Here is a 55,125-nt window from a genome sequence, read left to right as displayed (position 1 = left end):
AAGCAACCAGAAAGCCGTTATAATTGGGAAAGGATTAAATAGGAAGGCGGGCGGAGAGAATGACGAAAATTAGTATCGAAGGTCCATATCAGTTTGACAGAGTGCTTCAGCGCTTATCGATTGATCCATTGATGGTGATTGATCATGCGGAAAGATCTGTTCGAGTGCCATTGTATAGAGAAGAAACACCGATCGTCATAAAGGTGAAAGCAACCGGTACAACGAACCATCCGGAATTCGAACTCACTAGCAGCTCAGATTTTTCGGAAAAGGAAATCGACAAGCTAAAAGAGATCTTTCAATGGGACAAGTCTCTGAAGCCAGTCAGCGACCATTTTTCTTCGACCGTCCTGGCGGATATTTTCAAGGAGCATAAAGGAACACCGCTTGTATTGGATTTCGACCTGTATCACTGCCTGATGAAATGCATCATCCATCAACAGGTAAACATGAAATTTGCCCATACCCTGACACAGCGTTTTGTTCATTCCTTCGGTTTCGAGCTGGAGGGAGTCTGGTTTTATCCAAAACCAGAGGATGTGGCAAAGCTTGATTATGAAGACATTACCGCGCTTAAAATGAGCCGTCGCAAAGCGGAATACATCATTGATACATCCAGGCTGATTGCAGAGGGTGAGCTTCCTCTGTACAATCTTTATCAAAAATCCGATGAAGAAATCCTAAAAGAGCTCATCAAAATCAGAGGCATTGGACCTTGGACCGTTCAGAACCTGCTATTGTTCGGACTCGGACGTCCAAACCTTTTCCCTATCGCAGATATAGGCATACAGAATGCCTTGAAAAAACTAAAAGGGCTCGACGAGAAACCGACCATTCTCCAGATGCAGGAATGGAACAAGGAATGGGAGCCGTACTTAAGCTACGCATCCCTTTACCTATGGAGAAGCATCGAACCGCAGCATGAGGAGTTAGTAAAATGAAACCAGATTATAAATCAAGAAAACCGGCACCATCGCAATCACAGGTGACCATGACAGTAGGACAGACATTCCCTCTGACCATCAAGCGCTTAGGAATCAACGGCGAGGGAGTCGGCTACTTCAAAAAGCAGGTTGTCTTCGTGCACGGGGCCCTGCCTGGCGAGGAAGTGGTCGCTGAAGTCACCAACGTCAAACACAAATTTGCCGAGGCGAAAATCAAGAAAATCCGTATAAAGTCGCCGCACCGTACCACCCCGCCATGTCATGTGTATGAACAATGTGGCGGTTGTCAGTTGCAGCATCTGGAGTATGCCCAGCAGCTCGATTACAAGCGGGATATCGTGATTCAGTCACTGGAGCGCCATACAAAGCTTGATGTGTCAAAGCTTGAAATCAAACCGACAATCGGCATGGACGACCCTTGGTATTACCGCAACAAGAGCCAATTCCAGCTTGGTATGCAAAAAGGGAAAATCATCGCCGGTCTTTACAGCGAGAATTCACATAAGCTGATCAATATTAACGAATGTCTTGTGCAGCACCCTTCGACCATCGAGGTGACGAACACGATAAAGCAGATTCTGCAGGATTTCAATATCTCTGTGTATAACGAAAAGAACCGGCAAGGAATCGTCCGTACCATCATGACAAGGGTCGGCTTTTCCACAGGAGAGATTCAGGTTGTGTTGATAACCTCCCAGGAAAAACTTCCGAGAAAACAACTGATTGTAAATGAAATTCAAAAACGTCTTCCGAAAGTGAAAAGCATCCTCCAAAATGTAAATGGGCAAAAGACATCACTAATCTTCGGGGAGGAAACCGTGCACTTGAGCGGAGAACAGGTGATTCAGGAAACATTGGGGGACATCAACTTTGAGCTGAGCGCACGTGCCTTCTTCCAGCTTAATCCGGTGCAGACCGTCAAGCTGTATGATGAAGTGAAAAAAGCAGCAGAACTGACCGGAAAAGAAAAAGTCGTCGATGCCTACTGTGGTGTTGGGACAATTGGACTATGGCTAGCGGATGGAGCGGGAGAGGTCCGCGGTATGGACGTCATACCTGAATCCATCGAGGACGCGAAAAAGAACGCAGCCAAACACGGCTACGACAACATGCAATACGTCACTGGCAAAGCCGAGAAATGGCTCCCTAAATGGGTCAAAGAAGGTTGGAAGCCAGATACGATTGTCGTCGATCCTCCGAGAACAGGCTGTGATGAGAAATTCCTGCAGACCGTTCTCGAAGTCGAGCCTAAGCGATTCGTGTACGTTTCCTGTAATCCGTCCACACTTGCAAAGGATATCCAGTATGTGAGTAAGAAGTATAAAGTGGAATGGATTCAGCCTGTGGATATGTTTCCGCAGACTAGCCATGTTGAAAGTGTTGTGCAACTCATTTTAAAAGAAGGCAATTAACCCATGGTGGTTGTTGCCTTTTTGTCATTTTATTTACAAAAATGTATGCATGTCCGTTTCCAATCATTTCATGCATTCATATCCTAGTAATACCAAGAGAGGAGATGAATACATGATGTCTAATGATGAATTGGTTTGCCAAGAGTTCGCCAGAATTATCGGTGGACAAGAGGGATTTGCAGGTGGAAAATGTGTAGCAACGATTAGCCGGAATGAAATACATGCAACAATTTTAGGGGAACGTTTCGGAGTAACCTCTTCCTTCTCATTTGAATCAATAGATAGTCAGACTGGACGAGCATTGTGCCTTGGCAGGGTAGCACTCTTGCAAAAAGAAGTAGAGAATTTTGTTGCTTCCATTATTAAACAGGGAATAATAGTTTCATCCATACACAATGAATGGCTTTTTGATAATCCGAATTTGATTTACATTAATATCGAAGCTGTTGATAATCCATTAGTTTTTGCAAGGAAAGTTAGAAGAGCGTTAAGGTTCCAAAGGTGAGCCTTAGTTGGAAGATCTATATTCATTGGCAATTCAATTATGATAATGGCGAAATGTCCATGTAATTAAGGATCCAGTACTTTTCTTTTTTTGAAAAGACTGGACTTTTTTGTGAGGGTTATCCGTTTTTAAAAGTAAGTAAAATAATCACGTTATTAATTGTAATAGATTGCTATAATAGGAGAAAAAAGCAAAGGAAATCAATATGCCTAACTACACCCTAAAGGAAAAGGTGCTTTTTGGATCTATTCACATTAACATGAAAAAACTTGAAAATGAACTGCAAGGCAAGACGGTACTCATTACAGGGGCAAGCTCCGGTATCGGCGAGAGGTTAGCGTATTTGCTTGCTGATACGGAAAGTCATCTGATTTTGGTGGCAAGAAGGGAAGAGAAGCTGTCTGCGATAAAGGAGCATATAGAAAAGCGAGCAGCGAAAGTAAGCATTTTCCGGGCGGACCTCCGCAATCAGGAGGAAATGGAGAACTTGCTGGCTTTCCTGCATACTTTTCCACAGGGGCTGGACCTGGTCGTCAGTAATGCGGGAATTTCCATCAGGAGATCCATTTTCGAATCGCTCGACCGGTTCCATGATTTCACGCGAACAATGGCCATCAATTACTTTGCACCGGTTCAGCTGCTGCTTTCTGTCATCCCGCTACTGCAAAAGAACAAGGGGCAGATTATCAACATATCCACCATTAATATGTGGATGATTCCGTTTCCGTTCTGGGCAGCCTATCAGGCATCCAAATCTGCCTTTGATACCTGGTTCCGTTCTGTTGCACCAGAGCTGAATGCAACGGGGATATCCACAACCACCATCTATCTTCCGTTAGTAAGAACACCGATGATCCTTCCGACAGCATCCTATCGGGATACGCCTGCGATGAGTCCGTTTCATGCCGCCAGCATTATTGCCAAAGCAATGTACACGAAAAGAAGAACATACACGCCCTGGTGGCTCGTATTTGCCCAGTGGGGATCAATCCTGTTCAGAAGCGTCTGGGAGCGTTTGGCGCCAGAGGTACTGAGGAAAAAAGGGGACAATAAATGAACATCCTCAAACTACTTTCTGCTCTCTACAAAATGAAGGTACTTACACCAAAAGGAATTTTCCGTTTGACAGCTTCCTTCCTGCATAACGGACTCAATGTAATGGCATTGCTGAATTATGCTGCCAGAGCATATCCACAGCATGTTGCCTTGGTGGATGATCGGGAAGCGCTGACTTATCAACAATTATTTTCCCAGTCGCAGCAACTGGCACATACTCTCCATGATACATATCAGTTGGAAAAAGGTTTGAAAGTAGGTTTTTTGTGCAGAAATCACGCTTCATTCGTGAAAGCTATCTTTGCGGCCTCAAGACTCGGCGCAACGCTCTATCTGATGAGTACGGGGATGAGCAGGAGCCAGATAGAGCAGGCTTTGGAGCAGCATCGTTTTGATCTGCTGATTTATGATGCGGAGTTTGAGGCGGCTGTAGAGGATGCAGGCAGTAGGAAGCTGCTGAGCTACCACACAAGCGGTCCGGCAATTAATCGTTTGCCGCCAGTTCAGAACCGTGCACTTAAAAAGGCAAATGGAAGTAAAATCATGCTCCTGACAGGTGGAACGACAGGAAAGCCCAAAGAGGTCGAGCATAAGCAATCCATATCCAGTTATCTTAGTCCTTTTTTGGGGCTGCTTAACAGAATAAAGCTGTTAGACTATCACACCGCATATGTTGCCACGCCAATCTATCATGGCTATGGTGTCGCAATTCTTTTTTCTTTCATGGCATTGGGTAAAAAGGTTGTAATTAGCGAAACTTTTGCTGCAGAGCGTGCTTGTACACTTATCCGGAAGCGCAAGGTGGATATGATAACCGTTGTTCCATTGATGGTGAAGAAAATGCTGAAGGTAAAGGATGCGGACTTATCTTCGTTATCGTGCATAGCTTCAGGAGGAGCGATTCTTCATGCAAGTCTGGCGATAGAGGTAACCCGGAAGCTGGGTGACGTGCTATACAATCTCTATGGCACAACCGAAACCGGATTGAACATCATTGCCACCCCGCAGGACTTAAAGAGATCACCGCAAACGCTTGGAAGAATAATTGATGGAGTCCAGCTCGGGATTGTGGATCAGCATAAAAAGAAAGTGGAAGTTGGAGTAGTAGGAGAGATAAATGTGAAAACCCAAAATGGATGGATAGGGACGGGCGACCTTGCGTATCAGGATCGGAGTGGCTTAATTTTTCTGTACGGCAGAAAGGACGATATGATTATCTCCGGCGGGGAAAATGTCTATCCGATAGAAGTGGAGCAGATATTGATCACTCATCCACAGGTGGAGGAAGTAGCAGTCGTAGGCGTACATGACGAGGATTTCGGCCAAAGATTAAAAGCATTTGTCGTTCCTGTTGAGGGTGCGGACCTTACTGAGGAGAAGTTGACACAATGGCTGAAAACGAGAGTTGCCAGATTTCAAGTACCCAAGGAGATTGCCTTCATGGATACGATGCCCTATACACCGGTTGGGAAAATGGATAAGAAAAGATTGAGAGAAGAATACAAAATAGATTATGCTGGATTATATAGAGATTCTCACAAATTGAAAGAATGATGGAACATGGAAACGAATAAATCCTCCCGCAAAGAACAGGCGGTGGATTTTCTTAAACTCGTAGCGTCCGGAAGCGTCCGAGAGGGGTTTGCACGGTACATAAGTGATGACTTTATTCACCACAATCCTTTTTTTCAAGGCGATGCCGAGTCAATCATGCTCGCGATGGAGGAAAATGCCGCGCAGAACCCGGATAAGGTTTTCGATGTGAAACTGGCATTGGAAGAGGAAAATTATGTCGCAGTTCACTCCCATGTTAGACAGAACCCGGAGGACCTAGGAGCAGCAGTTGTTCACATTTTCCGCTTTGAAGGGGACCGGGTTGTGGAGCTTTGGGATCTGGGCATGGCGGTACCGGAAGAATCTTCGAATAAAAATGGGATGTTTTAATAGGCGAATTCAAAGAACACATTCTAATTTGGATGTGTTTTTTTGTATTCTGACAGAAATAGATTTGTTATAGAAGACGGACAAGATTTTAAGACATCCCGAATATCTATTAATTAAAAGGATTCTAGGGGGAGTTTCATGAAGGCGGTCATTAGTAGCGCATATGGTTCACCAAAAGAACTTGAGCTGAAAGAAGTTGAAAAGCCTGTTCCGAAGGACAATGAAGTGCTCGTCAAAATCCAGGCCTCGTCCGTTAATTTTGGCAATCTCGCGCTTTGACGTGGAAAGCCGTTTCTGGTACGGTTTGCTTTCGGCTTAACGAAACCGAAATATAGCATTCCAGGCGGGGACATGGCAGGTCGAGTGGAAGCGGTTGGTCAAAATGTGAAGGGGATCAAGCCTGGTGATGAGGTGTTTGCGGACCTGTCCGGCTCTGGGTGGGGAGCGTTCGCTGAATACGTGGCTGTTCCTGAAGTTTTAACGTGTTCCAAGTCATGAGGACGGACTTTTGACCTCTAGTAAGTAAGTAGTGTTTTTATTTTCAGAAAGGAAGTTTGATGTTTAGGGAGAAAATAAAGTAGTCATGGAGGTCTTTAGACCCGAATACTGTACCAATCATCTAGAGGAGGAGACAATCATGCATGAAGGGGAGATAATCCGTTTCTACAGAAAGAAGGCTGGTCTATCTCAGGAACAGCATGGCAAGGACATCTGTACGGCAACACATGTAAGTAAGATAGAACGCGGACAGACAAAATACTCTCCGGAACTGATCACTTTATTTTCGACGCGCCTTGGCGTAGATATTGCGCAAGAAATCCACTACATGAAAGATGTTAAATGCAAGCTTGAAAAGTGGCATACCTCCATCATTATGCAAAGGATGAAGGAAGTAGAGGAAAGGAAGGAGGAGCTGGAAAAATACCCTTCCATACTTTCGAGCAAGCATGCGGTATTTTTTCAACTGGTGATGGCCAGATATTATCATTTGCATAAACAAGAGGACAGAGCTAATAAGTTGGTCAACCAGCTGCAAAACCAAACGAAGGAAATGAATGCATATGAGCAGAATCTTTTCAAGCATGTTTCAGGACTTTGCTATCTGGAAAAGTACAATTCCTTTCTAAGTGAAAATCGCAAAAAAGCGATAGAAATTCTCGAATCCATTGATGGGGACACATATGGCAATGAGGAGTATCACTATCATCTGGCCATTGCCTATCATTGGGTCGGATATCATACAATGGCCTATATCAACGCGGAAAAGGCCTTTCATTATTTTAAAAGGACCAATGCTTTCAGAAGGGCCATACAGGCGGAATCGGTCATGCTTTTGCAGTACGGAAGTGTAACGAAGACGGAATTCAAGCATGTAGAGGAAAGATATAAGAGCCTGATCAGTGATTGTGATTCCCTGAATGAACCCACAATAAAGGCTATGCTTTTGCATAATCTGGGTTTCGAGTATTTCAAACGTAAACAATATAAGCAAGCACAAGATTTTTTCAAACAGGCCTTAAGGATGGCTCCGAAACAATCCTCGCTTTATTTAAATAGGCTCTATAACTATCTGGATAGCTGTATTGAAGGAAGCATATTGCAAAAAACTGACATGTACACTAAGGCAAAGGACGGCTTCCACCTCGCCCAAAAACTGAATAACCCTTTATATCAACATATTTTTAGGTTGCTCTTATTGAAATTGGAAGAAAAGTATGAGGATTACTACCAATATATTGAACAGACAGCATTGCCATTCTTTCAATCCAATGACCACTTCACCATGCTGAATAAATTTGGACAGCAGCTCTATGACCACTATGCAGCCACAAAAGATTATGAAAAAACGGTTAGAGTGGGAGAGGTTCTGAAAAAGGGGCAACTGGTTTGATAATCAATGAAAATAAATAGAACAAGCAAAAAGATACTGCGCACCAAAGTACGTAGACATGACGATGTAGCTTCTATAATGCAGCGGTTTAACAAACCGATCCCATGCAAGTGTAGCATCTGAAATATAAAACAGAATGGCAGCGGTTATCATCCATGGATTGTCAGTCAGAAATGCAAGCCACACCATGGAAGAAATGAGTAGGATGTAAAACGTAACGGCAATAAACAGCCTCTTGCCGCCTTTAGCCAGCACTCCTTTGTGCAAACCATGGAGAAAAAGAATTGCGACCACTGCCAGCAATGCTATAAGCAGATAGTTCCCCTCCTCCAAAGAGGGAAACTGAAGGAAGGCAACCATATAGGAGGCATGGGCAAGCAGAAAGGCTGACAATCCATACAGAAAACGGTCACTTGGAAGCATTAAAAATACATCCCCGATCAAGGAAAAGAGTAGACCGATGATGATCCACATTGCTAAAGCAGTCCAGGAAGTTTCAGCGCCGTTCATAGCCAGTGAAATGATAAAAAGCATGGTAAGCGGTTTGTGTAAATATAGTAGTTTCTGATTCTTTGTTTTGATTCCGAAGAAGTAGAGAATAGCAGAAAAAAGGGCAAGGGAAGATAGAATGGTAAACATAAAACAGCACCCCCGGATATGGTAATGTGTGGAAGTAATAAAAAGTTCGACGTAGGTACCTTTCCCTTTTCATAGGGATGGGTATTTTTTTGTTGGTAAGCAGCTATGTTTTTTTACCTATCTTATCATCTTCCACTATTGCAAAATAGAGCCTTTTCATAGGTTGGATGTCTATTATGTAAATTCGGAGATCCATTCATTTATCATATGTCTGTATCAGTAAGTAACATCAATCAGAACAAACCATCTTCCATCACTGTATTCGTCTATAAACGTCTGGACTGGCACTTTGAAATCTAAGGAAATGTTCTGGAAGAAGCGAACATCGAGAACGAGCATTCCATCTATGGACTGCGCTGGTATCCGGAGGCAGAATATCCGAATGGAGACTACTTTGTCACCGTGACCTGAGTTGAGGGGCCAGACCCCGTTATGGTAAACAAAAAGCCCAGCAAGGCATCAACCGCCTTGCTGGGCTTTACACATTCTATTTCTATCAGTTTTCTTGAATCTCTTTACGATTCTTCTTAAATATCTTCGACAACACTTCATACATAATCGGTACGATTATCAATGTCAATAAGGTTGAACTAGTCAATCCGCCGATAACAGTGATTCCAAGTCCTTTGGAAATCAATCCGCCACCGCCTGAACCGATCGCAAGTGGAATCAATGCTCCGATTGTTGCAATTGCTGTCATCAAAATCGGACGAAGACGGGTTGCCCCCGCTTCAAGAATTGCTTCACGCATTGTCATGCCGTCACGTTCCATATGGATGATACGGTCGACAAGAACGATTGCATTCGTTACGACAATCCCGATGAGCATCAATAGACCCATCATAACCGGTACGCTAATCGTTTCCCCGCCTATCAATAGACCGACAAATGCGCCGATTACGGCAAACGGCAAGGAGAACAGAATCGCAAATGGTGCGACACCTTCACCGAATGTGACAACAAGGATGAAGTAGACGATTGCGATAGCGGCAAGCATCGCCAATCCAAGTTGTGTAAATGTTTCGTTCATATCTGCTGTGACACCGGCAACTTCCATTGTCACACCTTTTGGCAGATCCAATTCTTCCAAGGCTTCATCTACTTCCGCGGTTGCCTTCGAAATATCATCGCCTACAATGGTACCGGAAACAGAAGCATGGTACTCACCTTTACTGCGGGAAAGGGTGTTCATCGTGGTGCCTTCTTCCACAGTCACAAGCTCGGAAAGCGGGATAGGCGTGCCCATGGCAGTAGGGATTGGTGTTGCCAGGATATCCTCGATGGACTTAGGCTGCTCCGTCTTTTCTTGCTGAACAATCACCTCGATGGATTCCCCGTCATTTTCCACGGTTGTCAGTGTTTCTTCCTGCTTCGGACTTAGCATCATGACGAGCTGACCGGTAGTCAGGCCGTATTGGAGAAGTTCATCCTGGGCAATTTTGAAGGTATGCTCCACATAGGCATCCTCAGCGCTTGAGGAAACGTCTTTCAGGCCGTCATTTTCAGCCAATACTTCTTCCACCGTTTTTACTGCGTCATTCAACTTATCGAGATCCTCACTATAGAAGGTATAGCTCAATTCATTGGATGCCATGCCACCGGCAGCAGCGAAGTTCTGGCTCTTCCATTCGCCGGATTGGCCGATGTTGAACACGTATTCCTCCACGTCTTCGCGTGCTTCCGGGAAGTTTTCCATGTCTTTATCAAAAATCAGATACATCAATACGCCATCCGAGCCACCGCCCATCATAGCGGACATCGGGTCTCCGCTTTCCGCAACAGAAAGCTGGACAATATCAATATCCTCACGTTTCATCAATTCTTTTTCTACAACCTCAACGTTAGCCAACGTATCTTCCATCAGCTCGCCAGCTTCAGGTGTGTACGTCAGATACATCACTTTTTCCTCTTCACTGCCCATGAAGCTGAAGCCGATGATTGGCGTAAGGGCCAAGCTTCCAACCAATAGTAGAACAGAAATGATAGAGGTGATGATTTTGTGGTTAAGGGTCCAAGAAAGGATTCCTTTGTACCATTTAGCCAGTTTGCCTGTTTCTTTATGATGATTGCTTTCCGTTTTCTCACTGTATAGCTTTTTCTTGAAAAGGAAGTGAGATAACGCAGGAACAATGGTGATCGCCACAAACAGGGACGCACCAAGGGCAAATGACATTGTCAAAGCGAATGGCATGAACAACTCGCCGACCATTCCGCCGACAAAGATAAGCGGAGCAAATACTGCAACCGTTACTAATGTCGAGGACAGGATCGGTTTGAACATTTCAATCGTCGCTTCGCGGACAAGTGCACGTCCTGATAAATTCTCTTCTTTTAAATGCAGGCGTCGATAAATGTTTTCCACAACTACAATCGAGTCATCGATAACACGACCGATTGCAACGGTAATGGCACCGAGCGTCATAATATTCAAAGTGATATCCATCCAGTTCAGCAGCAATAATGCCATGAAAATAGAAACCGGAATGGAAACAATCGATATGATCGTCGATTTGATATCACGCAGGAATAGCAGAATGATCAATACGGCAATCAAGCCGCCGTACAATGCTTTTTCCACCATGGTTGCCACCGATTTCTCAATTGGCTCCCCTTGGTCAAGGGTGACATCGACTACAAGTCCGTCGATTCGATCTTGTTCTTCTTCAATCAGTTCTTTTACATCATTGACCACATCCACCGTGTTGGCCTGCTGGCCCTTAACGATCTGGATGGCGATCGCATCTGCACCGTTCGTACGGGAAACGGATTGCACTTTTCCAATCACTTCAATGGATGCGATATCCCCAAGCTTCACAAACGGAACCTGGTTCGTTTCAGTTGGAGTGACAGGGATCAGCATTTCCTTCAATTCATCCGCTGTCATGAATTTGCCGTCGATTGCCACGGCTTCTTCGCCTTCTTCAAATTCATAAAGACCGAGTGATACAGCCATATCACTTGCCTGGATCATCTGTTTTACATCTTCTTCTTTCAGGCCAAGCTCCGCCATTTTCTCTTGGTTATAGCTGAGCTGCACCTCTTCTATATGCTGACCAGTAATGGTAGCGGAAGCGACACCTTCAATTTTCTCTATTTTAGGAAGGAGGACTTCTTCGACTGTCGAAGATAATTCCACGATATCCTCTGTTTCACTGCTGACGCTAAGTGCGACAACCGGCATCATATTCATGCTGATCGCCGTTACGGTCGGCTCTTGTGCGCCTTCCGGCAATGTCACGGAGTCCAAGGCTGATTCCAATTGGCGCTTGGCCTCATCCATATCGATACCATATTCATATTCCACTTGCAGACTTGCTACGTTAGAATAGGAATTGGAATAGACGGATTTCACATTTTCCAGATTTTCAACTGCCTGTTCCATAGGCATGGAGACATCCTTCATCACTTTTTCCGGAGTGGCACCTGGATACACATCCATGACCATCAGAAATGGGATGGAGATATCCGGTATAGTCTCCATTTTCATCTTGGTTCCGGAATAGATCCCGGATACGGTGATGATAATAGTAAGCAGCCATACTGCAAGTTTATTTCTTATAACAAAATTGACTAACCCTTTCACTGTTACACCTACCCCTAATTGACTTGTTAAGCTCAATTACATATACTAATGACTACGTAGTCATTTGTCAACGAAAATGGTATAGGAGAGTTGCGAAGATATGATGAAGAAACAATTGATTATGGAAAAAGCACTCGAGCTCTTTGCCGAACAAGGATTCGAAGCAACTTCTGTCCAGCAGATCACTGAACGCTGCGGGATTTCAAAAGGTGCCTTCTACTTGTCCTTCAAGTCGAAGGACGAGCTGATTCTTGGCTTGATTGACCACTTTATGATAGAGATATTAACGGAGATTGACCATATAGTCAGAAACGCCGATGAAAGAGAGCTTTTATATAAATACTATTACGCGATGCTGGAGTCCTTTTATAAGCATTCCGATTTCGCCAAGGTTCTGATGAAGGAGCCTGCACACTACTTGAATGAGGAGGTCATCCTGAAAATGCGCAGCTACGATAGCCGTTTTGATGAAAGCCTCCTTATAATGGTGGAGCGGTTGTATGGGGAGGAAATCCTTCATACAAAATATGATCTGATCTACTGCATCAAAGGCTTTGTCCGAATCTATTCCGAGCTGTTCCTTTTCTGCAATCTGGAACTGAATGTAGATCTGCTTGCCCGATCCTTAGTGGAAAAAACCAACCTGCTGGCCAAGCATTCTACGATTCCTTTCATCTCAGAAGAGCTGATAGAAATGTTCAAAATGCCGGTGGAGCAAAAGGAAATGACAAAAGTGCAGATCCTGGAGCTGATGGAGCAGAAGGTTTTGGAAGTGGAGGAGCCTATAGCAAAAGAGTCGTTAATGCTCTTAAAAGAACACCTGAACAATCCTTCGCTCAGTCCTGCCATTGTTAAAGGACTGATGGAAAATATACGGAAGGAACCCCACTGTAAATGGGTTGCCTATCTGCTGGAGAGTTATGAGGAAAAAAGATAGCGGGTTTTTTTCTGCTATCTTTTTGTTTTATAGATAAGGTAAAATATTACAATAACAGAGGGGGATAAACAAGAATGCTGACACTTTATATCACAAGACACGGGGAAACGCTTTGGAACACCGAGAAGAAATTGCAGGGATGGAAGGACTCGGAGCTGACAGAGAACGGCAAGCGGAATGCCCGACTGTTGGGTGAGCGGTTGAAGGATATTGAGTTTTCGGCGGTCTATTCGAGCCCAAGCCAACGCACTCTTGCAACTACTGATTTGATACTTGGAGAAAAGAAGACTGCCATTTTACAAGACGAAAATCTGCGCGAAATCAATATGGGAGATTGGGAGGGACAGACCCACACATCTCTTCAGGAAACCTATCCAGAGGGGTACAAGGCTTTCTGGAATACGCCGCATCTTTATAGGTCAGAATCCGGGGAGAGCTTTGAACAGTTGGGGACACGGGTTGCAAGTTTTCTGACCCGTTTGAAGAACGAGCACACAAGCGGTAATGTCCTGATTGTGACCCACACCGTCTTTATTAAGGCATTACTCTTACATATGAAAAAGCTGCCGCTCGAGAAATTCTGGGAGGGAGCCTATATACATGACACCTGCCTGACGGTGATGGAACTCGAAGGGGAGCAGGTGAACATCATCCTAGAGGGGGACGTATCCCATCGAGAAGAGGTGACGTTCCATTGAAAAGTGTTCGAAAAGCGGTCGGTGCGGTCATCTATAAGGGACAAAATGTACTGCTCGTTAATAAAGTAATGGCAAGTTTACTAGAGGATTGGGATGGACCTGCCGAAGGGGAATGGGATTTTCCAAAAGGCGGCATGGAGGAGAAGGATGGCAGTCTGGAGGAAGCCCTTTTGAGGGAGTTGCAGGAGGAAACCGGTTCCACTGAATATAAAATTGTCAGGAAGTTGGAGGAGAAAATCTGCTTCCCGTTCCCACCTATCATCGTGGAGAAAAGCGGGTATGAAAGACAGGAAACAGAGATGTTCCTTTTGGAATATCTGGGGGATGAAGACAAGCTCCAGCCTGTGGATAAAGAGATAAAGGAAGCGAGATTCTATAAGGTGGAAGAAGTGGAAGGGCGATTGACGCATTCGGATACGAAGGAATTATGGGGGAAAGTGAAAAATCAGATTCAATAGGGAAGCAGCCTGTGATGGGCTGCTTCTTTTATGGAGGATCTGAGTTGCTGAGCGTGTCCGGTCAATGATTTTTGTAGCAGAAAAACAGTTTTGTGCATAACTGCTCCGTTTTTCAGCGTAAATGGGATTTTTTCACCGTAAACTCCCCAAAATTGAGCGGAAAACGAAATTTTTGTGCGCATCACCCTAAAGTTTGTGCATAAGTGAAATGAAGCCCCGGATCCAACCAGTCTCCACTCGTGTACTGAATGCTTTTCCACAAAAAAATGCGAATTGTCCCCAAAATCCACGGAAACTTACCTGAAAGAATGGATTATCCACAAGTAAACCCTCATTTTCCTGCAGCTGTATCACCAAGCAAGAAGGAGTTCAGCACTCCATTATGGAATTAGTCCATTTAAAAAGAAGAGGAGGAGAGCTCTGCAATGAATTTCTACCTGAAAGAAGCCATTGAGATACTCGAACGGACACCCAAAACACTTGAAGTGATGCTTTCCGGTCTGACGAGTGACTGGTTGCATAGCAACGAAGGGGAAGGTACGTGGAATGCCGCTGAGGTGGTGGAGCATCTTATTGAATGTGAAAAAACAAACTGGATTCCAAGAATTGAGTCTATCCTGAACGATGAAGGAATGAAGCGTTTCCCGCCGTTTGACCGCTTTTCGCATCTAAACGGGCAAGAGAGTAGGACCGTCGAACAAGCTTTACAGGAATTCGCTTCACTCAGGGAGCACAATGTCACCGTGCTGCAAAAACAAATTAACACCGATCAGCATTTGGACTTAAAGGGCATCCATCCCGAATTCGGCGAAGTGAAATTAAGAGAGCTTCTGGCTACATGGATGGTCCACGACCTGACCCATATCAGCCAGATAGTCCGGGTTATGGCGAAGAGGTACAGGACCGAAGTGGGACCGTGGGAGGCTTATTTAAGCATATTGAAAAACAAGTGAACAGCTGGGTTTTGAGGTGATTACAAGTGTCCATAAAAGGTCTCAACCATTTCCTTTTTTCCGTATCCAATCTGCAAAAGTCAATCGAATTCTACCAAAATGTATTTGATGCGAAGCTGCTCGTAAAAGGGAGAAGCACGGCTTACTTTGATCTCCATGGTATGTGGCTTGCTCTTAATGAAGAGAAAGACATACCTCGCAATGAAATTAATCAGTCGTACACGCATATAGCATTTTCTATCGATGAAGCCGAAATTGTGGATTTGTATGACAAGCTGAAGCAGTGGAATGTGAATATCCTTTCAGGGCGTCCGAGGGATGAACGAGATAAGCAATCCATCTATTTTACAGATCCGGATGGCCATAAGTTTGAGTTTCATACAGGGACTTTGCAGGATCGATTGGATTACTATAGGAAAGAAAAACCGCATATGGAGTTTTTTGATAGATGAAAGGAAAAGGCAATGCTCTCTGCATCACTGCCTTTTCCTTTTTTTATGCCACCATGCGCGTATTCACATATCCAAGTAGAATCACATAGCCGATCAATAGTACCGGCATCACTAAATCATTATAGGTGAAATCTATAAAAGCCGCAGCAAGCAGGATCAGCCCCATTACCAAATTATAGACTCCCAACAGCTTGGCGAGTTTATCCTGGTCTTTCACACGTTTTTGGTTAAATCCGGCGAGCAGCCATGTTTGTTTTTTAACACCAATGAGAAATGCCAGTGCAATCAATAGTAATCCGATGATGATAAAATGTTCATTCATACAATTCATCCTCTCCGAGTGAACGCTAATTTTTCCTTGCAATGAAAGGTATTAGATAGAAAGAAATAAAGAGTGTCAGGCTGAGGTAAAGGATCAAGAAGTTAGTGTTGATCAGAGGTGTCTGCAGAATTTCATTGCTTAATAGAAAATAGAGCAGCAGAAGACAATTGGAGATGGCCAGTGTCTGGAAAGAAAGCTTTTTAATAACGTTGTTCACTCTCTCGTCATACACGATTTCCTCATTTTCTTCCTGCTTCTTTAATCTGAGCCATTTAACGCTGCCAACACCTACAATTACTCCTGCAAAAATCCCCCATTGATATCCTCCGGTTAATACAGTTACTATGCCGATTCCAGCAACGATGCTTATCATCATTTTCATCCAACTAATTGACATGAAAGATCACCTCCTTTTTGTATTGTTATTCTTCCAACCAGAACAAGTCATCCAAAGGACGTTCCAGATACTTGCTTATGAGTAAACAGACTCGAATGGTGGGATTATATTTATTCGCTTCAATCAGATTCATTGTCTGGCGCGTCACGCCGACCAGCTTGGCGAGTTCGCCTTGTGTAAGATTCCCCTTCTCTATTCGAGCAATCTTCACTCTATTCCTAGTGAGAACTTCCTCCAAAATCCTCGCACCCCCTTCTTACCATATTAGGAATATTTATGAATATTGTAATATATATATTACTTTATGCAAATATATTTTACAAATACTCAAAGAAACTATTTTTTAAATCTTCCGTCTAAAGATGATAAAGGGGGATTTAAAATGAAAACAAGCAGGTGCATATATTCATTATTAGTTTTCATCATTATGCTGGTGGCACTTTCCTATCCAGGTAAGGCATCAGCAACATCCTGGGCCTATTCGTTTGTGGTGTATGAGGGTTATATATATGTGGTAAGTGAGGAGAGCGTAGGGGAAGAGGAAGTGGAGAAGGAAATAGGAAGCGTGACGCAGTATTCCGACATGGAGAGCCTGCCTGGAAACTTCTCGAATGCCTATCCTGTAGGCACTAAATATTACTCCATCAAAGGAGTCAACACCGAAGATATGATAGCGGTGGAAGAGTCGGAAGGACAGTATTTAAAAGCGGAACGGGATGGGAAATATGCATCGACGATAGAAGTTGAGAGTTCGGCAGTAGAGGAAATGAAACGGGTTGATGTCTCCTTGATTTTGATATTCTCTTTGGGAGTATTGGTTTTCGCGGGTGTCATTTTATTGATAATGATAAAAGGTAGGAGAAGGGAGTAACAGTGTAAGCGTAAATAAAAGCAGACCTAAAAAATCCGGTCTGCTTTTTTATTTTGCTTCATGGTGGTATATTTGCTATATAGATGAGACTAGGCGTGGCATGATGAATCTGCATCTGCATTTTTTGTCGAATGAAAAGCAGGAATTTGATGGTTTTTATAGAAATACTACATTATTAATTCACATTTTTTAGCTCATTCCATAAAGAAAAAATAGCGAGGAGAGTTTATGAAAATGAAGGTGAAATTTAACCGAAATTCGGAACTGACAAATTTCATTAAAGATAATCAAGATAAGTTCGAGGCGAAGCTGCTCTCCGAAGCGGTGAATGTAGCGGGCAAAATCAATGATATTTTGAACACGGGAAACATTGACCTTTTGAAGAATGCACAAAACCTCGTCATTTATGTTGTAGAAGAGAAAGAGCAAGAACTGATTGATTTTGCAATAATTGAGGGAGTTGCATGGGCGCAGCATGCCTTAACGCTATCTTTTAAGCTTGAATGGGTACAGGCTATCAGACGTACTCTATGGCATTTCCTACATAAGTATGAAAAATTTAAGGAAACCACTTTCACAAGAGATGATTTCTTTGATCTTGAAAGAAAGGTCAATGATTCCATCGACTCTTTCATTAATAATTTTTTCCTCAGCTATTCAGAATACAAGGATGAACTGCTGAATTCCCAAAGAAAACTTGTCGAGCATCTATCCGTTCCCATCATCCCGGTCAGCCCTACTGTTGCAGTGCTGCCATTGATTGGATCTGTTGATGACTACCGTATGCAGACGATTGAACAAAAAGTGTTGATGGATATTTCCAGACTGAAGCTGGAAACATTGATAATGGACCTTTCCGGATTGACAGAAATGGATGAAGATGTAATCGTCCATTTTGAAAACATTCTGAGCGGGGTAACGATGATGGGATGCAAGGCAGTCATCACAGGAATGCGTGCGGAACTTGTCAGGAACATGATCCGTTTAGGAGTGACCTTCAATCATCAGGCTGAAACACACGGGACCTTGCAGCAGACGTTGAAGAAATATTTGGTTGTGTAATAGAAGTGGCCAATTACATTGGATTGGCCACTTTTTGCTATTTAGTGGTCATTATTCCACAAATTCTATATGCAAGCCCTCAACCTCCAAGCAATAAAGCCTGCCCCCATACGCGCAGCCGCCATCAATTCCAATGATCTTATTTTCGCCAAAATAGACCTCGGGTTTCTGATGCAAATATTTTACCGGGGTATGACCGAAGACGACCGTTTTTTCCCCGTTGTATCCTTTATGGAACTCATCACGGATCCACACAAGGGTGTATGGCTCAGTCGAATGAATGGGAGTCTCCGGATGAACACCTGCATGGACAAAAATATGGGTGTCGGTTTCATGGTAGAAGGGAAGCCCTTTGATGAATTCGATATGTGGACGGATCTCATCATTCATTTTAATTTTCTCTGGCATTTCATCTGTCGTATACCAATACTTTGCATCGTCCTTCTCCATTTCGTACCCGTAGTTCTGGAGGGTTTTGATTCCGCCATTATAGAACCATCTCTTCAATGCCTTCGGGTCATCGTTATCCTCGAACGCATCAATCATCATTTTATCGTGGTTGCCCATCAAGGCAATCGCGCCTTCCGACGTCAGCTCCATAACCTTGTCCAAAACGGCCCGGGAGTTGGGACCCCGGTCGACATAATCGCCGAGCAGAAGCAATTGGTCCTTATCTTTATTGTAGTCTACCAGTTTCAAAAGTTTCTCGAATTTGTCCATATCACCATGAATATCACTGATAGCGAGCATGCGTTTCATTTATATCATATCCTTTTCTTATGGAATCTTTTAAAAGAGGAGCTAGATTAATATGATGGAAGATAATGAATGAGGGTATGGAAGTTATTAAAATTATGGAGAATTAAGTGTATCATCATGATGACCACAGTTCCTAAATACTAAAGTATCGGGTTTTTCAATTTCAAAAGTAATACGAAGGTTCATATTTGCACTTGCTTCCCAAATATTCGGATTGCGGTATCCCTGTATCTTTTTTACACGCAATGCAGGATGGGAGAAATCCATTTGTAGCTGAAAAATTGCTTGTTTAATAGATTCTTGAAATGGCTGATCTAGTTTCTTCTTGTAAACCTTTTGGTAAATTGTATTTTCATTCGTCATCCTCAGAGTATGCCCAATTCTTGGAGGAATCACTGTCCAACCAATCAAGACCATCTTCCACATTATCAAAAGTTTTCACTTGCCCTCTCTTTATATTTTGATCTGCTTCTTCCTCGGCTTTTTGCCACTCCTCTTTCCCAAACCATTTTTGGGAGTCTGAATCTCCTTTTATGGGAACTAGCCTAATTTCACCTTTTTCTTCCACTAATTCCAGATAATCTCCTTCGTTTAAATTGAATTTCTCCAAAAAAGCTTTAGGCAAGCTGACTTGTCCGTTTTTTCGAATAGTCAAACGTTCTTTCATCTTATCCCTGCTTTCTGTCTGGTTTAAAGACATAATCTGCACCTTCCTTTCCATTATTTCTGAAATGAGTAAAAACATACTTTCATAATAGCAAGAAAAACAAAAACTGTCTTAAAGTTTCTGTTATAATTTTCAAAAAAAGAGGATTTGATTCCCGCTGAAATACAAAGTTAAATTTTTGTGGGTCAGTCTATGTCATTGAATGGTGGTAGTAATAATGAATAGAATTCGGAGAGATATCAAGATAGTAATTGATGAGTTTATAGAAAGAGTAGAAAGATCGCTACCTGGCTTTATACAGGACTTTTACATATATGGCTCCATTTCATTAGGTGCATTCCAAAATAAATTCAGTGACATTGATTTTATTGCATTAATCAATCAACACCCAAAAGATGATGATTTACAAAAACTGAAAGATATCCACAGGCACATGCAGAAAAAATTTTCTCATACGACTTTGGATGGTTATTATCTCGTGAAGGAAGAAATGGAGGCAGAAAATCAACGGGCCATTTCCAGCCATTATTTTTCAGAGGGGAAGTTTAAAGGCAAAAGAAGCTTCAGCAAAGATTCCATAGATGCTTTTCAGTTAAAAAAATACGGAATCATCATAAAGGGACAGCAGCTCGACTACTCCGTGGACTTTGATATCGTACTGAAAAATCAGAAGGATAACATCAATACATACTGGCAAAATTGGCTGGATAGTTGCAAGAGGTTTCCTTCCATCAACTTTTTCGGTTCCTTTGTGAGTATTAGGTCGATTGAATGGGGGGTGCTCGGGGTGACCCGACTGTTCTATACCATCCGGGAAAAGGATATGACATCCAAGGTAGGTGCGGGGGAATATGCACTTGGGACCGTGCCGGAGAAATGGCACAAAATCATTGAAGAGGCGATAAGGTTTCGAAAAGGAGAAAAGCAATCCCTATATCGCTCTGTTAGAAAAAGACGTGCAGATGCGTTGGCTTATATGGAGTATGTGATAGGGGGATGCAATGCGGAGGCTGACAAGCATGGGAGAAGATGATATACTTCTCCTTCATTGTGTCACCTTGTCGTATGGAAGGGATTTTATCGAATCGCTAGAAGTTTTCCCTAATCGCTAAAAAACGGGACAAAATCGCTAGAACTTCGCCGATAATCGCTAGAAGGTCCCAACAGAATCGCTAGAACCTCTCCAATAATAGCTAGAAGGTCCCAAAGCATTTCCCCTCAGCCCGCATTCATATAGATAAATGTCATGTTCCAACACTGAAAATCACAGTGGAACAGCCATTTTTATGCTTGATTTCAGAAAAACTTTACGATCCTAAACCCAGTAATACCAACACTTCCAGCCCCTAACATGACATTTGTCATACTCTGCATATGACACCTGCTACTAATATTTTTTTTTCCTTTGTTTATAATGTGAAATAACAACATTAAGAAGAAGGGAATTTGAATATATGACTTCACAAAATAATACGAAAACATTAAAAAAGCAAGTGGCTCCCTTTGAACAATCACAGATAATGAAAAGTGTATGGCAGATCATTAATACTCTAGGACCATTCTTCTTTTTATGGTACCTTGCCTATATCAGTCTTTCTGTTTCCTATTGGTTGGCACTCGTTCCGATGGTTCTGGCAGCCGGCTTTATGACACGCGTGTTCATCATTTTCCATGACTGCACGCATCACTCTTTCTTCAAAAACCGCAAATGGAACCGAATTGTCGGTACCATCACTGGTGTATTGACTTTGTTCCCTTATGAGCAATGGGGCCATGATCATGCTGTCCACCACGCAACTAGTGGTAATCTTGATAAGCGCGGGGTAGGCGACATCTGGACGCTTACAGTGGAAGAATATAATGCAGCACCATTAAAGACTAAAATCGGCTATCGTTTATATCGCAGTCCGTTTGTCATGTTCGTACTTGGACCTATCTGGGTATTCGCTTTGAGAAATCGCTTTAATCGTAAAAACGCCCGTAAGAAAGAGCGCAACAATCTATACTTGACGAATGTTCTAATCGTGGCTGTAATCGCGTTGCTTTGCTGGACAATCGGCTGGCAGTCATTTCTAATCGTACACGGTACAATCTTTATGGTAGCAGGATCCATCGGTATCTGGTTGTTCTATGTACAGCATACGTTCGAGGATTCCTATTTTGAACCTGATCAAGAATGGGAGTATGTACTGGCGGCAGTAGAAGGAAGTTCTTTCTACAAGCTTCCGAAGCTTCTTCAATTCCTGACTGGGAACATCGGTTTCCACCATGTTCACCATTTAAGCCCGAGAGTACCGAACTACATGCTTGAAGAGGCGCACAAGAACACGCCACCTTTGGAAAATGTACCAACCATCACGCTTGCGACAAGCTTTCGTTCTCTGAAGTTCCGTCTATGGGATGAAAAGACAAAGAACTTTGTCACGTTCAGAGAAGCAAGAAAAATGGTGAAACGCAGTATGAACAGAGAAATGAACCCTGAACTATAAAATGCTTCACTCTGAAAGGCTCCTCTTAAATCTAAGGGAGCCTTTCATTAAAATCAGCCACCCGATAAGGAGAGAACACCCATGATTCGAATTGTAATAGCAGAAGATCAAGAAATGCTTTTAGGAACCATTGGCTCTCTCCTTAACCTGGAAGATGACATGGAAGTTGTCGGGCAGGCGCGAAACGGGGAAGAAGCGCTGCGGCTGGTTGAAGAAATGAAACCAGATATTTGCATCATGGATGTGGAAATGCCCCAGATGAGCGGGCTTGAAGCTGCAGAAGTTTTGAAGGAGTCGGAATGCAAGGTGATCATCATGACCACCTTTGCCAGGGACGGCTATTTCCTTCGGGCAAGAAATGCAGGAGTCCTAGGCTATCTACTGAAGGATGGTCCGAGTGAGGACTTGGTGGACGCAGTCCGGTCTATTATAGAAGGAAAAAGAATCTATGAACCAGATCTTGCAGACGATGTTTTTGAATCAGACATAGACTTGCAGGAGAATGTGGTGGAAGAGGAAAAAGTGATTCTTCGCCCGACACCCATCCGTGCAGTGAAAAATTATTTATCCAATATTGTCAGCTAAAGGCCATTCACCTTGTATTCGAGGTGGATGGTCTTTTTTTGTAAATGATTGAAAAAATATAAGGCGGGTATTATATAGAAATGTCGAAAAAGAATACATTGGAGGAGGAATCAGTAATGAGTAAACATATAATTATGGTAGTGACAACAGCGGATAAAATGTTGAACGGGAACGAAACAGGGCTTTGGCTTTCCGAATTCGGAGAAGCTTATGTGGAGTTCAGGAAAGCGGGTTACGAGGTTACTGTTGCAAGCCCGAAAGGTGGAAAAGCCCCGGTTGATGCGCGAAGTCTGGAGGGAGGGGAAATACCGCAGGAAATCCTGGATACGGCCCAATACCTGGAGGACACCATCAAACTCGATGAAGTGATCGACTCTTCGAAATTCGACGCCATCTTCCTTCCAGGGGGACACGGAACGATGTTTGACTTCCCTGATAACATATACCTGCAGGACCTAATTCGTGATATGTATGAAGAGGACAAGATTGTAGCAGCCGTATGCCACGGACCTGCAGGACTTGTTGGCGTGAAGCTATCCGATGATACCCCACTTGTTGCAGGTAAGACTTTGACTGCATTCACAGATGAGGAGGAGCGAGAAACAACGCTCGACAAGGACGTGCCATTCCTATTGGAAACCCGTCTTCGTGAGCTAGGAGCGGAATTCATCGCCAAGGATAATTGGGCAGATCACATGAAAGAGGACAAGAAGCTGATTACAGGGCAGAACCCGCAGTCTACGACCAGTGTGGCAAAAGCGGTTGTGGAGCGGTTAGGTTAGATTATCCGCTAATAGAATCGATCGGTGGGCTATCGGGTTGAGATGTCTAGTATATACTAAATAAGCAGGCAGGAAAAACAACCGTTTTTCCTGCCTGCTTATTCTGTGATAGGTACCATTCAATGAAGTCGTGCTGCTTTGCTTTCGTTAGTGAATGTTGAAAACTCGATTTGTTAGAATGATTGATGAATCTGTTAGAATGTTGGACAAAGTTGTTAGAATGATTGTGAATTCTGTTAGAATGATCACCAAAGTTGTTAGAATGCTATTCAAATCTGTTAGAATAGTCATATAATTACCCTCTCGGAACAGGGAGGGTAACACAATATTTTGTGCAGGAGCGGAAACTTGGTGGAAAAGGTTGCTTTTTTGCAATTTCTGCTCTGCTTCTTACCCATTTCAACCTGAAAATCTACTATTAATAAAAGGACGGTGATCCAACTTTGAGCAGATCCATTTTTTGCATCGGAGAATTACTGATCGACTTTTTCTGTACCGAAGTAAATATTGACCTGGTGGAAGGAAAGCATTTCGAGAAGCAGGCAGGTGGAGCGCCGGCAAATGTCTGTGCAACCGCCGTGAAATTGGGCGGCCATGCCATGTTCTGCGGCAAAGTCGGGAATGACCCATTCGGGCACTTTTTGAAACAAACCTTAGAGAGGTCAAAAGTGGATACTTCCATGCTCGTATTGGATGACAAGCATCCTACAACATTGGCATTTGTGTCCTTAAAAGCAAATGGAGAAAGGGACTTTACCTTTCACCGTGGTGCGGATGCCTATCTGACAGAAAAAGAGATTGATCAAAGCAAGTTTGCGGATTGCTCGATCCTTCATTTCGGATCTGCAACGGCATTGCTGGAAAACCCATTCCAAACCACATATTTTCATACAATGAAGGCGGGAAAGGAAGCTGGGAAATTCCTCTCCTTTGACCCTAACTTTAGAAAAGACCTTTGGCGAGGGCGAGTACCAAACTTTGTGCAACTGGCGCAAAAAGGGGTTAGGTTGGCGGATTTTGTAAAAGTAAGTGAAGAAGAAATGGAAATCATCACTGGTACAACAGATCTGAAGAATGGTGCTTCCGTCTTACATGAGCTGGGGACAAGTATCGTCGCTGTTACATTAGGCAAAGCAGGAACGTTCCTATCCAATGGACAACAGTCGGAAATCATTCCGAGTATGGAAGTGGAATCGATCGACTCTACCGGAGCAGGTGACGCCTTTGTCGGTGCTATGCTACATCAGTTGGCAATGGTGCCAAATCCGAAAAGTATCATAGAAGACTTTGAAAGGCTGAAAGAAATGGTCGTTTTCAGCAACAAAGTCGGGGCTTTGGTATGTACAAAGATAGGGGCGATTTCTGCTCTGCCTAGTTTAGAGGAAGTAACGGGAAGCAGATTATCCATTTAATATAGAAAAAAACATCTATTACTCTTTTTGAGAATAGATGTTTTTTTACATTTATTAACTACTCAAGCTTGTAATTTGCTATTATCTAGTTATAGGTAAAATATTCCTTGGGGGTACATAGATGCATCAAAAAATACGAGATTCAATTGAGCAGTTATCAGGAAGTGAGGCACGAGAGTTTCTTTTTCTTGCTCTGGCACGACTGGAAGTGCTGTATTCTGATGATGTTCCAAAAGAAGAAATCATGGAAGAAATCAACCATATTATACAAGATTGCTCATCACTTCTTCCGCCGCCGAGAAAGGACTTTCATACAGTTCATATTGTCTCCGGGGATTCAGCTGCCGGGTCTCTAAGGTTTGGACTGGAGCGGGACCATAAAGTAATTGGTTTCCCGGAATTCTTTGCCATTGGTCCATTATGGAAGCTTGAGGAAGAGAAAGGACGCAAGGAGCGATATGAATGGTTGAGGGATCATATTAACTTTGATGGAGATTACATGGAAGATGAATATGAAAGCAGGCTGGCGAAAGTTTTGGAAGAGATCCGTGCCATTCCGGAGGCGATGCCCATCGTATTGTGGACAGCAGATAACGCCGACGAGCAAGTTTTCGTTAGCTATATCCTCCATGCTCTTCAAAATAAATCAAATGAGATTCGCCTCATCAACACTTCAATGGCGTATAAACAATTATATGACACATCGGATACGTTCCACTTTCTTCGTCAAACTGCCGAAGCTCATCCGGAAAAGCTGAAGGAGATTTTGGAGAAAAAAGGTTCCTCTCCTATATCAGAAGAGGAGATTCGCCTTTTTGTGAAAGAATGGGCGGAGCTGTCAAATACAACAGAAGTGCTTCGTATCTGGGAAGAAGGACGAATCAAAGGTGTTCCTGAGGACTATTACGATGATCTGCTTCTCTATCATGCAAGGGAGGCACAAAAGGAGCACGGGAAGGATGCTTTTATCAAATCAGCAAGGATTATTGGCGAAATGTACGGTCACCTGGATGCCATGGTGAATGATTCCTTTCTCGAATACCGATTGAGAACCTTTGTCTACCGCGGGATCCTTGAAATAAAAGGAATCCCAAAGGCAATGAGAAATTACAGTGTGAGAGTGAAGCATTAGAAAGAAAGAGGGGATGGAGCGTGAAAAAAGTGGGAACAGTCCTATTAATCCTAATTCTGATCGTAGTCGGAGTAACGGTTGCTGCTGGGCAGTTTACGGATGTTTTTTCGTTTAAGACGGTAGGATTTCAGGATGCAAAATCAGTAAATGGGGATGGAATAAAGAAGGTGGAGGTTGACGTGTCCTCCATTGATGTAAAAGTGGTATCGACAAACAGTGAGGAAATAAATGTGAAGCTTGCTGGGGAAGTGAGTGAGCGTTATAAGGATGATTTTAAACTGAAAGTGAAGGAAAATGGAGATACACTAAAGGTGGGAATTGAGGAGCCGAATTTCCGCTTCGGCACCATCATGATCAACCTGCAGATGGTAATCGAGCTTCCGGAAAAAGAATATGAATCCATCCGCCTCTATGCATCGTCAGGGGACTTTGAAATCAAGGGAATCCGGGCAATGGAGATGCTTACTGAAGTAAGTTCGGGTGATATCCGTGCCGAGGACGTTACTGTGGCATCTCTTTATGAACTGGATGCCAGCAGCGGAGACATGCGTCTGACTAACGTGAAAGCGGAAATGTTTATTGTGTCAGCAAGCAGCGGGGACATTAGACTCGATGGAGTGGAAGGAGAGGTCACCGTTGATACATCCTCAGGGGATATTACCGTCTATGATGCGGCAGGTGACCTGACTTTGGAGGCATCTTCCGGGGACATCACGATTGATAACAAGGAAGTGCAGGGCAATATCCAAGCAGAAGCGACAAGTGGGGATGTAAAAGTATCCTTCCGCGATGCACCAGCCTCCCTGTCACTCGACTTCCGTGCAAGCTCAGGTGATGGCACTGTCAACCTGGAGGAAATGCTGTACGAGGAAAAAGCGGAGGACGAAATCCGAGGCAAGATCGGCGACGGAAAGTTCATGTTGAAGGTAAGGACAACGTCAGGGGATTTCAGTTTGAACTAGGAAATATTTTATGAAACGGCACTCTTTACTTTGGTGAAGAGTGTTTTTTCTTGTATCAGACTTTTTGTCAAAAAAAACAAAATATTTAAAAAAATAATAGATTTAGGCATATGGTCCTTGTATAATTATGGGGGAAAGAGTAAAAGTATGAAGAAATTTGGGACTTCTTAGCGAATTGCACAAAAGCAATATTTCTGTTTCATGATGGCTGTTTTCGCAGAAATAGTTGTTTTTGACGAATACAACATATGCACGTAAATTTACTCACCATCGTGCTCTTTTCGGTGTATTAGTTAACTTACATATTATATGATGCGAAGTTTATCTCAGTAAAAAATCCAAAAGCCGATTTTTTACGGTCCTAAGCAACAAACTATACGAAAAGAGCCTTCATGATTGACCTTTTTAAAGACCAGAAAAAAGAGGGGGAAAGGAACATGAAGAAGATAATGGCGCTTATTTTTACTGCAATATTAATGTTAGGGATTTCGTCTCCTGTATTTGCCTCTGAAGAAAAAGATATTGCAAAGGCATTGGAGATGATTGAACAGACGAATCTCGAGATTGAGAAAAAGATCGAAAAGGGAGTCACAAAGGCGGATAAACTTTATGCTGAATATCTGAAGGATATTCAAAGGCTTGAAGAGGACGAGAAGCTGGAAAATGATGTGAAGAAAAGAACAGAGCTTAAAAATGAGATAACAGCGAAATACGAGAAGAAACGGGATAAAATTATTGCAAAAGTGTATGACGAAACGTTGGAATTGTCTACTAAAACAATTGATAAGGTTGCAAAACTTGGTGTAAAGGCGGAGTGCAATTGGATCGATGTCCGTTTTGGTGATAAAGTAGTGAAGATAGATCCTGTACGTGTGGTAGGTTATTGAATTTTATACAGTACATACAACGCCAAAGAAAGCGAGTCTGAGGTTGCAGGCTCGCTTTTTTCAAACATAATTAGAGGTGAGATAAGTGGCTTTTACTATAGGCAGAAAAGGTACTAACTTAGAAAAGGTTACTTTTGATAATTTCGATATTAGTCTATTATCTAGAGGTGATGGGGCTGAAGTAATGATTCAGACGATCGCAAAAGACAATATATTCTATATCTACCCAGGGGAAAATCCGAACGTTATGGAATTTTTCTATATACTTGAAGGGGAGGTTGTCTGTGAAACCAAAGGGGAGAATATAAAGCTTGGCCCACACGATTATTACACAGCAATCAATCTTGAAGAGCCAGTTCATTTTTCAGCTGTTACAGATGTTATGTATTTATGGATTGTAACAGAACCAACTTTTTATCAATTAAGTAATAGCATAATAGAATTGACAAAGATTGTAGAAAAAGTAGAAGCAAGGGACCGGTATACCTATAAACACAATGAGAGAGTAGCGAGATATTCCATAAAAATTGCTAAAAAGATGATGCTAGTTAAAGATAAATTAGAGAATTTATACATCTCTTCCGTTCTGCACGATATAGGGAAAATAAATACGCCACCTGAAATATTAAACAAACCGACTAAGTTAACAGAAGAAGAGTTTGCAATAATTAAGCTTCACCCATTGGACGGGGCGGAAATGGTTAAGGACCTGTGTTACGAAGGTATCGCCCAAATTATTGAACAACATCATGAAAGACTTAATGGTAGTGGCTACCCACATGGTATAAAAGGTGAGGACATTGTATTAGAGGCTAGGATTATTGCGGTAAGTGACGCTTATGATGCAATGACCGAGGATCGAGCATATCGAAAAGCTTTTACTCCCCAGTTCGCAATTGGTGAGTTAAAAAGGCTTTCTCATACTCATTATGATTATGAAGTGGTAAATGCCCTAGAAGAAATATTAAAAGAAGAGGGACACCTCTCCTAGTGTCCCTCTGGTTGTTACTCTGCGCACATTCTCTCAAACTCTATCTTCAAGAAAATTAATCTATTTTCTTCTTCTCTTTAACTATGGCATGTTTGTCTGCGTTGAATTCCTGTTTGTATTCAACTAAGTCGATCTCGCAGCCTGGGCCTAAAGTGATAATGTTTCCCCGTACGACTTTTGCCTTGGTGTATTCCAGGTGGATGTGGTCGCCTTCTATTACGTCGGACTTCAGGGTCTTACTGAAGGTTTTGATGAATTTATCAATTATGGAACGGGTATTTCTTTTCTTGACAGTGATGGTTTCTCCGCCGATTTCTTTTGCATAGGATTTCCCATGCAGCGTAACGTTGATTGTATCAGCATTAAGAAGACCTTGGATTTTAAAAGAGCCTGATGCCTGAAAACTTTCGCATTCGCAGTCTTCCCCTATATCTATTGATCCTTCTAGTGTTAGTTGTTCGCCTTTGACACTTTTGCCTACAGTGGTAGCACCCATCACTTCTATCTGCTGAAAATGCATCTGTCCTTTTACAGATGCATGACCTTGAATCTGAACTCTTTCGGATAAAAGATTCCCGGTTATCGTAGAACTGCCCTTGATGGTCGTGTTCATGGCGTGTACGTTTGCAGTGATTTTACCAGCACCATTACACTCCAAATCCACGCACTTAAGATCATGGACAATGGTTCCACTGCCATTAATGAGCACCCTGTTATATGTTCCTCCTCCAACACTGCCACTTCCATTAATTATTAAATCTTCTGTTTCAACATTTTGCATCTCGTCATCTCCTTTAGTGTCGATTCACTTTGTGGGCATTTGCAGTTTTATGGGATTTATAGCTGTTCTGATACTCTACAAGTTCTATATCACATTCCGGCCCAAGGGTGACATGGTTCCCCCGCACTACTTTTGCGGTGGTATGTTCGAGATAGATGTTGTTTCCTTCGATGCTTTCCACAATAAGCCGGTTTTTTCCGCCGAAAAAGTTAAGCCATTTGCCTTTGATGCTGATCGTATCCCCGCCAATTTCTTTAATGCGGCTTGTGCTATGCCCCAATGTTACGGTTAATTTCCCTACATTCAGAAGTCCTTCGATATCCAATCCACCTTTGACGGACAGAGTATCGAGTTCCACTGACTCTTTTGATGACAGCCAGCCTCTCACAAGGCAGGCATCACCGGTCATCTTCTTTATCAACTCAAGGTTGCCGAAAACCTTAAAGTTCCTGCCTTTGATCTCGTCATAGACCTTGCTGTTTCCGAACATCTTAAACGTGTCAACGGATGCTTTGCCGTTCATTTTAAAATCCCCGAATATTTTCATCGTGTCACATTGCAGATCCCCACGGATACGCCCTTGCCCATGGATGCTTACTTTGTTATAAATGCCACCTGTGGATGTGCCTTCTCCAAAAATCCGGATATTTTTCTTTGTGATAGCGGTCATCTGTTACCCTCCCATTACCAACTTGTTTTTTAATTCCTCTATAACGGCTCCCATTTGTAGCTCTACAATAACCTTCGCATGATTATCAGCAAAAACATCATGGGCAGAACCAAGGAGGAGCACAAATGCCACCCCCATTTTTCTTATAACAAGCAGCTTTGCATTGTTCTGATCCGTTTTTGAATAATGCTCCTGTAAAGTATGAAGAATCATCTTCGCTTCATCCAATACGATCTGCCCTTCTTGAAGCAGGTTATTCGCGAGATAGAGGTGTAAAATCGCTTCAAAATCAAATGTATCCTGCTGGCTGATTTGCTCTGAGTAAAGCGTAAGGATGGACTCTGTAACAATGTTCTGTTTGATTAATTGATCTTTGGTGAGGGTAATCTGTTTAGCGTTGGGAGAGAACATTTCAGCTAACTCATCTAGAGAAACGTCCGTTTTCATTTGTTTTATTTTATTGATTCGGTCCAAAATCTTTACTCGTGGAAAAAAGGTTTCCTGCCCGGTATAAGTGGACTTGCGAACAAACCAGTCTTCAGGGATCAGGTCTTTACGCTTCCAGCGATACAATTGACCGTAGGAAATACTGGCCTCATCCAACAAATCTTTCTTGGAAATTAATTCTTCTTCCATGGCAATTCCTCCGTTATTATTCTATTATGTGAATTCAGTGTAACATAACACTGTTACGTTTGTAAATGATGTAAAGAATCCGCTTAAAAGAAGGAAAATTACTGCCAGTTGAAGAAGTAGGTCTATCATTAAAACGAAATAGAGGAGTATTTTATGCAACTTAGTACTCAAATTGATCCATTATTACATGAGTTGAAAAATTACTGTTATTCCATTACAGGGAGTCGCTGGGATGGGGACGACCTATTCCAGGATACCGTGATGAATATGATGAAAAGAGCGTCTGACCTGGAACTTCATCCAAATCCAAAGGGGTATCTTTTTAAAGCAGCTACCAATCAGTGGCGGGATACGATCAGAAAAAGGAAGAGGGTGGATCTGCTTGAATTCGATTTGATTCCGGCCCCTTTAACAATTGACATCAGTCTGTTGGATTCAGTGGAAATGCTGACTGTTCTCCTACCTTTTAAACAAGCGGCTTCCATCTTGCTTACGGAGTATTTTGGCTTCTCAGCAAGTGAGGTGGCGTACATGCTAGGGATGACAACCGGGGGAGTCAAAGCGGCGTTGAATCGAGGGAGAACGACGTTAAAGGTGATGATGGATTCTCCTGAGAAAAGAGAGCCGATTGATTCACTAATAAACCGTCTACTAAACGGATTAAGAGAGGATAATCCGAGAATAATCGTTTCTACTTATCGAATATTGGTGTCCAGGGGAGTAAAGGTCAAGAACGGTGACAAGCACTTTGTTTTTACGCTGACAGACCCGGACGGCAATACGTTTGATATCTTAGAAGAAATTTAATAAATTTTCGTATCTTTTCAGCTCGTAAACTCGTTATTTATTAAAGGGGGTGATTTTTATGAAAAGTGTGAAGAGAATTGATTCGGTTTTTGTTCCTGTGACGGATCTACAGCGGTCTGAGGAGTGGTACATGAAGGTGTTTCCTTTCCGAGTGGTATATCGGAGTGGTGATGGTAACTATGTCGGCTTCCGCTTTAATGAGGAAGGGGAAGAAGTGAAAACGGCATTAACGATTTTCAAAACTGACAAGCTGCCGGAGCGCATTCACAGTCCATTCAATTTCTATATCGAAGAGGTCGATGGATTTCATACCTTTCTGGTCGAAAACGGCTACAACGTTGGGGAAATCCACTCGGCGGATGGAATGCGTTTCTTCGACTTCTATGATCCGGATGGCAATACACTTGGTGTGGTGGAGTTTTAACAGTAACAAGGGGGATAACTTAATGATAAAAAGAGTAGGGACGACCTATATACCGGTTTCGAATCCGGAGACTGCTTCAAACTGGTATCAGGAAATTTTGGGTGCAGTGGAAAATTTCCGCAATGAGGACAAGGCGATTATGGATTTTGCCGACCAAAGCTTTTTTCTTGTCAAAGCTAAGCCAGGGGAGAGATTGGGTTTTGAGGACATTCATGGGAACCTTCATTTCTCCATGACATTTGAAGTAGATGGATTTGAAGAACTTTCTGCCTTACATACGTTCTTAAAAGGAAAAGGAGTCGAAGTCGGGGAGGTTGAAGACCGCGGCCACGCGGGTAACAACTTTGTTTTCTATGATTTGGATGGCAATCTGTTCGATGTGTGGAGTGAATTGAGTCCGAAGTTTAAAAATGCTAGATAAAGAGAGGGGTCACCTTGGTTCTTGCGGGTTGAAAGGTGAAAGGGAGGTGCGATGGTCGCTGTTTTCAGTGTCTATCGTACTTTTTTGAGGTTCTATTGGACTTTTTTTGCCTTCTATCGTACTTTTTTGAGGTTCTATTGAACTTTTTTTGCCTTCTATCGAACTTTTTTGAGGTTCTATTGAACTTTTTTTGCCTTCTATCGAACTTTTTCCCACTTCTATCGAACAAATTCCGTTTTCTGTTGAACTTTCTCCAAATAAGCTAATCTGGCCAGATGACTTTTTTCGACAAAATCACCACTTCCCATATATTCACGATAGTATCTCTATGCTACTATTGAACTGTATTTCAATAGAACAAACATGGGGGAACTATGAAAATTTCTAGCAGTCTTAGAACACTACTTTCTCTGTCATTTGCGGCATTAATTATCATTTTAACCATTGTATTAAGCTTTGCGATCGGCAATCGTTCAAAGGTGGAGGTCCGGAATGAGATCGGGGATTCACTCAGGGAGATTTCCTATATCATGGGGGACAAGCTGGATCATTATATGTGGACGCGCTACGGGGAAGTGTCGATGCTTAGCGAGCTGAATGAAATCAGGCAAACCGATCTGGAGAATACACGACATGTGTTTGACCGGATGAAAGGGACGTTCCCTTCATTTTCTTGGATCGGTCTTACGGATGCCAAAGGTACGGTGATTGCATCCACAGACGGATTGTTGGAGGGGATGGATATTTCTACTCGTCCGGTTTACCTGGAAGCGCAAGAGGAGACGTTCATCGGGGATGTTCATGAGGCGGTTCTACTCGCTGATCTGCTTCCAAACCCAAGCGGGGAGGAAATAAAATTTGTTGATATCAGTACCCCGATTTTTAATGAGGATGGCCAATTTACGGGAGTGCTGGCGGCGCATTTAAGCTGGGAGTGGGCAAAAGAAATCCAGGAGGCCATCATGGATCCACTCCATAAAAGGGATCAGCTCGAAATGTATATTGTCAGCAACATTGATGACACCATTTTGCTTGGACCGGACACAGAGCTTGGGAAGGCTCTGAATCTTTCAAGCATTGACTATGCAAGAGAAGGGCACAACGATTGGGTATTGGAAACATGGCCGGACGGAAAAGAATATCTGACAGGGTATGTGCTTGCGGATGGCTACAAGGACTATCCCGGATTGGAATGGACTGTGCTGGTTCGGCAACCGATTGAGGTCGCATATGCTCCGATGGCGGGATTGCAACAGTACATCTACATCTTAGGCTTTGTCCTCGCGGGAGTGTTGGCAATAATCGGATGGGTGGTTGCAGGAAAAATCACGGGTCCGCTGAAGAAAATAACAAAGGCTGCCGACCTCTTGAGGCAGGGGGAGAAAGCGGAGATTCCCGATCATAAAGGAATCAAGGAAATTGAAGTGCTCTCATTTTCCTTGAAAAAGCTCATTGATAATCTTACCAAAACCGAGTCCGCTCTGGTGGAAATGGCGGACGTCGCGCACCATGACCATCTGACCGGCCTTCCTAATAGGATTGCGCTTGATTCCTATATGGAAAAGGCGATAGATCAATCCAAGTCCATTACCGTTCTTTACCTTGATCTCGATGGATTCAAGCAAGTCAATGACAAACTAGGTCATGAAGCAGGGGACAAGCTGCTGATAGAAGTGGCGTCCCGTTTGAAGCAAAGCATCCGAAGTGAGGAACTAGTGGCAAGAATGGGAGGGGATGAATTTGTCATTGTACTTTCCAGCGACACGGATCCAACCGGACAAGGCTTGAAAGTGGGAGAACGCGTCATCACCAAGGTCAATAAACCATATACCATTGATGGTGAAACAGTATTTGTTGGCTGCAGTATTGGTGGGGCAGTATGGACCGCTGGCATTGGTGGGGTCAGTGATGTGATAAGAAGAGCGGACGAGGCTTTATATGAGGTTAAACGTACTGGGAAGAATCGGATTCAATTTAAGTAGCAAGGCACATGCAACTGGGAGAAAAAAGCACGGAACCGCTATCCGTGCTTTCCTATCATTTAGGAAGATTTACCTGCCACGAAACACCAAAACGATCATTCAGCCAGCCGAACTTTTTGCTGAAGCCGTAATCCCCTAAGGGCATAAGTACTTGTCCATCCACGCTAAGCTTCTCGAACAGTGTATCGAGTTCCTCTTCCGTATCACATGTGATAAAAATGGAGAAGGAGGGAGTAAAGGAGAACGCGTGCTTTACATTACTGTCAATACACATAAACTCCTGGCCCTTCAAGGAGAATATCGCATGCATCACGGTTCCTTCGTCACCTGATTCATTGGCTCCGTAACGAATAATACTTTTTATCTCAGAATCCTCTATTAAAGATGTGTAATAATTCATCGCTTCCTCTGCATCGGCATTTTGAAACATTAAGAAAGGTGTAACTTTTTCCATTGTTATCGACTCCTTCGCTATTATTCATTCGACTCCGATAGTCCTGCTTCTTCTCTCCAACAATACCACATCACGCCACACGCCATCCATTTTACCCACTTTTTCACGGACCCCGATTTCCCTGAAATGATATTTTTTATGCAGGCCAATGCTGGAAGGGTTCTCTGGGAAAATACCTGATTGCAGGGTCCAGTAACCATGCTGCTCACTTGATTCAATCAATGCATGCAGAAGCATACTGCCGACTCCCATGTTCATACTTCTACTTCCCACATAGACGCTTACTTCCGCGACGCCATTATAGACACATCTGCTGGAAACAGGACTCAAGGCAGCCCATCCCATTACAGTATCTCCTAATCTGGCTACAACACGACATTCCGAAATGTGGTCCCTGTCCCAATCCTCCCAGCTAGGTGCCTCTTTTTGAAAAGTTGCATTCCCGGTCGCGATGCCCTCAAGATAGATTTGGCGCACTTGATTCCAATCTTCCGGTTTCATGGTATCTATTAGAATAGTGTTGTCCATTTAATCACCTTCATCATAAAGTTATTCAGACTGCTTGATCGCATCCACAATGAGAGAAGGAAAGACCAAGTTCTCCCCTTGATTCCTGGGATCATACTTCTTGGATCGAAATATCACCCCATCTTTTCCATCCCAATCATGAAAATGAAACCTGCCATGTTCATCGCAATATTCCAGGAGTTTCACTTCAAATCCTGCACCCTTGAACATGGCGGAAAGGGAGTTATAATTGTGGACAATTTTGTGGCTTGCAGCAGGGTGGTCTTCGGGGCCAGGCCCACCTATTTTTACGATACTCTGGTATTCTTTATTTTGGAAAAAACCGTCAGGAACCGCACAGCGTATATAGCCATTCGTGGCCAAAAACTGATAGCAGACCTTGGCGGCATCCACCCCTTCTTCATATGTTAGGTGCTCCCATATGTGTTCCGCTAAAATGGCGGAAAGGGAGTTCTCGGGAAACTTATTTCTCCAAGTGGATTCATCCAATAGATTAAGTTCCTGTTCCTGGGTATGTAGCCACCCTGGATTATTATGATACCCGCCAGCTCCCACGACAACTTTCATACTTCCACCACTCCTAAAATACATCTCTATCAATACATCTATATATTCAACAAAAACAGCTTCAATCCTCCCGATTGATATTTATGGGCCCTTATGATCCTCTTTTGAAGGATAAGGATATAGGATTAGTGCCTTTATCCTTTTATGATGTAATCATGTATACTAGGGAGAATAGAAGTTGGATTGAAAGGAGTTACTCCCTATGAAATATATGAAATCGCAAATGAAACAATTGATCAAGGACAACGACCACCTACAGCAGCGCCTAAGAGACCTGATGGACCAGCACGGTCTGGAAAAAAACTTCGCCCTAAAAGCGTTGTACCATTCCGAGGTTGCAGAAGGCGGAAGGTATCAATTGGATTATCAGGCGCTTGATCCTAAAGACTGAACAGTGTTAGAGCAAAAAAAAAACAGAGCAAATCCTATAATAGGGTTTGCTCTGTTTCTTTATTGAAAATGATGGAGCAGAAAGGGAAGTGGGTTTACAGTTGTTGGATTTTATGCACTTGTCAGACTTGATTCAAACAAATCAATGATTTCCAAAAATCTTTCAGCTTCTCTAAAAGTATGATCAGCTAATAATGGATGTATGTTACTCTTTATTCGGCATGCTTCTATTAGCTCTCTTGCAGTTTTCTTAAAATCCCTTAAAGAAACAACGGATACTCTATTTTGATCTAAGAACTGATCCAGTAATGGTTTTGTTTCTGATTGTGGTCGCATTGAATCCAAATCAATCGCTTGAAAAAGAAGCTGATCAAAATCTGACTAAACTCTCTGGCCTGGTCAACTAATTTTCTTTCAGAAGGATCTAAAAGATGTCCGATAAACTTAGCATGATCTGCCATGATTCTTAGGAAGAATACATTTTCTTCAATAACTGCATCGAGTGTTGGGGCCATTTTCCCTTCATTCAGTTCTTTTAATCGATTAGCAAAGTAAGCAGCTTCTCTGCTAATATGGTCAACTAATAAAGGGAAGTTGTTTGTACGGATTTGGCAATTTAAAGTTAACCCTAATACCTTCCGTTTGTAGCTCCATATTGCAACTACCGCTTGATATACCTCGGTATTGAACGCTTTTACTTGACGGAGGTCCGAATTAACCGTGAATTTAGACAGCTTTTCTTCTATTCTTTCAAACAAAGCAATAAATTGTTGGGCTTCATCGATTAGTTGCTTTTGTTCATAAGTAAATCCCAAGCTTAAAAATAAAGCGTGCTCTTTCATTATCCTAGTCCAAAATCTAATTTCGTCCAATGACCTGGCAACAATAGGATCGCTCATTGTCATTCCTCCCTTATATGCACTTCCTTTCTAATCATATTTTTGAATGGTTATCCATATTCTCCGTAAAAATGCATGAAGCAAAGTTGATCTTAGTTCGATAATAATTTATTGCAAAGCGATAAACGTGATGCTAAAATCAAATTATTATTAAGTAGGTGAGGTGCATTCTATGAAACGGGAAACAATCTTTTTAAAGTTCGCTGTGGTTCTGATGGGACTTCCTATTATTGCTTTGTGTATTTTTGTGTTACCTGAGATAGCTAGTTTTTTTGCAGAATTAAATCCAACGCTGGATTTTTTGCAATATCCCTTTTTAATCGGGCTGTATATTACAGCAATTGTCTTTTTCGCTGCATTGTACCAGACTTTAAAGCTTTTAAGCTATATTGACAAAAACGAGGCGTTCTCGGAAGTCTCGGTCAGTGCTTTAAAGAATATCAAATACTGCGCCATTACCATCGGTTCCTTTTATGTGGTATTTATGCCCCTTATCTATCTTATGGCAGAGGTTGACGATGCCCCGGGGATGATACTGATCGGAATGGTCATCATCTTTGGTTGCATGGTCATTGCAGTCTTTTCCGCTGTTCTTCAAAAGCTATTGAAAAATGCGATCGACATAAAATCTGAAAATGATTTAACGGTCTGAGGTGAAAACATGGCGATTATAATCAATATTGATGTAATGTTGGCGAAAAGGAAAATGAGCGTAACCGAACTTTCGGAAAGAGTCGGAATCACAATGGCCAACCTTTCCATACTAAAAAACGGGAAGGCAAAAGCTGTTCGGCTATCAACCTTAGAGGCGATTTGCAAGGCATTGGATTGCCAGCCTGGAGATGTATTAGAATACAGAAGTGACGAAGAATGAGTGGGGACAGTGGACCTGTCCCCATTATTTCATCTTGTAATACGTAATACCGAGTGCCAGAGCCAGTACGCCGCCTTTGACGATGTCCATGGCGTAGTAGGGGACGGACATCATGACGAGGCCGTTTTGGAGGACGCCGATGAGTACGGCTCCGATGAAGGTTCCGAAGGCGTTGGGTTTGCCTGCGCCTAATACGGAGAAGCCGATGAAGGCTGCGGCAACGGAATCCATGAGATAGGGTGCGCCTGCATTGATTTCAGCTGTCATGATCCTTGATGCCAGGACGATTCCGCCAATGGAGGCAAAAAGGGCTGACATCAGGTAGGCTACCGTTTTGTATTTGTTCACGGGAATCCCTGAGAGCTTGGCGGCTTCCGCATTCCCGCCGATCACATACATGTACCTGCCGTGCTTCGTGTATGTTAAAAAGACATGTACGAAGAGTACAACGATGCCCATGATAAGAATAATCCAGGGAACTTGGCCAATTTTACTGAAAAGCGGGCTGATCAGTCCTTCGGAGAAGTTCCCATCAGGCATGATCATGTTTTGAGAGATTGCCGCGCCTCTCGTATATGTAAGGGCAATTCCTTGAATGATGAACATCATTGCAAGCGTGAGGAGCATATCCGGAATCTTCACTTTCACGATCAGCAGGGAATTCAATAGCCCAACAATCAAAGAAGCCGCGATGGCTGCCATGATTGCAATGAAAGTATTCTGTGAAAACCATACAAACATGGAGATCACGATTGCGTTTGACAGGGAGGCGACAGAGCCGACCGATAAATCGAAACCATTCACAGCGAGTGAAACGGTAATGCCAATGGCAATCATCGTTACGATTGAAATGGATCGAAGAATGCTGATGATGTTGTTGCCTTGGATAAATGACGGATTTGCCATGGTAAAGACGGCAATCAACACGAAAATGGTCAGGATGGTGCCATATTTATATAAAAATTGAAACAAAGAGTTCGAACTGAGTGATGTGGTACCCTGCATGTTACTTTCCTCCTGCTGAGTAATATAGGATTTCTTCTTCATTGGTCTCTGATGTGTTAAGCTCCCGTGAAACCTCGCCATCATACAAGACATACACACGGCTGGTGATCCCCATTATCTCGGATGTTTCCGAGGATGCGTAAAGAACCGCTTTTCCGCGCCTTGCCAGATCGGCAATCAATTCGTATATATCCTTTTTTGCCCCAACATCGACTCCCTTGGTCGGTTCATCGAAAATATAGACATCAGCGTCAGTGATCAGCCACTTTCCGATCGCTATTTTCTGTTGATTTCCGCCGGAAAGATGCTGGGCAATGGCATCTGGGGAGGGGGTTTTGATTCCCAGACTCGTAATGAGTTCGGTGGCTATTTTCTTTTCCTTTTTCCGATCTAAAAAGCTGAAAAAAGAAGTGAATGTGTTCAAGGAAGCAGCCGTTAGGTTCGTCGTAACCGTTTCAGCCACAAGGATCCCTTCTTTTCTTCTTTCTTCCGGAACGAGTGCTATTCCCTTTTTCACCGCTTCATGAGGGCTTTTGAGTTGAACCTTTTTCCCTTTGATGAAAATGTCACCGGATGTAATGTCCGATAGACCGAACAGCGTCTTGCAGAGCTCTGTTTTGCCCGCTCCAACGAGCCCAGCGATACCTATGATTTCGCCCTCTGAGACTTTGATGGAAAGGTTATTCAGTTTAGTAGAATCAGAGAGATTGCTCACTTCCAGCACGGTCTGCCCAACCATGGATGGTTGTTCCGGGAATTGTTCCTCCAGCTTCTTGCCAAGCATCTGTTCCACCACGCTATTTTGAGTAGTAGCCGAGGTCACTTCCTTGGACACAAGCTTTCCATTTCGCATTACGGTGATCTCTTCGCAGAGTTCGAAAATTTCAGGCAGCCGATGAGAAATAAAGATGATGCCAACGTTTTGATTCTTTAAGTCTTCTATAATACGGAAAAGCTCCTTCGTCTCCGTCTGGCTTAATGGGGCTGTAGGTTCATCCAGAACCAAGAAGCGGCAATCCGTCGCGATGGACTTTGCGATCAGCACCATTTGTTTTTCCGCGAGAGTCAGTTCTCTGACAAGCCTTCTGGTGGATAGCCTGATGTTCAGCTTTTCCAGCACAAGGGATGCTTCCGTATGCAGCCCTCTCCAATCGATGAACTGCCTATTCTCACGGACTGTTTTTCCAAGCATGATATTTTCCCCGACCGTCAAATAGGAGACTAGTGCGGTATCCACTTCCTGATAGACCGTCTGGATGCCAAAGTCCTGTGCATCCTTTGGCGTGCGGATGGGAAGGAGATTTCCGTCAAGCGCAATTTGGCCGGTATAGTGACTGTAGGCTCCGGAGAGAACCTTCATCAGTGTGGACTTTCCTGCACCATTGGCTCCGATCAAGGCATGTACCTTACCGGTTTCCGCTGTGAAATCGACCTGACTTAATGCTTTCACTCCCGGGAATTCGATGGAGATGTTAGTCATTTGAAGTACCTGGGTGGGCATGTTGAGTCCTCCTTTCATAAAAGTAGTAAGTGAATAACGGTAGTTGTTAGAATGATTGGTAATTGTGTTAGAATGTTTGACGAAGTTGTTAGAATGGTGGCTAACTGTGTTAGAATGATTGGATTTTCTGTTAGAATGATGAAAAAAACTGTTAGAATGACCCGATTTTCCTTGTTGATATTGCTACCGTTAAGTTTGAATTCCAGCAAACTTCCCAATTCTTCTACCAAACACCAAGCTTTTTCTTGTAAACCCTTCTAATTTCCAAGAAAAGCTGCCCAAAAGTCAGATGATGACTTTACGGACAGCCCGTTCACTATGCTACTTCTGATAATGCTCCTTCAGTACCTTCATCCAGTCCTCTTCAAATGCGGAGGAGGTTCCCCAGCCTTCAATGATATCTGCGAGATTCACCATATTGACGGCTTGATCCGATTTGCGAAGCTCCTCTTGGGAAATGAGGGAGGCCTCAAGGTCATAGGTTTCCGGCGTTTCCTCGCCGGCCAGCTTCTTTGCAAGCAGTCGCAGGTTGACGGCACCAATCAGTTTCGGATCAACTGCCGCTGTGTATTTCCATGGGCTTTTTTCTGCCTGGATTTCCTGAAGATCGGCATTGGATACATCGATTCCATAGATCTTGATCTCGTCACGTCCTGCTTCCTGGATCGCGCGTGCCGCACCGATTGCGAAGGCATCCCATGTTGCGAAGATGGCGTCGATTTCACCTTTTTTATGCTTATTCAGCATTGCAGCTACGGCATTCTGGGTCTGAACGGATGTATCAGCAGCTGCCACACCGAATCGCTCCACTTCCTTGATGCCGGGATTGCCAGAAAGCGTGTCCTTATAGACTGCGTTCCGTCTTACCATTGGAGGAAAACCGTCCACCCAAAGGTAAACAATATTTGCTTCCCCATTAAAATCCTTCACCAACTGATCAAGTGCCAATTTCGCAAGTGCTTCATCGTCCTGAGAGGTCTGGGTCACTCCTGCTACAGTTCCGACATCCGGATTGGAGTCAAACGTTACGACGCTCTTGCCTGCTTCCACAAGCTTCTTTACTCCTTCTACAGTCGCGGCATCGTCCCCGTGGGAAAGGATGACCCCATCATAATCCTGAGTGACAGCCTGCTCGATTGCATCGTGGAACTTGGCGCTGTCCCCGTTTGCGGTGAATACATCCACTTCAAAACCGAGTGCTTCCCCTTCCTGCTTGGCACCTGCAAGGAATTGAGCGGTATGATCATCGCCGCCGATTTTGCGGATAACCTTGATCTTCGCACCTTCCCCATCTGCAAAGCGCTCCGGTACATTTTCAAAGGAAACCTTTTCCTTGGCTCCTGCAGTCTGTCCGGAATTCCCGGAGGAACATCCTGTTAAAAGTAGTGATAATGATAGTGTTGCGGCAAAAAATGATTTCACAATTGTTTTCTTCTTCATGTTCATGACTCCCCTTTAGGTTTTTCTATTTTTGGCCAGGGAGGAATTCTACAAAATAAAAAAACCTCCCTGAAAAGAGAGGTTTCACCGCAATATATATATCGGGATGCTCCTCTCTCATCTTTCAGAACACAGATATGTCCTGCAGGATTTAGCACCAATTCCATATGGAACGGTTGCCGGGCATCATAGGGCCAGTCCCTCCGCCACTCTCGATAAGAGAATACAACGTATATTCTATTAAAAAATTTCTAATTATCACTTTAATTGGTTGAAGCAATAATGTCAAGAATTTATTTTTCCGAAAATTTGGAGAAACCAAGGGAATTCAGCATTTAATCTGCAAAAAATAAACAAGAATTACTGGAACTGATCAGGGAAGAAGTTTAAAATCAATATAAATGAGTGGGGACAAGGGACCTGTCCCCGGAAAGGAATGGTGAACATGGACGCTGAATCCTTTTTCTCCAATAATATAAAAGCTGCACTGAAGAATAGTCCGCCTGGTGAGTGGATGCCAAATATTCCGGAGAACTGTATTCGGCTGAATTCCGGCTATCCTGCACCAGAGCTTATTCCTGATCAGGAGCTGAAGGCGGCGGTAGCGCGCCTCCTTAATGAGGAGCGGGATTTGCCTCTTCACTATCTAGGAAGTCCGCGTATCGATAAGCTGAAGGAGCAGATTCAAGATAGATTGGCGGAGCGTGGAATGCGTGTTTCCAAAGAGGAGCTATTGATCACTTCCGGTGCATGCCAGGCGATTGATTTGGTTGCCCGGATTCTCCTTGACGAGGAAGCTGTGGTTGCAATGGAAGCACCAACCTATATGGAGGCTTTGGAAATCTTCCAGAACTACACAGATCATTACATCTCCATTCCGGTTGATGAGCAGGGTCTTCAGACTGATCTACTCGAAAAAGAGCTGGCAGAAAGAAAACAGAGCGGCCTCGCTTTGCCGCGTTTCCTATACACTATCCCGACCTTTCAAAATCCTACTGGGACCACACTGACTTTAGAACGGAGAAAGCATCTGCTGGAGCTTGCATCCTCCTACAATTTCCTCATCATCGAGGACGATGCCTATGGGGAGCTTGCATTCAACGAAAGCCCCGCAACATTGAAGTCGATGGATAAAGAGGGACGGGTGCTTCATATCGGTTCCCTCTCCAAGGTCGTGGCACCTGGCATGCGGATCGGGTGGGTAGCAGCAGCGCATGATTTCATTACAGCTCAATGGTGGTTCAAAAAAGACCTCGATCATCCGTTTTCCCATAGCACGATGGCAGCTTTTCTGGAAAACACCGACTTCGAGAAGAGACTGGATATTTTGAAGGGCACTTATTCCGCAAAATGTGGGGCAATGCTCTCTGCCCTAAAGGAGAATATGCCAGAATCCGTTACATGGTATGTGCCTGAAGGAGGTTACTTTGCCTGGGTGAAGATCCCCGGAGCCGATACCGCGGAAATGCTGTCAGATGCCATGGCAGAAGGGGTGGCATACATCCCTGGAAAGCATTTTTTCCTTGATCAGGCAGAAGGAAAAGAGTACCTCCGTCTCTCATTCAGCTATGCTGGGGAAAAAGAGATAGCGGAAGGGATCAGGCGACTCGCCAAGGTAGTCAAGTAGATTGCAATAATAGAAAATGGACCGTCCGAAAAGTGGATTGCTGACTTTTCGGGCGTTTTTTTTGTCCATATTTTAATAGATTAGTCCGGCAAGCATAGTTACTTATTTTTTGAATATTAAGTATTTTATTTACAAATGTCAATCGCGTTATATATAGTAATTAATATAGGTAATAATTTGAATTTATGGAAAAAGGAGTTTCAACTTCATTTCTGGATAAAAGGAGGATCAAATGATCACACAAATAACATGCAAGGGACTCGAAAAGTCTTATAAGGGGGATGGCACAAAAACGATTGCGCTGAAAAGCACGGATTTAACTTTTCAAAAGGGGGAAATCACAGCAATCATCGGGCCATCAGGTTCTGGTAAGTCCACCCTTTTAAGCTTGCTTGGCACTTTGGACACGCCTTCAAAGGGGCAGATAACCTATGATGGAGAGGAAATTTTATCTAAACGAAAAAGCCTCATTGCAGATTTCCGCTTCCAGGAAATTGGGTTTATCTTTCAACAGTTTCATCTTTTGCCTACACTAACCGCCTTGGAAAATGTGATGACTCCTTTGTTTTCAAGAAAGGTCCCGTACAATAAACTTCATCGTGCCAAGGAGGTACTTGAACAGGTAGGCCTGGGGGACAAAGACGATTCCCTTCCTTCGCAATTATCGGGAGGCCAGCAGCAGCGCGTGGCCATTGCCAGGGCGATCGTCCATAAGCCGAGCTGGTTACTGGCAGATGAGCCTACAGGTAATCTGGACACGGAAACCGGGGAACGGATCTATGATTTATTGAAAGAACTGAATGCAAAAGAAAACTGTGGCATCGTTTTTGTGACACATGATTCGGCACTTGCTGCAAAAGCAGACCGGATCATTACGATGAAGGATGGAGCAGTAATTTCTGATTTGATGGGGAGCACGCCATGATTCGTTTCATATGGCAGAATTGGTGGAGAAGAAAGGAACGACTCATTCTACTGATCATCGGGGCATTCACTATCAGTGCGGGACTTACTTATCTTATCGGGCTATCGGAGACGAATAAAGGGACGATTGTCGATACGCTGCAACAGCGCTGGTCGGCGTCCTATGATATTGTCGTCAGGCCGGCAGGGACACAAAGTATTACAGAGGATAAGAAGCTGTTGGAACCAAATTATTTAAGCGGGCTAAATGGCGGAATAAGCATGGAGCAGTATGAAACAATCAAGGGTATTGCCGGAGTGGAGGTTGCAGCTCCGATAGCAATGATCGGTTATGCCGACTATCAGGTGACATTCGGGTATGTTGTTTTGCCCGACGATGGCATTTACAGAAGAATAAACGCTACTACCGTGGATAATGGTTTGAGTGAAGAAACGTCTGCATATCGCAACTATTTTCCTCAAAATATCTGGGACATCAACGATAAAGGGCCGGAGTATGGAGTCGGTGCCCCTCATTTGGATCTAACTGTATATTCCTATTCGCTCCTGGCTGGAATAGACCCTGAACAGGAAGCCAAGCTAGTCGGGCTGGATGGGGCGATAATGGATCTGGGCAAGAGCAGGTATTTTGAAAATGGTGATGTGCATGCATTCAATGAACAGGGTAATTATCACGAATTTCCCATTATCGTAAATCAGAAAGCCTTTGTCGATAAGGTTGAAAGCATTACGTTTGAGCGATTAGATTTACAGATCAATCATGAAAATGCAGATGAAGTGATGGAAATGGTGAAGGAAAAAGGAGGGGCCAAGTACCTCGACACCCTTGAGGGAGATGCTGTCCAGACTTTTTCCTATACGGGAGAAGAGACGTTTCATTCATTTGTCAGTAAAATGACTGGTGTGGATTGGAAAAGCGGGCAACTTGACACGGAAATGGTCCACCAGGCAAATAACGACCTTACTTCCATCGTTTTCAGGCCGACTCCACTCGAGTTTAGGGAAATTGAGAGCCCTTATGCGGATAGATGGCCTTTTTCCTATCAGATAGCACCATTTATGAATGGGGAAAATACTGTCGGTGTCTATAAGAACAGAGAGTCCTTCCGCGAACCGAAAGTAATGGCTCCTAGCTTTCTGGAACTGCCAAAAATCAAACCGAATTGGATCGGTTTCTATGATACTGGCAATCTTGCAATCTCAATGGATCCCACTAATGAACTTCCGATGGAAACCTACCGTCCGGCTACGGCAGAGTTCGTCATGGATGCAAAAGGAAATCCTGTAAATCCTCCAGCGCAATTGCAGCCTACCGGGGATCCCTACAGTTTTCTATCAGATCCGCCAGGAATGCTGACTACCATTGAGGCGGCGGAGAATCTGCTTGGCGATAAACCGATATCATCCATCCGGATAAAGGTGTCAGGTGTTTCAGGCTTGAGTGATGATAGCCAGGCAATCCTTGACAGGGTGGCAGCTGAAATTGAAGATAAAACCGGCCTAATGACGGATATCACTTTAGGTTCATCCCCGCAACTGGCTCTGACTTATATTCCGGGATTGAATGGGGAGGATGATCTTGGCTGGATTCAGCAGCCCTGGGTGAATATCGGGTCCTCCATCTCTATTTTCAGGGAAACAAAGGTAGGTTTTTCAGCGGTGCTATCCAGTGTCATTGCGGTTGCGATAGTCTATGTTTGGTCGTCAGGGATTGTCAGCCTTCTGGCAAGGCGCAAGGAATTCGCCGTATTACTTTCAGTGGGCTGGCGGACGAGCCAGCTAAGCCGACTATTATTCCTTGAATCTACCATCATCGGTTTGTTTGTCGCTTTGATATCCTGGATGATGCTCGGCTTTATCTATGTGAATACCGATTCCACCATTTCATTCTCACGATTCTTTTGGACAGGGACATTCGGTCTCATAGTCTATATCTTGGGGGCAGTGGTGCCGGTAATCCTGACAAGGAATATATCCCCTTATGAGGCGATGCGAACAGGGGAAATATCCAGTAATAGCATTCGGTTATTTCAGGCAAGAGGAATCTACCGGATGGCCTTCAATCATTTTATCGGGAAATGGAAGCGCAGCATTCTATCTGTCATCTCCATTGCACTACCGACAGCCCTCTTGGCCATGTTCCTGTATATTTCACTTCGTTTAAGGGGCATCATGTACACTTCTTTGCTTGGAGAATACGTAGCATTGGAGATCGGTCCTGCACATTATGCGGCTATTTTTATTTCCCTTCTTATTGCGATTCTGACAACAGCTGAAATTATGTGGCAAAATGTGTCTGAAAGGCGTGAGGAAATTTCCCTGCTGCAGGCGATCGGCTGGAAAAGGTGGAGTATCCGAAGGCTGATCCTGGCGGAAGGCATATTCAGCGGGTTATTTGCGGGGATTATCGGCCTTTCCTTGGCCTTTATCATGATGCTTGCCTTATATGGAGAAGTAGGGACGGAGGATATCGGATTTATTCTGGCAACCGGTCTGGTACCAGTGACAATCGGTTTGATAGGATCCATCTTCCCGGCAGAACGTGCAGTAAGAATGGTCCCTAGTCAAGGAATGAGCGGGAGTGTCACCAATAGGAAGAACGTAGAGAAGCGCTTAAAATGGACACTGCTTACAGCCTCCGCTCTAGTGGTCGGGATTTTCCTTTTTATGATGATCAAGGTTGCACCGAGGATGGAAGTGAAAGATGTGAATGCAGAAATAAAGCAGCCATTCAATCCAACAACCGGGGAGGTAGTGAAGAATGAACCTGAATCCAGTAAAGAGGACGACAATCAGGAAGCTCCCCCAAAAATAGATGGAAGTGGTGCATATGAGACTCCGGGAGGCTATGAGCTGGAATTCCCCTCTCACCAAACCAGCCTGGATACCTCATGGCGCAATATTCTATCCTATTCCGCTAAAGAGATCGATAGCCAGCTGCCTGCTGAACCGGGAATGAAAAACTTGGCGATAGAGCTTTCCTTTGAAATCCTGGAGAATACGCTTTATGAGATGAAACTGGACAAAAGCTTCTCTCTTCTTATCGGTGAAGAAACTTATCGTCCGGTTGATACAACTGTACTGGAAGCAGAGGGCTGGGATGAAGAGTATCTCAATGGATATTTAGGCGGGAAAATGCATGCGATTCTGGAATTTTCCATACCGGAGGATACCGAAAATTATGGACTGCTATTTAAAAATCGATCGATCGGGAAAGGGATCTTGATAAGGTTCGATCAACCATAATTAGACATTTTTACATCGACCCTGCAAGGTTTTCAGGTGAAATAGAAGATGGAACGTCCGAAAAGTGGTTTGCTGACTTTTCGGACGGCCTTTTTGGGGACAGGTCACCTGTCCCCACTAAAAAATATCATGCAGTTCCGTATCAGAATAGATGCTTATTAATACGACGGCTTTTCCGTCTCCTATATTTTTGACAAAATGGGGGACACTTGCATTCCAGCTGAACGAATCACCTTCTTCAAGAATATTGGAGTCCTCGCCTTGTTCTGCAAGGATTTTCCCCTCCAATACTAGGTGACTTTCCTCTCCCTCATGGGCATTCGCCTCTCCCATGGAAGCACCGGGAGGGAATTCAACCATCATCATTCGTAGCCCGCCTTTGGACGTCAAATGCTCTATTTTCAAATTGTTAAAAGTGGAGTAGGTTCGCTCCGCTTTTCTCACCACCCGCATATGCTGCTGCTTTTCCAATAATAGATAGGGAAGTGGAACTCCCAGATAATTCGATATCGTCTGCAGTGTGCTGATGGATGGAGAGGTGTTATTGTTTTCGACATTGCTGATAAAACCCTTTGATAGACCGGTGCCTTCACACATTTGAGCAATGGTTATTTTTTTTCGGTTACGTATTGCCCGAATTTTTGATCCTATTTCCATTTTCTCACCTCTAATGTTTCCTAATAAAAAACTTAATTCTATCTTAGCAAAAAAATGATTGACAATCTAGAAGGTACCTTGTTATCTTATAAGTAACAAATGTTCATATTAGAAAACAACAAACCTTTTCAAAGGGTTTTCTTTTTAACTTTAAGTTTCTTAATATGAATATATTATTCTTAATAAATAACAAAAGGAGGCGGGTGAACATGAAATCACCGATGATCTATGAGCTGCGTCAGCCGAAGAAACTTGATGCCACTAAAAAATATCCAGCCATTTTCGTATTTCATGGCATTGGCAGCAATGAACAGAATATGCTGCAACTTGTAGAAGGGTTGGAAGAGCAGTTCTACATTTTCAGTATCCGGGGACATCTTGAGCATCCACCTGGTTTCGCTTATTTCACGATACAAGGTTATGGGAGACCGCATCGGGAGGTATTCGATCAGGCGATTGTCAAGCTGACCAGCTTTATTGATTATGCGATCGAAAAGTATCCGATTGACAAAGCGCAACTATACTTGCTCGGATTCAGTCAAGGAGCCATCCTGTCGATGTCACTTGGTCTAACACTTGGGAATCGAATCAAGGGAATTGTCGCGCTAAGCGGATATATTCCAGGATTCGTGAAGGATGAATATATGATAGATCCGGTCGATCAGATGTCCTTATTCATTTCTCATGGGGAAATGGATCAGGTATTGCCTTTTGAGTGGGGAACTGCCGCTAAGGATTATTTCCAGTCGCTTGGAGCAGACGTCAGCTTCCATCCGTATCAGGCAGGACATACCGTAACAATGGAAATCCATCAGGCCTATAAGAATTGGCTACTTGATTCACTTAAGGAGGAGAAGAAAGCATGATGCCATCTTTATTTGTTGCACACGGGGCACCGTTAATTGCGATAGAGGACAATGAGTATACACAGTTCCTGAATCATCTGGGGCGGACGATGCCGAAACCAAAGGCGATTGTCTTATTTTCCGCCCACTGGGAGTCAAGGACTCAACAGGTGAGCCGTGTCGAGGAATATGACACGATTTATGATTTTGGTGCATTTCCGGATGCTTTGTTCCGTATTAAATATCCGGCAAAAGGAAATAAAGAGCTAACAAATGAAATCATGCATCTGTTCACGGACCAGGGTATTTCTTATGAGATGGACACTGAACGCGGTCTGGATCACGGTGCTTGGGTGGTTCTGAGACTGCTGTATCCAGATGCGGACATTCCGGTCATTTCGATGTCGGTCAACCCACATCTTACCCCGGAAGAGCAGTATAAAATCGGGAAATCCTTGGCGAGCCTGAGAGAACAGGATGTATTGATCATTGGCAGTGGCGGTACGGTCCATAATCTCACGAAGTTGGATTGGTCGAAAGGCGAGGGGGAAGTGAATGAGTGGGCACTCGGCTTTGATGAGTGGCTAGCCCTTCATCTGGAAAAATGGGATACAAAAGCCCTGTTCCATTACGAAAGTTTAGCACCTGATGCGGCAAAAGCAGTTCCGCCTTATGGGAACGAACACTTTGTGCCAATCTTCTATGCGATGGGTGCGGCCGATAATAAACAAGAAGCAAAATTGCTGCATCGAAGCTATCGCTATGGAAATCTGAGCCACAGTGTTTGGCAATTTGGTTGAAAATAAAAAATTTGAATGTGGAGGAATTGAAAATGATTAATAGATTAGAAGCAAGTACGTTCATGTTACGAGTAGTATTAGGAATCAGCTTTTTTGTACACGGATTGGATAAATTCCAGGGAGGGATAGGAAATGTTGCGGGATGGTTTGACAGCATCGGCCTTCCTGGCGGTTTTGCTTATGTGGTGGCACTGGTGGAACTTGTTGGTGGATTAGCGCTGGTACTAGGTTTAGGGACCAGAATTGTCGCTGCTTTTATTTCACTTCTTATGGTTGGAGCTATTGTTAAAGTGAAACTTGCAGCTGGCTTTTTGAACGGATACGAACTGGATCTGGCTTTCCTTGCGATCGCCGTATTCCTTGCCATCAACGGCAGCAAAATGCTGGCGGTTGATCAGTTGATTAGTAATTGGAAAGAGAATAGAAGCGAGAACAACCGAGCTGTGTAACCAGCTATAAGTGTCCTCGATGTGAAGGCAGGCAGGAAATGATTTATCCTGCCTGCTTTCTATATGGAAAAAAGGAGGGAAAAACATGCCTATCATCCAAATCACCATGCTAGAGGGAAGAGAACCGGAAGTGGTGGAGCAATGCATACGAAATGTCGCACAAACTGTACATGAATCACTTGGTGCACCACTTTCGACGATTCGTGTGTATGTGAATGAGATCCCAAAAAACTATTATGCGGTTGGGGATAAATTGAAAAGCGAGGAATCCAAATGAACGTCAGAGAGATTGCGGAGCTGTTGATAGAAGCAGAAGAAAGTAGACTTCCAGTGTCCTGTCTGACCGACTCGTTTCCTGATTTGGATGTCACAATGGGATATCACGTGCAGGATGAACTGATTAATATCAAAACGGACAAGGGACATAAAAGGATCGCCTTCAAAATGGGGATAACCAGCCTTGCCAAGATGAAGCAGATGAATATCAGCGAGCCTATCTACGGGACAGTGTTCGACTATATGCAGGTGCCGGACAAAGGGGAAATGGCCATCGAGGAGTTGATTCATCCGAAAGTGGAGGCGGAGATCGCCTTTATTCTTGCCGAGGATGTGGAAGGTCCGGGAATCACTGGTAAGGAAGTTCTGGATAAAACGGCAGGAATCCTACCGGCGTTTGAAATCATTGATAGCCGTTACAAGGATTTCAAATTCAGGCTTTCCGATGTCATTGCGGATAACACTTCTGCGTCAAGGGTTGTCTTTGGGGACACGGTTTTTGACACTGGCCAATTTGATATGGAAAAAGGCAGGGTTTCTTTATTTATCAATGGTGAGTTGAAGGCGGAAGGCACAAGTGATGCAGTGCTGGAAAACCCGGCAAACTCGGTAGCCATGCTTGCCAATATGCTATACGCACATGGAAAAGGGAAAATACCGAAAGGCTCCATCATCCTGACTGGCGGAATCACAGAAGCGATCCGGTTAACGAAGGGTGATCATGTGATTTCCACATTTGATGGCATGGGGGAGATTTCGTTTTTGGTAAGGTGAGTGGGGCCAGGCCCCGTGTCCCAATGTTTATTTAAGGGACGTGGGACCTGTCCCTTTGCTGCTCCTAAAGTAGTTTGATGAAATATGACAAATGTCTTAAAAAAAGTGAAAGCGGGAGAAAGTTTAATAGATGTTTTATATTTTCCTTATTATTATATGAATTTGGGAAAATAGGAGATTTCCTGGCTGAGATATAATGTAGCAGAGCGCTCATAATCTAGTTAAAGGAAGTGTGTTTGTGAAGAAGCTATTAATCTTGTCTCTATCCCTGGCTTTTACTTTAGTCCTATTAGGATTCAGTAGTGGTGATGCCCAAGCTAAAGAAACCGATGAATTCACTCTTAATGAGATTCAACAAATTCTGCAAGATTACTTCAGTGAAAATGATCTCGAGCTGGAGGTCGGCTCTCAGGATTACGTGGAATATTTACTCCTTCAATTGCTTGATAAACATGATGAGAAACTATCAAAGCACCCCCAATATGACATGATCCATTACTATATGGGTGAATATCTTTACCTATTGGACCAACACCAAGGTGAAGGTGGATATATGGGAAATGACTCTTGGAGATTTAAAGAATAAGATTGAATTGCGGAATAAGGCGGAGGAATTCGAGCAGGTACTGAATGAATCCCAACCTATTGAGCCACAATTCTCCGTTATGTCCACATACAACAGAACGAAAGTAGCCGATTATGCAAAGCAATATGCAACAAGAACCAATTCAGCCTACAAGCGTTACAATTTAAATTGTACAAACTTTGTGTCACAGGCAATCTATGCAGGTGGAAAGACGGAAACGAAACCGTCCACAGTGAAAAATGGCATAACAGAAACAACAAGCTATTGGTATAATGATAATTACTATGAATGTACGGGTTCTAATAGCTGCTACTGGCGTGATAAAATTTCAACGTCCTGGATAAGGGTAACAGACTTTTATTCCTATTGGACCAAAAAAGGGATGTCCGCTACAACGAGTACGAGCAAGAGTACCATCATCAGTAACGCAAATGTGGGAGATATCATCCAATTCAAAAACAGCAGTGGTTGGTACCATTCGGTTGTCGTCAATAGAAAAGCGAACGGTACAGTCTATATTTCTTCCAATACGAGTGATTATTATGACCAGGACTTCAAAAATAGAGGAAATGATTCACTAAGCTTTCGAGTCATTAATATCAAATAACAGATCAGAAAAGTGTTGATTATTACTTAGGGGGATTTACAATGAAAAAAAAGCTGATTTTCTTCCTGCTGGCTGCGTCTATGTTTTTGCTTATCTGGATAGTCTTTTCGGTCAATCAGCCTCCTAAGTGGATCGGCTATTCCCAAGACGGGCAATGGAAAGCAGACTATAATGAAGAGTCCAATGCTCCTAAGGGAGATTGGATCGGTTATTTATATTTGGAGCGAGAAAAGGAAGCCAAACTTCTCGGGGCAGAGTTGAGGAAGAACGGTGAGCTTATCCATCAGTTGGAAAACTCTGGTGAAGTATTGACAAAAGAAAAAAATAAAATCAATTATATCCATAGCTGGGAGTCGATGTTCAAGGATAGTGGAGACAAGCTGCAATTAAAGATTTTCTGGGAGGATGAGAATGGTGAGCACGATGCCACTATTAATTTGTCCCCTGAAAAACGATTCTTTGTTGTTCCAAATTTTTTGAAGTAGTAGTTCTCTATCTGTTATGGAATGTTTCAGACTAAGCCTATAAACAGAGTCCCTGCTATAGGGGACTCTATTTATATTTATATTTCCATCAGCAGGCAAATTTCCATCAGTTGGCTCCCTGTTTGAAGGGAAGCTGGTTTTTTGATGTCGTTTTCTAATTTTTCGATAAATTCCATACCTTTATGACGCTGTCCCAGGCGAAATAAGAACTTTGCATCAGATAGGAAAATGGCGATTTCCTCCGCTTTCGGATCTATCTTTAACAGGCTTTGCGCAGCTTGTGTATAGAGATTTCCGAGCATCGAGAAATCTTCCAGCTTCTTTGACAGAGCGATGGCTTCTTTCGCAATTTCGATAGAGTGGCTATAATCCTCCTTAATAAAAAGGAGCTTGGAAAGGTTAAAATATACCTTCAGTCTAAACTTCTGATAAGTTTCGAGCGGTATATCCGCTTCTATTATTTCCTGATAATTATGAAGGGCTTCTGCAATCTGGCCGTTCTCAGTGAGGATATTAGCAATCACATTCTTGATTTTCAAATCCTGGAATTGCACCCTGTTGATTTCTTTGCTGTCAACAAGCAGATAAAGCTGGTCCACACATTCCCGCCAACTCATTAATCCCCTTAATTGGGCGGCCCGGTAATAATGCCAATCAATAAATTGATTGAACTTACCGCCTAAATTCCTCTTCTTTCTTAATATACGTTCAAAATTGGTGATTTCATAGAGCTCTGTATAATCCTTCTGAATCAGGATCTGTTCAATCTTGCTCATGGTTTCGGTGATATAGGCTTCATTAAGTCTGGCAGAAGGCTGAAAGAAGTAATCCATTGTTACATTCAGCCGGAGTGAAAGATAATAGAGAGTATCAACGCTAGGATAGGCACGACCGCTTTCAATGCTGCTGATGGTAGTCTGGCAGCATATACCGTCTGCGAGTTCTTTCTGGGACAGTAGCCTTCTTTTTCGCAGCCGTTTGATTTCTTCCCCGAGTTCTTTACTACTGATCATTTCTTTTCCCCCTCCACAAAAAATGACAAATGTCTTATTTTGAGAAAAAATACATAAAAATCTGGAGAAAATCATCCATTTTATAAGTAAATTGGCTCCTAATTCAAAACGCATCAAAATTCTGACTATACTATAATCATACTAGAATCTACTACAAATTAGGAGGAAGAAAAATGAAAAAATTTGCTGTTGTTATATTGTTGGGTGTGCTGTTTCTCAGTCAAAGTGAATGGTCACCTTTTGTAACGGATTATTCTACTCATGTTGCTGCACATAAGGGGAAAAACTCCCCAAATGACCCTACTCTACCTTCTGAAGATTGATTTGACGCATGACATTGATATGCAGTTTACAATCAGTAACCGCGGAACTGATTGAAACTTCATATACATGAATTATGTAGTACTTACTTCTTGGAAACGAATTATTTTGACACTACATATTCGCCATACAAAATGATTGAATGGGGGATTGTAAGTATGAAAAGAAAGTTGTCACTAATTGTTACAAGTTGTGCATTGGCCTTCAGTATCTTCAGTTTTTCCGGTGGTAAAGCAAGTGCTGCGTCCGATTCAAATACTGTGAATATGCCGACCGGTTACGGATCGCTCACTTCCAATGCATGGAGGTCCGGTCTTACGATAAGCGGAAACACTTATCAGTTTGA

The 55,125-nt window shown here is 43.2% G+C and carries 62 protein-coding genes, 2 pseudogenes and 1 riboswitch (1 of these 65 running past the window's edge); of the genes and pseudogenes, 44 read left to right on the top strand and 20 right to left on the bottom strand.

The window, feature by feature from the left end; all coding sequences use genetic code 11:
* Positions 1 to 59: 59 nt before the first annotated feature.
* The 8 genes and pseudogenes from ACFVAD_RS08360 to ACFVAD_RS08325 all read left to right on the top strand — a co-directional run bounded on the left by ACFVAD_RS08360 (position 60) and on the right by ACFVAD_RS08325 (position 7,752).
* Positions 60 to 941 (top strand): DNA-3-methyladenine glycosylase family protein, encoded by an 882-nt coding sequence (locus ACFVAD_RS08360; protein WP_386638058.1) that lies wholly within the window; start codon positions 60 to 62, stop codon positions 939 to 941.
* Positions 938 to 2,356, top strand: coding sequence for a 23S rRNA (uracil(1939)-C(5))-methyltransferase RlmD (gene rlmD / locus ACFVAD_RS08355; RefSeq protein WP_386638055.1), 1,419 nt, complete (start codon positions 938 to 940; stop codon positions 2,354 to 2,356). The genes ACFVAD_RS08360 and rlmD overlap by 4 nt, the downstream gene beginning before the upstream one ends.
* Before the next feature lie 112 nt (positions 2,357 to 2,468).
* Positions 2,469 to 2,861 (top strand): DUF1259 domain-containing protein, encoded by a 393-nt coding sequence (locus tag ACFVAD_RS08350; protein WP_386638052.1) that lies wholly within the window; start codon positions 2,469 to 2,471, stop codon positions 2,859 to 2,861.
* A 205-nt stretch (positions 2,862 to 3,066) separates the two neighbouring features.
* A complete protein-coding gene (locus ACFVAD_RS08345; protein WP_386638049.1) occupies positions 3,067 to 3,918 on the top strand; it encodes an SDR family NAD(P)-dependent oxidoreductase in 852 nt (283 codons plus the stop codon).
* A complete protein-coding gene (locus tag ACFVAD_RS08340; RefSeq protein WP_386638046.1) occupies positions 3,915 to 5,471 on the top strand; it encodes an AMP-binding protein in 1,557 nt (518 codons plus the stop codon). Before ACFVAD_RS08345 ends, ACFVAD_RS08340 begins: the two co-directional genes overlap by 4 nt.
* 6 nt (positions 5,472 to 5,477) lie before the next feature.
* The gene (locus ACFVAD_RS08335) at positions 5,478 to 5,861 is read left to right on the top strand and encodes a nuclear transport factor 2 family protein (RefSeq protein WP_386638043.1); all 384 of its coding nucleotides are present in this window, start codon (positions 5,478 to 5,480) and stop codon (positions 5,859 to 5,861) included.
* Positions 5,862 to 5,999: 138 nt separating this feature from the next.
* Positions 6,000 to 6,335, top strand: a pseudogene (locus ACFVAD_RS08330) (alcohol dehydrogenase catalytic domain-containing protein); the annotation flags it as partial.
* Between the two features lie 163 nt (positions 6,336 to 6,498).
* The gene (locus tag ACFVAD_RS08325) at positions 6,499 to 7,752 is read left to right on the top strand and encodes a helix-turn-helix domain-containing protein (protein ID WP_386638040.1); all 1,254 of its coding nucleotides are present in this window, start codon (positions 6,499 to 6,501) and stop codon (positions 7,750 to 7,752) included.
* Positions 7,753 to 7,755: 3 nt separating this feature from the next.
* Here the strand turns inward: ACFVAD_RS08325 and ACFVAD_RS08320 are convergent, their stop codons facing one another.
* Both ACFVAD_RS08320 and ACFVAD_RS08315 read right to left on the bottom strand, forming a co-directional pair.
* A complete protein-coding gene (locus ACFVAD_RS08320; RefSeq protein WP_386638037.1) occupies positions 7,756 to 8,391 on the bottom strand; it encodes a lysoplasmalogenase in 636 nt (211 codons plus the stop codon).
* Between the two features lie 496 nt (positions 8,392 to 8,887).
* Complete coding sequence (locus ACFVAD_RS08315; protein WP_386638034.1) at positions 8,888 to 11,974, bottom strand: efflux RND transporter permease subunit; 3,087 nt, start codon at positions 11,972 to 11,974, stop codon at positions 8,888 to 8,890.
* A 100-nt stretch (positions 11,975 to 12,074) separates the two neighbouring features.
* Between ACFVAD_RS08315 and ACFVAD_RS08310 the strand changes: the two genes are divergently transcribed.
* From ACFVAD_RS08310 to fosM, 5 genes are all read left to right on the top strand, one after another.
* Positions 12,075 to 12,911: a TetR/AcrR family transcriptional regulator gene (locus ACFVAD_RS08310; RefSeq protein WP_386638031.1), complete on the top strand. Its 837-nt coding sequence runs from the start codon at positions 12,075 to 12,077 to the stop codon at positions 12,909 to 12,911.
* A gap of 74 nt (positions 12,912 to 12,985) precedes the next feature.
* Positions 12,986 to 13,609, top strand: coding sequence for a histidine phosphatase family protein (locus ACFVAD_RS08305; RefSeq protein ID WP_386638029.1), 624 nt, complete (start codon positions 12,986 to 12,988; stop codon positions 13,607 to 13,609).
* Complete coding sequence (locus ACFVAD_RS08300) at positions 13,606 to 14,067, top strand: NUDIX domain-containing protein (RefSeq protein WP_386638027.1); 462 nt, start codon at positions 13,606 to 13,608, stop codon at positions 14,065 to 14,067. The genes ACFVAD_RS08305 and ACFVAD_RS08300 overlap by 4 nt, the downstream gene beginning before the upstream one ends.
* A gap of 425 nt (positions 14,068 to 14,492) precedes the next feature.
* Positions 14,493 to 15,020 carry a DinB family protein gene (locus tag ACFVAD_RS08295; protein WP_386638024.1) on the top strand — a complete coding sequence of 176 codons (528 nt, stop codon included), beginning with the start codon at positions 14,493 to 14,495 and terminating at the stop codon, positions 15,018 to 15,020.
* A 26-nt stretch (positions 15,021 to 15,046) separates the two neighbouring features.
* Positions 15,047 to 15,472, top strand: a complete 426-nt coding sequence (gene fosM / locus ACFVAD_RS08290) for a FosM family fosfomycin resistance protein (protein ID WP_386638022.1) — start codon at positions 15,047 to 15,049, stop codon at positions 15,470 to 15,472.
* A gap of 43 nt (positions 15,473 to 15,515) precedes the next feature.
* On the opposite strand, the gene ACFVAD_RS08285 is transcribed toward fosM, so the two are convergent.
* From ACFVAD_RS08285 to ACFVAD_RS08275, 3 genes are read right to left on the bottom strand one after another with little or no spacing between them, the layout of a single operon-like run.
* Complete coding sequence (locus ACFVAD_RS08285) at positions 15,516 to 15,794, bottom strand: DUF3784 domain-containing protein (protein WP_386638020.1); 279 nt, start codon at positions 15,792 to 15,794, stop codon at positions 15,516 to 15,518.
* 25 nt (positions 15,795 to 15,819) lie between these two features.
* The gene (locus ACFVAD_RS08280) at positions 15,820 to 16,191 is read right to left on the bottom strand and encodes a hypothetical protein (protein WP_386638017.1); all 372 of its coding nucleotides are present in this window, start codon (positions 16,189 to 16,191) and stop codon (positions 15,820 to 15,822) included.
* 25 nt (positions 16,192 to 16,216) lie between these two features.
* Complete coding sequence (locus ACFVAD_RS08275; protein WP_386638015.1) at positions 16,217 to 16,429, bottom strand: helix-turn-helix transcriptional regulator; 213 nt, start codon at positions 16,427 to 16,429, stop codon at positions 16,217 to 16,219.
* Positions 16,430 to 16,573: 144 nt separating this feature from the next.
* On the opposite strand from ACFVAD_RS08275, the gene ACFVAD_RS08270 reads away from it, so the two are divergent.
* Both ACFVAD_RS08270 and ACFVAD_RS08265 read left to right on the top strand, forming a co-directional pair.
* Entirely contained in the window at positions 16,574 to 17,062 is a 489-nt protein-coding gene (locus ACFVAD_RS08270) for a hypothetical protein (protein WP_386638012.1), read from the top strand.
* Between the two features lie 234 nt (positions 17,063 to 17,296).
* The gene (locus ACFVAD_RS08265; RefSeq protein WP_386638010.1) at positions 17,297 to 18,124 is read left to right on the top strand and encodes an STAS domain-containing protein; all 828 of its coding nucleotides are present in this window, start codon (positions 17,297 to 17,299) and stop codon (positions 18,122 to 18,124) included.
* A gap of 51 nt (positions 18,125 to 18,175) precedes the next feature.
* Here the strand turns inward: ACFVAD_RS08265 and ACFVAD_RS08260 are convergent, their stop codons facing one another.
* From ACFVAD_RS08260 to ACFVAD_RS08250, 3 genes are all read right to left on the bottom strand, one after another.
* Positions 18,176 to 18,883 (bottom strand): metallophosphoesterase family protein, encoded by a 708-nt coding sequence (locus ACFVAD_RS08260; protein ID WP_386638008.1) that lies wholly within the window; start codon positions 18,881 to 18,883, stop codon positions 18,176 to 18,178.
* Between the two features lie 93 nt (positions 18,884 to 18,976).
* The gene (locus tag ACFVAD_RS08255) at positions 18,977 to 19,246 is read right to left on the bottom strand and encodes a cytotoxin (protein ID WP_386638006.1); all 270 of its coding nucleotides are present in this window, start codon (positions 19,244 to 19,246) and stop codon (positions 18,977 to 18,979) included.
* The gene (locus ACFVAD_RS08250; protein WP_386638004.1) at positions 19,236 to 19,583 is read right to left on the bottom strand and encodes an AbrB/MazE/SpoVT family DNA-binding domain-containing protein; all 348 of its coding nucleotides are present in this window, start codon (positions 19,581 to 19,583) and stop codon (positions 19,236 to 19,238) included. Before ACFVAD_RS08250 ends, ACFVAD_RS08255 begins: the two co-directional genes overlap by 11 nt.
* 184 nt (positions 19,584 to 19,767) lie before the next feature.
* On the opposite strand from ACFVAD_RS08250, the gene ACFVAD_RS08245 reads away from it, so the two are divergent.
* From ACFVAD_RS08245 to ACFVAD_RS08205, 9 genes are all read left to right on the top strand, one after another.
* The gene (locus ACFVAD_RS08245; protein WP_386638002.1) at positions 19,768 to 20,583 is read left to right on the top strand and encodes an aminoglycoside adenylyltransferase domain-containing protein; all 816 of its coding nucleotides are present in this window, start codon (positions 19,768 to 19,770) and stop codon (positions 20,581 to 20,583) included.
* 421 nt (positions 20,584 to 21,004) lie between these two features.
* Positions 21,005 to 22,039: a Delta(5) desaturase DesA gene (gene desA, locus ACFVAD_RS08240; protein WP_386637999.1), complete on the top strand. Its 1,035-nt coding sequence runs from the start codon at positions 21,005 to 21,007 to the stop codon at positions 22,037 to 22,039.
* An 81-nt stretch (positions 22,040 to 22,120) separates the two neighbouring features.
* A complete protein-coding gene (locus tag ACFVAD_RS08235) occupies positions 22,121 to 22,624 on the top strand; it encodes a response regulator (RefSeq protein WP_386637996.1) in 504 nt (167 codons plus the stop codon).
* Positions 22,625 to 22,740: 116 nt separating this feature from the next.
* Positions 22,741 to 23,406 (top strand): type 1 glutamine amidotransferase domain-containing protein, encoded by a 666-nt coding sequence (locus ACFVAD_RS08230; protein WP_386637993.1) that lies wholly within the window; start codon positions 22,741 to 22,743, stop codon positions 23,404 to 23,406.
* 443 nt (positions 23,407 to 23,849) lie between these two features.
* A complete protein-coding gene (locus tag ACFVAD_RS08225; protein WP_386637991.1) occupies positions 23,850 to 24,818 on the top strand; it encodes a carbohydrate kinase family protein in 969 nt (322 codons plus the stop codon).
* Positions 24,819 to 24,939: 121 nt separating this feature from the next.
* Entirely contained in the window at positions 24,940 to 25,950 is a 1,011-nt protein-coding gene (locus tag ACFVAD_RS08220) for a DUF1835 domain-containing protein (protein ID WP_386637988.1), read from the top strand.
* Between the two features lie 20 nt (positions 25,951 to 25,970).
* Positions 25,971 to 26,912 (top strand): DUF4097 family beta strand repeat-containing protein, encoded by a 942-nt coding sequence (locus ACFVAD_RS08215; protein ID WP_386637986.1) that lies wholly within the window; start codon positions 25,971 to 25,973, stop codon positions 26,910 to 26,912.
* Between the two features lie 437 nt (positions 26,913 to 27,349).
* Positions 27,350 to 27,799: a hypothetical protein gene (locus tag ACFVAD_RS08210; RefSeq protein WP_386637983.1), complete on the top strand. Its 450-nt coding sequence runs from the start codon at positions 27,350 to 27,352 to the stop codon at positions 27,797 to 27,799.
* A gap of 85 nt (positions 27,800 to 27,884) precedes the next feature.
* Complete coding sequence (locus tag ACFVAD_RS08205) at positions 27,885 to 28,790, top strand: HD domain-containing phosphohydrolase (protein WP_386637980.1); 906 nt, start codon at positions 27,885 to 27,887, stop codon at positions 28,788 to 28,790.
* 55 nt (positions 28,791 to 28,845) lie between these two features.
* Here the strand turns inward: ACFVAD_RS08205 and ACFVAD_RS08200 are convergent, their stop codons facing one another.
* Genes ACFVAD_RS08200 through ACFVAD_RS08190 form a run of 3 tightly spaced genes read right to left on the bottom strand, consistent with a single transcriptional unit; the run spans position 28,846 to position 30,877 of the window.
* On the bottom strand, positions 28,846 to 29,571 hold the full coding sequence (locus ACFVAD_RS08200; RefSeq protein ID WP_386637978.1) for a bactofilin family protein: 726 nt from the start codon (positions 29,569 to 29,571) through the stop codon (positions 28,846 to 28,848).
* 13 nt (positions 29,572 to 29,584) lie between these two features.
* Positions 29,585 to 30,241 carry a hypothetical protein gene (locus ACFVAD_RS08195; RefSeq protein ID WP_386637975.1) on the bottom strand — a complete coding sequence of 219 codons (657 nt, stop codon included), beginning with the start codon at positions 30,239 to 30,241 and terminating at the stop codon, positions 29,585 to 29,587.
* A gap of 3 nt (positions 30,242 to 30,244) precedes the next feature.
* Positions 30,245 to 30,877 carry a YhbD family protein gene (locus ACFVAD_RS08190; RefSeq protein WP_386637972.1) on the bottom strand — a complete coding sequence of 211 codons (633 nt, stop codon included), beginning with the start codon at positions 30,875 to 30,877 and terminating at the stop codon, positions 30,245 to 30,247.
* Between the two features lie 153 nt (positions 30,878 to 31,030).
* Here ACFVAD_RS08190 and ACFVAD_RS08185 point away from each other — a divergent pair, with 153 nt between their 5' ends.
* The 4 genes from ACFVAD_RS08185 to ACFVAD_RS08170 all read left to right on the top strand — a co-directional run bounded on the left by ACFVAD_RS08185 (position 31,031) and on the right by ACFVAD_RS08170 (position 34,511).
* Complete coding sequence (locus tag ACFVAD_RS08185) at positions 31,031 to 31,684, top strand: sigma-70 family RNA polymerase sigma factor (RefSeq protein ID WP_386637970.1); 654 nt, start codon at positions 31,031 to 31,033, stop codon at positions 31,682 to 31,684.
* Between the two features lie 58 nt (positions 31,685 to 31,742).
* The gene (locus ACFVAD_RS08180; RefSeq protein WP_386637967.1) at positions 31,743 to 32,108 is read left to right on the top strand and encodes a VOC family protein; all 366 of its coding nucleotides are present in this window, start codon (positions 31,743 to 31,745) and stop codon (positions 32,106 to 32,108) included.
* 22 nt (positions 32,109 to 32,130) lie between these two features.
* Positions 32,131 to 32,529 (top strand): VOC family protein, encoded by a 399-nt coding sequence (locus ACFVAD_RS08175; protein WP_386637964.1) that lies wholly within the window; start codon positions 32,131 to 32,133, stop codon positions 32,527 to 32,529.
* A 374-nt stretch (positions 32,530 to 32,903) separates the two neighbouring features.
* Positions 32,904 to 34,511, top strand: a complete 1,608-nt coding sequence (locus ACFVAD_RS08170; RefSeq protein ID WP_386637961.1) for a sensor domain-containing diguanylate cyclase — start codon at positions 32,904 to 32,906, stop codon at positions 34,509 to 34,511.
* A gap of 55 nt (positions 34,512 to 34,566) precedes the next feature.
* Here the strand turns inward: ACFVAD_RS08170 and ACFVAD_RS08165 are convergent, their stop codons facing one another.
* The 3 genes from ACFVAD_RS08165 to ACFVAD_RS08155 are packed head-to-tail and all read right to left on the bottom strand — an operon-like array spanning position 34,567 to position 36,060.
* Positions 34,567 to 34,965 carry a VOC family protein gene (locus ACFVAD_RS08165; protein WP_386637959.1) on the bottom strand — a complete coding sequence of 133 codons (399 nt, stop codon included), beginning with the start codon at positions 34,963 to 34,965 and terminating at the stop codon, positions 34,567 to 34,569.
* Between the two features lie 24 nt (positions 34,966 to 34,989).
* Positions 34,990 to 35,493 (bottom strand): GNAT family N-acetyltransferase, encoded by a 504-nt coding sequence (locus ACFVAD_RS08160; RefSeq protein ID WP_386637956.1) that lies wholly within the window; start codon positions 35,491 to 35,493, stop codon positions 34,990 to 34,992.
* A gap of 21 nt (positions 35,494 to 35,514) precedes the next feature.
* Positions 35,515 to 36,060 (bottom strand): class I SAM-dependent methyltransferase, encoded by a 546-nt coding sequence (locus ACFVAD_RS08155; protein WP_386637953.1) that lies wholly within the window; start codon positions 36,058 to 36,060, stop codon positions 35,515 to 35,517.
* 202 nt (positions 36,061 to 36,262) lie between these two features.
* On the opposite strand from ACFVAD_RS08155, the gene ACFVAD_RS08150 reads away from it, so the two are divergent.
* Positions 36,263 to 36,451, top strand: a complete 189-nt coding sequence (locus ACFVAD_RS08150; protein ID WP_224841705.1) for a hypothetical protein — start codon at positions 36,263 to 36,265, stop codon at positions 36,449 to 36,451.
* 110 nt (positions 36,452 to 36,561) lie between these two features.
* Here the strand turns inward: ACFVAD_RS08150 and ACFVAD_RS08145 are convergent.
* A pseudogene (locus tag ACFVAD_RS08145) lies at positions 36,562 to 37,349 on the bottom strand (DUF2935 domain-containing protein).
* Positions 37,350 to 37,521: 172 nt separating this feature from the next.
* Between ACFVAD_RS08145 and ACFVAD_RS08140 the strand changes: the two are divergent.
* Together ACFVAD_RS08140 and ACFVAD_RS08135 are read left to right on the top strand one after the other, a co-directional pair.
* Positions 37,522 to 38,001: a DUF2975 domain-containing protein gene (locus ACFVAD_RS08140; protein WP_386637950.1), complete on the top strand. Its 480-nt coding sequence runs from the start codon at positions 37,522 to 37,524 to the stop codon at positions 37,999 to 38,001.
* 9 nt (positions 38,002 to 38,010) lie between these two features.
* Entirely contained in the window at positions 38,011 to 38,223 is a 213-nt protein-coding gene (locus ACFVAD_RS08135) for a helix-turn-helix domain-containing protein (RefSeq protein ID WP_386637947.1), read from the top strand.
* 24 nt (positions 38,224 to 38,247) lie between these two features.
* Here ACFVAD_RS08135 and ACFVAD_RS08130 read toward each other — a convergent pair whose 3' ends face one another.
* The 3 genes from ACFVAD_RS08130 to ACFVAD_RS08120 form a co-directional block, all read right to left on the bottom strand.
* On the bottom strand, positions 38,248 to 39,228 hold the full coding sequence (locus tag ACFVAD_RS08130) for an ABC transporter permease (RefSeq protein ID WP_386637944.1): 981 nt from the start codon (positions 39,226 to 39,228) through the stop codon (positions 38,248 to 38,250).
* Between the two features lies 1 nt (position 39,229).
* Entirely contained in the window at positions 39,230 to 40,729 is a 1,500-nt protein-coding gene (locus ACFVAD_RS08125) for a sugar ABC transporter ATP-binding protein (RefSeq protein WP_386637942.1), read from the bottom strand.
* Between the two features lie 321 nt (positions 40,730 to 41,050).
* Positions 41,051 to 42,169 (bottom strand): sugar ABC transporter substrate-binding protein, encoded by a 1,119-nt coding sequence (locus tag ACFVAD_RS08120; RefSeq protein ID WP_386637939.1) that lies wholly within the window; start codon positions 42,167 to 42,169, stop codon positions 41,051 to 41,053.
* A 114-nt stretch (positions 42,170 to 42,283) separates the two neighbouring features.
* A riboswitch (SAM riboswitch) is annotated at positions 42,284 to 42,391 on the bottom strand.
* Between the two features lie 223 nt (positions 42,392 to 42,614).
* On the opposite strand from ACFVAD_RS08120, the gene ACFVAD_RS08115 reads away from it, so the two are divergent.
* From ACFVAD_RS08115 to ACFVAD_RS08105, 3 genes are all read left to right on the top strand, one after another.
* A complete protein-coding gene (locus ACFVAD_RS08115; RefSeq protein WP_386637936.1) occupies positions 42,615 to 43,796 on the top strand; it encodes an aminotransferase-like domain-containing protein in 1,182 nt (393 codons plus the stop codon).
* 232 nt (positions 43,797 to 44,028) lie between these two features.
* Positions 44,029 to 44,721 (top strand): ABC transporter ATP-binding protein, encoded by a 693-nt coding sequence (locus ACFVAD_RS08110; RefSeq protein WP_386637934.1) that lies wholly within the window; start codon positions 44,029 to 44,031, stop codon positions 44,719 to 44,721.
* A complete protein-coding gene (locus ACFVAD_RS08105) occupies positions 44,718 to 47,966 on the top strand; it encodes an ABC transporter permease (RefSeq protein ID WP_386637931.1) in 3,249 nt (1,082 codons plus the stop codon). The genes ACFVAD_RS08110 and ACFVAD_RS08105 overlap by 4 nt, the downstream gene beginning before the upstream one ends.
* A 117-nt stretch (positions 47,967 to 48,083) precedes the next feature.
* On the opposite strand, the gene ACFVAD_RS08100 is transcribed toward ACFVAD_RS08105, so the two are convergent.
* Positions 48,084 to 48,623, bottom strand: a complete 540-nt coding sequence (locus tag ACFVAD_RS08100; RefSeq protein WP_386637929.1) for a cupin domain-containing protein — start codon at positions 48,621 to 48,623, stop codon at positions 48,084 to 48,086.
* A gap of 209 nt (positions 48,624 to 48,832) precedes the next feature.
* On the opposite strand from ACFVAD_RS08100, the gene ACFVAD_RS08095 reads away from it, so the two are divergent.
* The 8 genes from ACFVAD_RS08095 to ACFVAD_RS08060 all read left to right on the top strand — a co-directional run bounded on the left by ACFVAD_RS08095 (position 48,833) and on the right by ACFVAD_RS08060 (position 53,445).
* On the top strand, positions 48,833 to 49,489 hold the full coding sequence (locus ACFVAD_RS08095; protein WP_386637926.1) for an alpha/beta hydrolase: 657 nt from the start codon (positions 48,833 to 48,835) through the stop codon (positions 49,487 to 49,489).
* On the top strand, positions 49,486 to 50,268 hold the full coding sequence (locus tag ACFVAD_RS08090; protein ID WP_386637923.1) for a DODA-type extradiol aromatic ring-opening family dioxygenase: 783 nt from the start codon (positions 49,486 to 49,488) through the stop codon (positions 50,266 to 50,268). Before ACFVAD_RS08095 ends, ACFVAD_RS08090 begins: the two co-directional genes overlap by 4 nt.
* 32 nt (positions 50,269 to 50,300) lie before the next feature.
* Positions 50,301 to 50,717 carry a DoxX family protein gene (locus ACFVAD_RS08085; protein ID WP_386637920.1) on the top strand — a complete coding sequence of 139 codons (417 nt, stop codon included), beginning with the start codon at positions 50,301 to 50,303 and terminating at the stop codon, positions 50,715 to 50,717.
* 85 nt (positions 50,718 to 50,802) lie between these two features.
* Positions 50,803 to 50,994, top strand: coding sequence for a 2-hydroxymuconate tautomerase (locus tag ACFVAD_RS08080; RefSeq protein ID WP_386637917.1), 192 nt, complete (start codon positions 50,803 to 50,805; stop codon positions 50,992 to 50,994).
* Entirely contained in the window at positions 50,991 to 51,767 is a 777-nt protein-coding gene (locus ACFVAD_RS08075; protein ID WP_386637914.1) for a 2-keto-4-pentenoate hydratase, read from the top strand. The genes ACFVAD_RS08080 and ACFVAD_RS08075 overlap by 4 nt, the downstream gene beginning before the upstream one ends.
* A gap of 238 nt (positions 51,768 to 52,005) precedes the next feature.
* Positions 52,006 to 52,353 (top strand): hypothetical protein, encoded by a 348-nt coding sequence (locus ACFVAD_RS08070; RefSeq protein ID WP_386637911.1) that lies wholly within the window; start codon positions 52,006 to 52,008, stop codon positions 52,351 to 52,353.
* Positions 52,328 to 52,960 carry an amidase domain-containing protein gene (locus ACFVAD_RS08065; protein WP_386637908.1) on the top strand — a complete coding sequence of 211 codons (633 nt, stop codon included), beginning with the start codon at positions 52,328 to 52,330 and terminating at the stop codon, positions 52,958 to 52,960. The genes ACFVAD_RS08070 and ACFVAD_RS08065 overlap by 26 nt, the downstream gene beginning before the upstream one ends.
* 41 nt (positions 52,961 to 53,001) lie before the next feature.
* A complete protein-coding gene (locus ACFVAD_RS08060; RefSeq protein ID WP_386637905.1) occupies positions 53,002 to 53,445 on the top strand; it encodes a hypothetical protein in 444 nt (147 codons plus the stop codon).
* A 77-nt stretch (positions 53,446 to 53,522) separates the two neighbouring features.
* On the opposite strand, the gene ACFVAD_RS08055 is transcribed toward ACFVAD_RS08060, so the two are convergent.
* On the bottom strand, positions 53,523 to 54,458 hold the full coding sequence (locus tag ACFVAD_RS08055) for a helix-turn-helix domain-containing protein (RefSeq protein ID WP_386637902.1): 936 nt from the start codon (positions 54,456 to 54,458) through the stop codon (positions 53,523 to 53,525).
* A gap of 173 nt (positions 54,459 to 54,631) precedes the next feature.
* Here ACFVAD_RS08055 and ACFVAD_RS08050 point away from each other — a divergent pair, with 173 nt between their 5' ends.
* Both ACFVAD_RS08050 and ACFVAD_RS08045 read left to right on the top strand, forming a co-directional pair.
* Positions 54,632 to 54,781, top strand: coding sequence for a hypothetical protein (locus tag ACFVAD_RS08050; RefSeq protein ID WP_386637899.1), 150 nt, complete (start codon positions 54,632 to 54,634; stop codon positions 54,779 to 54,781).
* A 156-nt stretch (positions 54,782 to 54,937) separates the two neighbouring features.
* Positions 54,938 to 55,125 carry the beginning of a hypothetical protein gene (locus ACFVAD_RS08045; RefSeq protein WP_386637897.1) on the top strand. It continues 334 nt past the right edge of the window, so the window shows 188 of its 522 coding nt (coding positions 1-188); it begins with the start codon at positions 54,938 to 54,940; its stop codon lies off the right edge, out of view.

The sequence above is a fragment of the Sutcliffiella sp. NPDC057660 genome (assembly GCF_042800035.1).
Taxonomy (GTDB): domain Bacteria; phylum Bacillota; class Bacilli; order Bacillales; family Bacillaceae_I; genus Sutcliffiella_A.
The sequence above is the reverse complement of the archived record's forward strand: the minus strand, read 5'-3'. Positions and strand labels throughout refer to the sequence as shown.

What these genes read in the sequence shown, in the direction of transcription:
- ACFVAD_RS08360 (WP_386638058.1), top strand. Translation starts at nt 60, where the DNA reads ATGACGAAAATTAGTATCGAAGGTCCATATCAGTTTGACAGAGTGCTT.
- rlmD (WP_386638055.1), top strand. Translation starts at nt 938, where the DNA reads ATGAAACCAGATTATAAATCAAGAAAACCGGCACCATCGCAATCACAG.
- ACFVAD_RS08350 (WP_386638052.1), top strand. Translation starts at nt 2,469, where the DNA reads ATGATGTCTAATGATGAATTGGTTTGCCAAGAGTTCGCCAGAATTATC.
- ACFVAD_RS08345 (WP_386638049.1), top strand. Translation starts at nt 3,067, where the DNA reads ATGCCTAACTACACCCTAAAGGAAAAGGTGCTTTTTGGATCTATTCAC.
- ACFVAD_RS08340 (WP_386638046.1), top strand. Translation starts at nt 3,915, where the DNA reads ATGAACATCCTCAAACTACTTTCTGCTCTCTACAAAATGAAGGTACTT.
- ACFVAD_RS08335 (WP_386638043.1), top strand. Translation starts at nt 5,478, where the DNA reads ATGGAAACGAATAAATCCTCCCGCAAAGAACAGGCGGTGGATTTTCTT.
- ACFVAD_RS08325 (WP_386638040.1), top strand. Translation starts at nt 6,499, where the DNA reads ATGCATGAAGGGGAGATAATCCGTTTCTACAGAAAGAAGGCTGGTCTA.
- ACFVAD_RS08320 (WP_386638037.1), bottom strand. Translation starts at nt 8,391, where the DNA reads ATGTTTACCATTCTATCTTCCCTTGCCCTTTTTTCTGCTATTCTCTAC.
- ACFVAD_RS08310 (WP_386638031.1), top strand. Translation starts at nt 12,075, where the DNA reads ATGATGAAGAAACAATTGATTATGGAAAAAGCACTCGAGCTCTTTGCC.
- ACFVAD_RS08305 (WP_386638029.1), top strand. Translation starts at nt 12,986, where the DNA reads ATGCTGACACTTTATATCACAAGACACGGGGAAACGCTTTGGAACACC.
- ACFVAD_RS08295 (WP_386638024.1), top strand. Translation starts at nt 14,493, where the DNA reads ATGAATTTCTACCTGAAAGAAGCCATTGAGATACTCGAACGGACACCC.
- ACFVAD_RS08285 (WP_386638020.1), bottom strand. Translation starts at nt 15,794, where the DNA reads ATGAATGAACATTTTATCATCATCGGATTACTATTGATTGCACTGGCA.
- ACFVAD_RS08280 (WP_386638017.1), bottom strand. Translation starts at nt 16,191, where the DNA reads ATGTCAATTAGTTGGATGAAAATGATGATAAGCATCGTTGCTGGAATC.
- ACFVAD_RS08270 (WP_386638012.1), top strand. Translation starts at nt 16,574, where the DNA reads ATGAAAACAAGCAGGTGCATATATTCATTATTAGTTTTCATCATTATG.
- ACFVAD_RS08265 (WP_386638010.1), top strand. Translation starts at nt 17,297, where the DNA reads ATGAAGGTGAAATTTAACCGAAATTCGGAACTGACAAATTTCATTAAA.
- ACFVAD_RS08260 (WP_386638008.1), bottom strand. Translation starts at nt 18,883, where the DNA reads ATGAAACGCATGCTCGCTATCAGTGATATTCATGGTGATATGGACAAA.
- ACFVAD_RS08255 (WP_386638006.1), bottom strand. Translation starts at nt 19,246, where the DNA reads ATGACGAATGAAAATACAATTTACCAAAAGGTTTACAAGAAGAAACTA.
- ACFVAD_RS08250 (WP_386638004.1), bottom strand. Translation starts at nt 19,583, where the DNA reads ATGTCTTTAAACCAGACAGAAAGCAGGGATAAGATGAAAGAACGTTTG.
- ACFVAD_RS08245 (WP_386638002.1), top strand. Translation starts at nt 19,768, where the DNA reads ATGAATAGAATTCGGAGAGATATCAAGATAGTAATTGATGAGTTTATA.
- desA (WP_386637999.1), top strand. Translation starts at nt 21,005, where the DNA reads ATGACTTCACAAAATAATACGAAAACATTAAAAAAGCAAGTGGCTCCC.
- ACFVAD_RS08235 (WP_386637996.1), top strand. Translation starts at nt 22,121, where the DNA reads ATGATTCGAATTGTAATAGCAGAAGATCAAGAAATGCTTTTAGGAACC.
- ACFVAD_RS08230 (WP_386637993.1), top strand. Translation starts at nt 22,741, where the DNA reads ATGAGTAAACATATAATTATGGTAGTGACAACAGCGGATAAAATGTTG.
- ACFVAD_RS08220 (WP_386637988.1), top strand. Translation starts at nt 24,940, where the DNA reads ATGCATCAAAAAATACGAGATTCAATTGAGCAGTTATCAGGAAGTGAG.
- ACFVAD_RS08210 (WP_386637983.1), top strand. Translation starts at nt 27,350, where the DNA reads ATGAAGAAGATAATGGCGCTTATTTTTACTGCAATATTAATGTTAGGG.
- ACFVAD_RS08200 (WP_386637978.1), bottom strand. Translation starts at nt 29,571, where the DNA reads ATGCAAAATGTTGAAACAGAAGATTTAATAATTAATGGAAGTGGCAGT.
- ACFVAD_RS08195 (WP_386637975.1), bottom strand. Translation starts at nt 30,241, where the DNA reads ATGACCGCTATCACAAAGAAAAATATCCGGATTTTTGGAGAAGGCACA.
- ACFVAD_RS08190 (WP_386637972.1), bottom strand. Translation starts at nt 30,877, where the DNA reads ATGGAAGAAGAATTAATTTCCAAGAAAGATTTGTTGGATGAGGCCAGT.
- ACFVAD_RS08185 (WP_386637970.1), top strand. Translation starts at nt 31,031, where the DNA reads ATGCAACTTAGTACTCAAATTGATCCATTATTACATGAGTTGAAAAAT.
- ACFVAD_RS08180 (WP_386637967.1), top strand. Translation starts at nt 31,743, where the DNA reads ATGAAAAGTGTGAAGAGAATTGATTCGGTTTTTGTTCCTGTGACGGAT.
- ACFVAD_RS08175 (WP_386637964.1), top strand. Translation starts at nt 32,131, where the DNA reads ATGATAAAAAGAGTAGGGACGACCTATATACCGGTTTCGAATCCGGAG.
- ACFVAD_RS08170 (WP_386637961.1), top strand. Translation starts at nt 32,904, where the DNA reads ATGAAAATTTCTAGCAGTCTTAGAACACTACTTTCTCTGTCATTTGCG.
- ACFVAD_RS08165 (WP_386637959.1), bottom strand. Translation starts at nt 34,965, where the DNA reads ATGGAAAAAGTTACACCTTTCTTAATGTTTCAAAATGCCGATGCAGAG.
- ACFVAD_RS08160 (WP_386637956.1), bottom strand. Translation starts at nt 35,493, where the DNA reads ATGGACAACACTATTCTAATAGATACCATGAAACCGGAAGATTGGAAT.
- ACFVAD_RS08155 (WP_386637953.1), bottom strand. Translation starts at nt 36,060, where the DNA reads ATGAAAGTTGTCGTGGGAGCTGGCGGGTATCATAATAATCCAGGGTGG.
- ACFVAD_RS08150 (WP_224841705.1), top strand. Translation starts at nt 36,263, where the DNA reads ATGAAATATATGAAATCGCAAATGAAACAATTGATCAAGGACAACGAC.
- ACFVAD_RS08140 (WP_386637950.1), top strand. Translation starts at nt 37,522, where the DNA reads ATGAAACGGGAAACAATCTTTTTAAAGTTCGCTGTGGTTCTGATGGGA.
- ACFVAD_RS08135 (WP_386637947.1), top strand. Translation starts at nt 38,011, where the DNA reads ATGGCGATTATAATCAATATTGATGTAATGTTGGCGAAAAGGAAAATG.
- ACFVAD_RS08130 (WP_386637944.1), bottom strand. Translation starts at nt 39,228, where the DNA reads ATGCAGGGTACCACATCACTCAGTTCGAACTCTTTGTTTCAATTTTTA.
- ACFVAD_RS08125 (WP_386637942.1), bottom strand. Translation starts at nt 40,729, where the DNA reads ATGCCCACCCAGGTACTTCAAATGACTAACATCTCCATCGAATTCCCG.
- ACFVAD_RS08120 (WP_386637939.1), bottom strand. Translation starts at nt 42,169, where the DNA reads ATGAAGAAGAAAACAATTGTGAAATCATTTTTTGCCGCAACACTATCA.
- ACFVAD_RS08115 (WP_386637936.1), top strand. Translation starts at nt 42,615, where the DNA reads ATGGACGCTGAATCCTTTTTCTCCAATAATATAAAAGCTGCACTGAAG.
- ACFVAD_RS08110 (WP_386637934.1), top strand. Translation starts at nt 44,029, where the DNA reads ATGATCACACAAATAACATGCAAGGGACTCGAAAAGTCTTATAAGGGG.
- ACFVAD_RS08105 (WP_386637931.1), top strand. Translation starts at nt 44,718, where the DNA reads ATGATTCGTTTCATATGGCAGAATTGGTGGAGAAGAAAGGAACGACTC.
- ACFVAD_RS08100 (WP_386637929.1), bottom strand. Translation starts at nt 48,623, where the DNA reads ATGGAAATAGGATCAAAAATTCGGGCAATACGTAACCGAAAAAAAATA.
- ACFVAD_RS08095 (WP_386637926.1), top strand. Translation starts at nt 48,833, where the DNA reads ATGAAATCACCGATGATCTATGAGCTGCGTCAGCCGAAGAAACTTGAT.
- ACFVAD_RS08090 (WP_386637923.1), top strand. Translation starts at nt 49,486, where the DNA reads ATGATGCCATCTTTATTTGTTGCACACGGGGCACCGTTAATTGCGATA.
- ACFVAD_RS08085 (WP_386637920.1), top strand. Translation starts at nt 50,301, where the DNA reads ATGATTAATAGATTAGAAGCAAGTACGTTCATGTTACGAGTAGTATTA.
- ACFVAD_RS08080 (WP_386637917.1), top strand. Translation starts at nt 50,803, where the DNA reads ATGCCTATCATCCAAATCACCATGCTAGAGGGAAGAGAACCGGAAGTG.
- ACFVAD_RS08075 (WP_386637914.1), top strand. Translation starts at nt 50,991, where the DNA reads ATGAACGTCAGAGAGATTGCGGAGCTGTTGATAGAAGCAGAAGAAAGT.
- ACFVAD_RS08065 (WP_386637908.1), top strand. Translation starts at nt 52,328, where the DNA reads ATGACTCTTGGAGATTTAAAGAATAAGATTGAATTGCGGAATAAGGCG.
- ACFVAD_RS08060 (WP_386637905.1), top strand. Translation starts at nt 53,002, where the DNA reads ATGAAAAAAAAGCTGATTTTCTTCCTGCTGGCTGCGTCTATGTTTTTG.
- ACFVAD_RS08055 (WP_386637902.1), bottom strand. Translation starts at nt 54,458, where the DNA reads ATGATCAGTAGTAAAGAACTCGGGGAAGAAATCAAACGGCTGCGAAAA.
- ACFVAD_RS08050 (WP_386637899.1), top strand. Translation starts at nt 54,632, where the DNA reads ATGAAAAAATTTGCTGTTGTTATATTGTTGGGTGTGCTGTTTCTCAGT.